The organism is Pseudomonadota bacterium (assembly GCA_039033415.1).
GTDB lineage: Bacteria > Pseudomonadota > Gammaproteobacteria > Xanthomonadales > SZUA-38 > JANQOZ01.
Genome location: JBCCCR010000005.1, coordinates 1 through 57671 on the forward strand (window position 1 = coordinate 1; position 57671 = coordinate 57671).

The window sequence follows — 57671 nt, forward strand, 5'->3', positions numbered from 1 at the left end:
CTCCGATGCGGGATCAGCATTGCCGGGGTTCTGCGCCTGGCGGCGCTGAATCTCTTCCTCCGTCGCCTCCCGCACATCCTGAATGTCGATAGCGAAGGTTAGCGTCATGCCGGCCATCGGATGGTTGGCGTCCAGATCAACCATAAAGCGCCCGGCCTTGATCACCCGCATCATCTGGGGCCCCCGGCGAGTCTGAATGCGCAGCACCATGCCGGGCTTCAGCTTGCGGGCGTCAACGCGCAGATGCTTCGCGGAGATCCGGCTCATCAGCCGCTCCTGGTGCGGACCGTAGGCTTTTTCCGGCGGTATGGTGACGCTGAAGCTGTCGCCGCTACGGTGACCCAGCATGGCCTCTTCGAGACCCGGGATGATGTTGCCGGCGCCGATCAGGCAGACCATTGGCGCCTGATTTTCTGAGCTTTCCAGCAGCCGGTCGTCTTCACTGAGCTTGTAGTGAAACGAAACGACGTGGTTTTTTGCGATTTCCAAAGTCCGGATCCGTTGCCTGGATAACGCGACGATGGTAACCGAATCCGCCCGGCGTCAATATCGTGCTGGCCAGCGGCCCTGGTCATCGGAGCGTAAGCAATCGGTGCCCGGCGGGTCAGAAGGAACAGGGGGTACTCCATGGACCGGGGGTATCCGGGCACCGATTGATCACCAGTCAATGCGTGATAGCGCAACCCTACCTGCCCACGAGGGCACAGACCGTGAACTGGTTCAAAAATCTGAGGCGATACGGAAAAAATCCTTAATTGTGTTTAAAAACAACGGCTTAAACCGATATTCAGCAATTTTGGCAGCCTCGCTGCCCGCCGATTTCGGTCCCATAGCGGGGGCTTGCCGTCGCGCCGCCAAGGCGGATGTGATGCGCGCGGGGTTGGCGATTTTGACCTGCTCGGTGGAGCTGATTGGGCTAAACTGCAGTCGGTGCCTACGGAGTGAAGCACGGTGAAGATCGAAATCTACAGCAAAGGCTGGTGCCCCTTTTGCCAACGCGCCAAAGCGCTGCTCGAAAGGATCGGCCTGGAATACACGGAGTACAACGTCGAGGCGGAAGAGGGCCGGCTGGAAGAGATGCTCCAGCGGGCGGACGGTCGACGCACGGTGCCACAGGTATTTCTTGATGATCGGGGAATCGGCGGCTACACGGAGCTGTATCGCCTGGAGCAGGACGGCGGACTGAGCCGCTGAGAATCCTGACGCAGTTTCGGGATCGTTGACGATCGCGGCAGCCAGGTCAATGCCCTTAAGGTTCGGGCCTTCCCCAGCAAATGGAAGTGCTGCCCATGAACCCGCAACCCGCTGAACACATTGTTATGACCAGTGAGCCCGTCTATCGAGCCCTGACACCCAACGAGCACCTTGCCCTGCAGCGCATCCGCCAGCGGGCCCGATCCTCCCGACGCCCCAGTGTCTGCGCGCCCGTCTCGGAGCGACTCGCCCGGGCCTGGTTTTCGGCGCTGGTCGCTTTGATGACGCTGCGGTGGCTGCTGGCAATCACCGCTTAATCCAGCCGGCCCTTCACCCGACACGACCGCTGCCATAACATCATCTAGCGCACGGCCCACCAAGGGCGCTGCGGACGGGATTTTGTTGCACTGATTGCGCAACTACTGCCCGGCATGACCATCGGCCCAGATACAGCAACGGCGCGCGCTCGCTACGGTGCTACGGTCCACACAACGTATGTTCGTCGAATGTTAACGCAGGGCACAGGGCCGGAGTCATGGCGCGCAAAGCGGTAGACGCGCGGGATCCGCGGAAGCAGGGCACGCTTGGGGCGCGTCACATTCGGCGACCCGCAGACCTTGCGAAACACTCCCATCGTCAACCTCGCCACACTCTGCCATGGGCAGGCATGTCTCAAGCGCCGCGCATGGGGCCGCGGCTTGGATAGCAACTTGGAATCGACCGATTACCTCGCCACGATTCGCTCCCGCGCCGAGGAGGCGCTGGCCAGCCACGACGTTGCGACGGCCGAGCGTATTTATGGTGAGCTTCAGGGCGAGCAGGACGAACCCTGGCGCCTGCGCCTGCTGCAGGCGCGCATTCTCACCGCCAAAGGGCGCGTGTATCAGGCGATTCGCAGCCTTCGATCGCTACCGGTCGGTCAGCGTCAGGAGCCTGAGGTCCAGCTGGAGCTGGGTCGACTCAACTATGCCCAGGGCCAGCTTTCCGAAGCGCGCACCGCGCTGCAGTCGTATCTGAAACAGCGTGACGATCAAGCGGATGCCTGGCTGCTGTTAGCGGAGGTCCACCGACGCAGCGCTTCCTGGGGTGCAGCATCCAATGCATGCTCACGCGCCATTGCGCTTGATCCAGAGAACGTGGACGGGTACCTGAAGCTAGGGCAGGTGCTGCAGGAAGGGCGGCAGTTCGAGCGTGCGATCCAGGTCTACGCCAACGGCCTCAAAGTCGTTCCCAACTCGGCTGAGCTGCTCTGCGACATGGGCGCAGCCCAGCTGGCTCTGGGTGAAGCCGAGGACGCCATCCGTTCACTGCGGCAGGCGCTTCGGCTGAGGCCATTGAACATTGCCGCGGTGTATAACCTGGGTTCAGCCTTCGTCAAGATCGGCCAGTTCGAAGAGGCTCAGCGACGCTTCGGCCAGGTTCTGAGACTCCGCCCCGGTCATGCCGACGCCTGGTACAAGCTGATGCACTGCCGGCGTCAGACGCGTGATGACCAGCCCGCAATTCACAAGCTCAACGCGCTCACCGGCCGGCGCTCGGAAAACACCAACCCCCGACTTTGGTTCGCGTTGGGCAAAGCCCTCGACGATCTGGGTCAATATGACGACGCGTTCAGTGCCTTTGCACGAGCCAACGAATTGAGAGCCGCGCAAAACCCGCACGACTGCGCCATCCTGGAGCGCGCGATCGAGCTCACGACCCAGACGTTCTCAGACGAACTGATCGGCCGGCTGGACGCGGGCGCAGGCAACTCGCCACCGATGATTTTTATTGTCGGGCTGCCGCGTTCGGGGAGCACCCTGCTCAGCCAGATCCTGGATGGTCATCCGAATATGACCTGCGTGGGGGAGCACCAGCGGATCAACTGGGTGAAAATGGCCGTAGCTCAGCCGTTTGGCGGTCGCGTGCGTTACCCCGACATGGTCCCGCTGCTCAGTCGGCTGGATCTGTCCCGGATGGCCGCGGACTACCTCCAGGAGATGCCTCGCGTCGACGGCTGGCTGGTCGACCAGTCTCTGGAGCATTTTCAGGACATCGGGCTGCTGCACCTGCTGTTTCCCCACGCGTGGTTTATCGATATGCGCCGAGACCCCAGGGACTGCGGACTGTCGATGTACTTTTCCGACTTCTCCGCCGGCCACGCCTACAGCTATCGCTTCAACACCCTGGCCCGCCACATCCGCTCTCACCAGGCGCTGATGGAACACTGGCACAGCGCGCTATCCGACCAGATTCTTCGGGTGCGTTACGAGCACCTGGTTTCTGACCTGGACGGACAGATCGGGTCGTTGACCCGCCGCGTCGGAGCGCCAGCACACCCCGATCCCGGGCGTTTCTATCTGCGCGACAGCGTGGTGAACACCGGCAGCGCGTGGCAGGTCCGTCAGCCGCTCTACGAACATTCCGTTGGCCGCTGGCGAAACTACGCTGAGCACCTCGAACCGTTTCTCACGCTGCTCGAGGAGTAGCGCGCCGGGTCGGTCTTCCGCCGGTGCCAACAGTGAGGACGGGGTTGGCGGCAAAACGCGATTTATTCTGCTAGGCTTCCGAGGTTTCGTGACTGTTGACACGGGCGGGGGGTGTGTTACTAGAGTACAACACTAGTACACCAACGTTTCATTCAATATCTATGTGGGAAGTTCCAGATGATGAGTAACTTATTCCGGCCGCTGGTCGGCCTTTCGGTGGTCGCCATGCTGCTCAGCGCTTGCGGCGGCGACGATGAATCGACGGAGGCATCAACCGCCGCGCCCGCAGCCAAGGCTGCCGGGGCCAGCGCGTCCAGTGGCGGCGCGTCGCCCCTGCTGGCCTACGTGCCGGCTGATACGCCGTACTTTATTGGCAATCGGGAAAAGATGGACGACAAGTCCATGGACCTGATGTGGGAAATGGCGGCGCCGGCGCTTGAGTACGCTGAATCCGCGGTCTCCAAGGCCATGGAGGACCCGGAAGCAGAAGAAAACCCCGTGGCCAAAGCGGTCATGGAAGAGCTGGCCGGCAAAATGAACCGCGACGGGCTCGTCGAGCTGGGCCTGGATCCGGCCGGTAGCCTCGCTGTTTACGGTCTCGGGATCCTCCCCGTGATCCGCGCTGAAATCGCCGACGGCGACAAGCTGAAGGAAACCATCAGCCGCATCGAGGCGAAATCAGGCAAGACGTTCACCGTCAGTGAATTCGAAGGCAATGAGTTCTACGAGAACGGCGACGAAAAGGCGCAGGCCATCATCGCCATCAACGACGATCAGGTATTGATGAGCATTATTCCTACCGCCGCGCGGGAGGAAGGCCTGAAGCAGCTGTTCACCGACAGCAAGCCTGCCGAGAACATCACCGCCCGTCTTGACGAAATCAACAGCGAATATGACCTGCTGCCGATCTTTACGATCTTTATGGACTCGATGGCGCTGGTCGACGCGGTGCTGACGGACGAATCGCCGGTTGCGAGCACGCTGTTCGAGCAGGGCCGGAGCCAGCTCGGGCCCGAGTGCACCACCGAGTTCAAGGAGATGGCCGGCATCGCGCCCATGGTCGTGTCCGGCTACACCCAATTCAACGACGAAGCGGTCGACTCTATCGCCGTCATCGAGCTTCGTGACGACATCGCCACCGCCACGCAGCAGCTGGCTGCGCCGATGGGCGGCATGGGGGATATCGACGACGTGCTTTTCCACATGGGCTTTGCCATCGACGTCCTGAAAGCCAAGCAGTTTCTGACCGACCAGGCCAATGCGGTTTCCAGCGACCCCTATCAGTGCAACGCGCTGGCAGAGCTGAACGAGGGAATGTCTCAAATGTCGGCCCAGCTGGCTCAGCCGCTGCCTCCGATGGTCGGCAACTTCCAGGGGCTGCGGTTCAGCCTCAAGGACATGGATCTGTCCACCGGCATGCCGCAAAACCTGCGCGCGATCGTGATGGTGGGTATCACCAACCCGCAGCTAGTGGTCGGCATGGCCAGCGCCATGGTGCCTCAACTTGCGTCGCTGCAGCTCCCGGCTGACGGTACGCCCACCCCACTGCCCGACGGCCTGATTCCCTTCCCGCTCGATACGCCGCACCTGGCGATGACCGAGCAGGGTATCGGCATGTCTGCCGGCACCGGGGAAGAGTCCATGCTGAAGGACTACCTAAGCTCGCCGCCGGCGTCCGGCGATCTGCCCTTTATGGTTGTGGGCTACGACGAAGCGGGCCTGGCCATGTATCAGCAGCAGATTCAGGAGGCGATGGCCGCTATGGCGCCGGGCGAGGAAATGCCCGAGTTCCCGATGTCTGACCTGTTTTCGCGGCAGACCATCAGCGCCAGCTTCACCGGCCGCGGGATGGAAATGTTCTCCCGCGCCTACCTGAAGGAATAAACCGATCGCCGCTCGCTGCGGGACCCACCGCAGCGGGCGGCCCTTTCTCCACCGCCGACCACCGGCATCGGCCGAAAGGGCACCTGGATTCTGCCGGAGCCCTCGCGAACGTCCCGCCGCAACAAGATTGTCAGGGCCGCTGCAGTGGACCACCGCAAAGACATGCGGGGCCCCCTTCTGCTAGGGTTGCCGACATCGGGCTGACGTCGGTCCGCCGTTGATTCCGCCTTACTGCGGATTCTCAACAGGCAGCCGGGCGACAGCGAGCTTCCAAGCCGAAAGCGATCCTTCGGCAGGCTGCGAGAGTTGATTTATGGCCAAGTCCGCAAAATATCGCCGCAAACGGGGCATGCTAGGTTCTATCTTTTTCTGGCTGCGCAACGTTGTGCTGGTCGCGGTGGTCGCGGTGATCGGCGCGAAGTTTTACGCCGACTATCGGCTGAACCGGTCCCTGGAGCAGCTGGCCGGCATGGTCGCGCCGGTGGGCACACTGACCGTCGCCGACAACGCGGCCGGTTTTGACGGGACCCTGTCGGCTGACAACATTTCTTTTATCCCGGACCCCGGCGTCGACCTGCCCCCGATCACTATGCGCCGGGCTGAGCTGCAAACGCCAGGCCTGCTCTGGGTGCTCGGAATCGGACGCAGCGAGCTGCCCAACAGCATGGGCCTCAACCTCGGCGGCATGCGCGTTGAGCTCGGAGACCTCCTCGGCCAGGAGCAGCGCTCTTCGATCAGCGGGCTCACCACAGAAACCCTCGCGTGTGGCGACGTCACCCGTTTCGAGACGATCGATCTCAACAACATGGGCTTCGACAGCATGGAAAGCACCGTTGAAGCCCGTTACCGCCTGCTGCCGCCTGACGTCATCGACGTCCAGATGGTCATTCAGAACGCTAATGCGGCCGAGATTCATATGGAGCTGAAGCTGGCCGTGGAGAACCTTAACGAGGTACGACGGAGCCAGGCGCCGCCGGAAGCCGGCCTCAAAAGCCTCGGCGTGACGCTGCAGGCCAGCGAGTTTAACCGTCGGCGCAACAGCTATTGCGCCGCGCAAAGCGACATTTCCAGCGACGAGTTTCTGGATAACCACATGGCAGCGGTCGCCGAGGAGACCGCCGGCATGGGTTTTGAGCTCAGCGATGAGCTGACGTATCAGTACCGACGCTTCGCCGCCGGCGAGGGCGTCTGGACCTTTCTCAGCCGCCCCGACCGACCGCTCGCCATGGAGGAGATTGCTGCCCTCGGCCCGGATAAGCTTTTGGAGGGGCTCAACGTTAATTCCGCCGTGGCTTCCGGAGTGCCGCAACGAGTCAGCATCATCTCGCTGGCGCCGGAGCCGGCAACGGTGCTGGCCGACAGCGGCGTCCCCGGCGCGGCTGCTGTCACTGGCGGCAGCGCAGCGCGGGCGTGGAAGCTGGTGGAGACGGGCAGCCTGGCGTCCTACACCGGCCGCAACGTGCGACTCAACTCGAAGTTCGGCAAGGAATACACCGGCGTGCTGGTCAGCGTCAGCGACGGCAAGGCGGTGATCGACACCCTACTCCCCGGCGGCTCTGCCCAGATACCGATTCCGCTCGACCAGATTTTCCGCGTACGCGTACTCACGCGCGGCTGACCACCCAGACGCGAACCTCCGCCGCTCCGGCTTGCTTCAGCGCCCGCGCGCAGGCGGTCGCGGTGGCCCCGGTGGTCAGCACGTCATCAATCAAGGCGACCCTGGCACCGTCCAGCGGCCGTCGAACCTGAAACACCCCCCGCATCGCGCGTCGACGGTCCGCGGCCAGCAGCGTTGACTGCGGCACGCCCGACCGACCGCGAAGCAAGAGGTTCTGCACCAGGGGCACACCCAACCGTCTCGCCATCGGCCGGGCGAGCTCTGCAGATTGATTGAAGCCCCGCAGCGTAAGCCGCTCGCGGTGCAGCGGCACGGGCACGATCAGGTCCGGCACCGCGGGCCGGCAGCGAAGCAGAAATAACTCGCTCAGCAGCCGACCCAGGTGCAGCGTTCCGTCGTATTTGAAGCGCCGAACCCACCCGTCGACGGGCGGCGCAAAAGCGAATGCTGCGGTCACCTCGTCGAACCCGGGCGGTTCTCGGAGGCAGCGGCCACAGACTCCAGCGGCAGTTTTCTCAACCTCTCCGCCAGCGGTGATCCCGGGCAGCGCGTCACCGCACAGGCGGCAGCCCGCGGCATGCCAGGGCAGATCACCCAAGCAATCGCGACACAGACTTAGGCCACGATAGCCCTGGGCGTGGCAGATGGCGCAGCGTGACGGGAAGATATGGCCCCAGCTTCGATCGATCCATTCGTAAACCTTCATGTCACTCTCTGGTTGACAGGCGTAGAAACCGGTCCAATACTTGGCGCCCCGGACCGCTGTGGAGTTGCCATGACCTCTGTGCGACACGACTGGACCGCCGAACAGGCGGTTGCGCTGTTTAATCAGCCATTCAACGACCTGTTGTTTGACGCGCAAACGGTTCACCGAAACACTTTTCCGCCCAACACGGTGCAGATCAGCACGCTGCTGTCGATCAAAACCGGCGCCTGCCCGGAAGACTGCAAATACTGCCCGCAGAGCGCTCACTACAAGACGGGGCTCGAGGTCGAGCGGCTGCTGCCCGTCGAGCAGGTTGTCGCTGCCGCCAGCGCCGCAAAAGCACGCGGCGCCAGCCGCTTCTGTATGGGCGGCGCGTGGCGAAGCCCGAGGGCGCGGGATCTCGAGCCGCTGGCAGAAATGATCGCTGAGGTGAAGGCCCTGGGCCTGGAAACCTGCCTGACCGTCGGCATGCTCGACTCCGAACAGGCCGACCGACTGCAGGAAGCGGGCCTCGATTATTACAACCACAACATCGACACCTCGCCCGAGTACTACGACGAGGTGATCACCACCCGGGACTTTTCCGAGCGCATCGAGACGCTGAACAACGTGCGCAAGGCGGGCCTCAAGGTCTGCTCGGGCGGCATTGTCGGCATGGGAGAAAGCCGGGCCGACCGTGCCAGCATGCTGGCGGTGCTGGCCAACCTGCCCGAACACCCGGAGAGTGTGCCGATCAACCGCCTGGTGCAGGTCCCCGGTACGCCGATGCACGGGCAGCCGGAAGTGGATCCGCTCGAGTTTGTCCGGACCATCGCGGTCGCCAGGATTATGCTGCCGCGGTCGGTGGTGCGGCTGTCAGCCGGGCGCACGGAGATGTCGGACGAGCTGCAGGCGTTATGTTTTCTGGCCGGCGCTAACTCGATCTTTTACGGCGACAAGCTGCTCACCACACAAAATCCGGCCCAGCAGGACGACATGGAGCTGCTGGCGAGGCTGGGGCTGACCGCCGGGACGCCGGAACCCGTCCCAGCGGGCTAACGCCACGCCATGCCTCGTTCGGGACCGGTTTCGCCTGCGCCTGGCCCACACTCTGCAACGGTCGCACCAGGACATGAGGCGCCGGCCAGCAGTGCACTGCCCAACGACTGGGCGTCCTGGCTGAGCGCGCAGCGCGCGACGCTCGAGCACGCCAACCAGTGGCGCCAGCGGCGGATCCCCGCCGATGACGCCAAAGATTTTGCCAGCAACGACTACCTGGCGCTGGCGAAACACCCGGCGCTGGCCAAGGCGCTGGCGGCGGCGGCCGAGGACCTGGGCTGTGGCGCCGGCAGCGCGCAGCTGCTGGGCGGCTACCGCCCGATACATCAGGAGCTGGAGGAATGCCTCGCTGAGTGGGTTCAGCGACCGGCCGCAGCGCTGTTTTCCACCGGCTACATGGCTAACCTCGGACTGATTACCGCGCTCACCGGCGCCGAAGACCTGATTGTCCAGGACAAACTGAACCACGCCTCACTCATCGACGCCGCCCGTTTGTCAGGCGCCAGGCTGCGACGCTTCCAGCATAACGACATGAGCAGCCTGCACCGGCAGCTGACGTTGCCCGGGCGACGGCGCCTGCTGGCGGTTGAAAGCGTGTTCTCGATGGATGGCGACCTGGCGCCGCTGGCGGAGATCGCCAGGCTGGCGACAGCCCATGATGCGCTGCTCTGCGTTGACGAAGCCCACGCGCTGGGGGTTTTGGGTCAGCACGGCTCCGGCTCGCTGGGCGAAGCGGGGCTCGGTGCCGCTGATGCTCCCGTGGTGGTCGGCACCTTCGGCAAATCGCTGGGCACGCACGGCGCGTTTGTCGCCGGTCCGCAGGAGATCATCGACCAGCTCGTCAACCGAGCACGGAGCCACGTTTACACCACCGCACCCGCGCCGCCGCTGGCCGCCGCCACCCTCGCTGGCCTTCAGCTCGTGCAGCGTGACCAGTGGCGGCGGGATCATCTGCAGGACTTGATCGAGCGGTTTGTGCGGCGGGCCGGCGAGCTGGGATTGCCGCTGGGTGCTTCGCGATCGCCGATTCAGCCGCTGCTGCTGGGGGAGGCGGGTTGTGCGCTGGACCTCAGCCAGTCCCTGGCCACGCAGGGTTTTCACGTTCCTGCCATCCGACCCCCGACCGTGCCTGAGGGCACCTCGCGACTACGCATTTCCCTCAACGCCGGTCATCAGCCCGACGATATCGAGCGGCTTTTGGTGGCGATCTCCCGGCACCTTGAACAGCCCGCACAGGCGGCGGGCTCAGAGACGCGTCCATGACCGAACCGACGGCACTAAGTATCGAGGTCGCCGGATGTCGAGAACCGGGCACACCGACGCTGGCACTGATCCACGGCTGGGGTATGCACTGCAACGTTTTCGCTGAAGCCATCGAGACGCTTGCCCCGCGGTTCCGGCTGCTGTTGATCGACCTGCCTGGCCACGGTCGCAACCATCAGCTTTCCCGCATACCGCCGCTGGCTGAGCTCGCTGATCAGGTCGCAGGCGCGGTGGCAACAATCGTCGACGAGCAACCGATCACCTGCCTTGGCTGGTCGCTGGGCGGGCAGCTGGCGTTGTCCCTGGCGCTGCAACATCCACAGCACATCAGACGGCTCGTGCTGGTTGCCAGCACGCCGCGTTTTGTGCGCGACGCGACCTGGCCTCACGGCATGCCCGCCGCCGTGTTCGACCAATTCGCCGCGGACCTCCGCGAAGATCATGTCGCCACCTGGCAGCGCTTTCTGGCGCTGGAGGTCCACGGCACCGCCACCGCCAAGCAGGATCTTCGTCGGCTGCGGCAGGTTGCGACCGCCTGGCCCCCGCCGAACCCGACAGCGTTGGCTGACGGACTTCGGATTCTGGGGAACAACGACCTGCGGGACCACCTGCGCCAGATCCCCACGCCGACGCTGATCGTGAGCGGCGGCCGAGATCGGCTGGTGCCACCCGCAGCCGGGCGGTGGATGGCCAGCCAGCTGCGCCGAGCGGACCATCAGGTGCTGTCCGCGTGCGGCCACGCGCCCTTTATCGGCGACAGCGCCGCCTTTCTCAAGCTGTTGGAGCCGTTTGCGCTGGCTGACCACGCGAGGCCGGCCCATGTATGACACGACCAGCGTCGGACGCGCGTTCAGCCGGGCGGCCGACAGCTACGGCGACGCTTCGGTGCTGCAGCAAGCTGTTGAGGACGAACTGCTGACGCGGCTCACAACGCTGAATCCGTCAGCCGACACGATCGTGGATCTCGGCGCCGGCCCCGGGCGGGCCAGCCGATCCCTCGCCGGCAGGCCGGGCAACCCTCAGGTGGTGGCCGTGGATTTAGCCTCGGGGATGCTGGAAGGCTGGTCACATCCCGGCGTCCAGCGGATTTGTGCCGACGCGGCCTGGCTGCCGCTGGCTGACGGCTGCGCTGACCTCGTCTGGTCCAATCTGATGCTGCAATGGAGCCCCGATCCCGGGCGGCTTTTCGCTGAGGTTCGGCGGAGCCTCAGACCTGAGGGTTGCTTTCTCTTCAGCACGTTCGGCCCGCTGACGCTGACCGAGCTGCGCAGCGCCTGGGCCGCCGTCGATGCCGGGAGCCACGTGAGCGACTTTATTGACATGCACGATCTCGGTGACGGCCTGCTGGCGGCCGGCTTCTCCGATCCGGTCATGGACAGCCAGCTCATCACGCTAACCTACGGCGATGTCCGGGCGCTGATGATGGATCTAAAAGCGTGGGGCGCCAGCAACCGGCGCCAGGATCGCCCGCGCGGCATGATGGGAAAGCGCCGAATGAAGGCGATGATGGCGGAATACGAACGGCATCGCGCCGACGACCGTATTCCCGCCACCTTTGAGGTGATCTATGGCTTTGCGCGCGGAGCACCGACCGGGCGCCCCGTCCGCCAGGAAGCAGGTGAGGTAGCCACCTTTCCCGTCGATTCCCTGCGGGGCAGCCGCCGCCAGTGAAAGGTTTTTTTGTCACCGGAACCGATACCGAGATCGGCAAGACCTGGTCGAGCGTGGCGGTGCTTCACAAGCTGCGAGAACGCGGCTTCCGCGTCAACGCCATCAAGCCGGTCGCCGCCGGCGAGGACCACCCGAGCGACGCCTCTCTGCTGGAAAGCGCCTGCGGCCATCCGATTGACCCAGCGCTGCTCAACCCGTTTGCCTTTCGGGAACCCGTCTCACCGCACCTGGCGGCGCAGCTAGAAGGTCAACACGTTGAGCTTCCGCCGATTGTGACGGCCGCCCGCCGGCTCGCGGACGATGCGGACCTGCTGCTCGCAGAAGGCGCCGGAGGCTGGATGGTGCCGCTCGGCGGTCCGGACGGTCAGCTGCTGATGCCCGACCTCGTGAAGGCGCTCGACCTCCCGGTCATCCTGGTGGTTGGGCTCAAGCTGGGCTGTCTCAACCACGCGTTGCTCAGCGCGGCTCAAATCACCGCCAGCGGCTGCACCTTGGCCGGCTGGATTGGCAATACGGTGGATCCGGCGATGCGCCTCAAGCGCGAAAACATCGACACGTTGACCCGCCTGCTGCCGGCTCCGTCTCTTGGCATTCTGCCGAGGCTAAAGGCACCGGCTGACGGTGCGTCTTATCTCGACCTCTCGCCACTCAAACTCTGACGACAACTCCGGCACGCCAATCAACGCTGAGGAGCGTTGGCGCCGTCACGCCGATCGGCCAAAAAAAAGCCCCCGCCGCGAAGCGCGACGAGGGCATTGGTAAAGGCAGACCTTTTTTTCTTAGAAGCTGTAGGTCACCTCAATTCCAGCTCGGCGCAGCGTGCCCGGATGGATGAACGAACCGCCGAACTCCGGCGCCGGGATCACCTCCTCCAGATAGTTCTCGTCGGTGGCGTTGCGCACGAAGCCGACAATCGTCCAGTTGTTGCTCTCAAAGCCTGCCCGCAGATTCACGAGCGTGTAGGTATCGCGCTGCGCGCGGGAGTACTCGCCCGGAGCTCCAAAGAGGGTCGGCCGCTGCTGATCCTGGACAACGTGGAAATAGGTCTCGCCCACGGTGGCCACGTCGACGTTGATGAAGTAATCCCAATCGGCCCAGGCGTCGTCTTCCCAGCGACCACCGACGTTGAAGGTAAACTCGGGCGTATAGGGAGACTCATTGCCGATCGTGTCGGGACGCGTCGTGTTCGCCTTGATTTCACTGTCGATGAACGCCGCTGACGTGTAAAGGCTGAGGTTGTCGTTGGGCGCCCAGTTAGCTGAAAACTCCACGCCGTCCATCTCAACCTCATCGACGTTGGTCACCACGCGCAGCAAACCGAAGGCGCCGACCAGGAACTCAAAAAACTGCAGGTCATCGACTTCGGTGTGATAGTAAGCGGCCTCCAGGTTCAGGGTGCCGTCGAGCAGCCGCGACTTGAAACCCACCTCAAACGCCGTGGAGGTCTCCTCGTCAAACTGGTCCTGGATCGCCACCGGGGCAAACCCTTCGTTGGGTGAACCCGGCACGCCGATACCCAGCCCTTGGTTGATGAAGATGTCGGTGGTTGCGGCCGCACCCAGGTTGTTGAAGCCGCCACTCTTAAAGCCGCGACCGAGGCTGGAGAAAATCGTCGTGCTGTCGCTGACGTCCCAGCTCACCGAAACCTTGGGCTGGAATTCCGAGAACGTTTCGTTCTGCGGAGCGATGAAGCCGTTAGGATTGACGCTAGGGCACAGGCCGGTGTTGATCGGGTCGCCCCCTTCAAAGGGCGGGCCGTCGCAGTCGATAAACTGGCTGCGGGCGTCCACCGGCACCAGGTTGGTCACGTCCCGGTCCTCACGGTCGTAGCGGGCAGCAAACGAGAGCTCCACCGTCTCGGAGACGTCGTAGTCGACGTTACCGAAGATGGCGATCACCTCTGACTCGAACCGGTCGTTCACCAGCTGTTCGGTTGGGTTCGGGCCGCCCTGGGGCACAAACAGGCTTTCGGTGATGCCGTTGCCGAGGTCGATACCGGTGTTCACGCCCACCTCCCGATCGATATCCAGATAGTAGATACCCGTCTGCCAGCGCAGCTCGGAATCCTGGTTCGACGACAGGCGAACCTCGAAGCTGAAGTCTTCCTGGTTTCGCTCCTGATACTGGGTGCCGTCACAGGTGGTTGGCGTGTAGGGTCCCAGGATCGGGCCGTTTTCCACCGGCACCAGCAGCTGAGGCGCGGGCAGACTCACGCCCGCCGCCAGCAGCGCATTGATACTGTCCGGGCAACCGGTGGACGGATCGAAGAAGAAGCCGAAAGCACCCGAGGTGCCGTCCGCACTGAAGGAGTTCTCGATGTCTGAGTACAGCAGCCAGCCGGTGAGATCGGCGTTGGCGAAGCTGTGATCAACCTTCAGCGAGAGCTCGAGTGCCTCCTGATCGTTTTGCGGGTCGATGTTGTTCTGGAACACGAAGTCGTGATCGTTCACGTCTTCGTAGAACCGGCTGGCAAACTCTTCGCCGAACACGGGTGCCAGGCCGGCAGCGAAGCCCGGCAGGGCGAACGCCGCGTTGAAGGAGATCGACGCCGCGTCGACTTCGCCGTAGCGCAGCTTGGCGTCCCAGCGCGTCGTTTCGTTTTCCCAGATCAGGCGTCCGCCGAGATTCCAGTTTTCAAAGTCGTCGACGATGTCGTCGTTCAGGAAGCTGTTTCGATAAAAGCCGTCGCTGGATCGAAAATCGGCATTGAGGCCGTACCACATGCTGCCTTCGGTGATCGGGCCGCTGATCGAGCCCGCAACCAGCGTGGTGCTGTCCTCAGCGAGCGACGCCTTGAGCCGGCCGCGCCGTTCGTCGTTCGGCGTTTCGGTAGAAATGATGATGGCGCCAGACGACGCGTTTCGACCATAAAGTGCACCCTGCGGCCCCTTCAGAACTTCGATCTGCTGCAGGTTGGTGTATTCCCGGTTCAGGGCAGCCGGGTTGGTCATAAGAATACCGTCGAGAATCAAGGCGAAGCTGTTCTCGGCGTCGCGCGCGCCGTTGATGCCCCGAATGTTGACCTGCGTGTCGCCAACCTCCGCCGCGTCCACCAGCGAAACGCCGGGCGTCAGGTAGATAAAGTCAGCGGCCCGCTCAACGCCGGAACGTTGGAGCTGCGTCTGAGTGAATACCGTAATCGCGGCCGGAACGTCCTGGAGCGACTCGGCGCGCTTCCGAGCTGTTACGACAATCTCCTCCAGCGATCCCGACGCCTGGGCGTGAACGGGCTGCTGGTAAGCAACGGACAGGGCGGCCGCGATGGCGCCACTGATGAGGGAAAAACGGGGCAATGAACTCACTTGCAAATCTCCTGCTAGGGAAGGGTCAGCGTATCAGCAGCGTGCATGTTCTTATGCATGTCTTGGCTACCTCAACCGTCACACTTCATTATGATTCACCTTTTTTGTCAAATGTCTGGACATTTGGCGCTGGCTAGGCGGTAATTGGGAGTTCAGCATTGACGCTTAAACGTCCTTGCGGTACACCGACCATCGCCGCGCCGCGGCTTCAAAAAGAACTGACAACTGGAATCTCTATGGCTTACCGACTTGGCGTCGACGTCGGGGGAACATTCACCGACCTCATCTTAGTAAAAGAAGAAAGCGGCGATACCTTCTCCGCGAAAGTACCCAGCACCCCTGAGGACTCTTCCATCGGGGTATTCAACGGCATCAGTAAGGTCTGTGCTGAAGCGGGAATTGATCCCAAAGACATTACCCACGTCATGCACGGCACCACGGTTGCCACCAATACCGTGCTGACCGGAACCGGCGCCAACGTAGGCCTGGTCACAACCAAAGGCTATCGACAGGTGCTGCAGATCGCGCGGTCCTTTGTGCCGGGAGGTCTCGGCGGCTGGGTGATCTATAACAAGTCGCTGCCGCTGGCACCGCTCGGTCTGACGATCGAAGCGGATGAGCGCATGAGCGCCGGCGGCGAGATTGTCGATGAGGTTAACGATGCTCAGGTTCGCGAAGAGCTGAGCAAGCTGAAGGACAAGGGTATCGAGGCGCTGACCGTCTGCCTGATCAACGCGTTTGCCAACGACGCTAACGAAAAGCGCATCGCTGAGCTCGCGGCTGAAGTCATGCCGGACATCCCAGTCTCGCTGTCCTCGGAGGTGGTTCCCGAGATGCAGGAGTACGAGCGCGCTATCACCACGGTCGCTAACTCCTACGTCCGCCCGCGGGTCGAAAAATACATGCAGAACCTGCAGACCGAGCTCAGCGACAAGATGGAGAACGTCCAGCTTCACGTGCTGCGCTCCGACGGCGGTCTCGCGTCATCCGCTGCCGCTAAATCGTATCCGGTTAACCTGCTGATGAGCGGGCCGGCCGGCGGCGTCACCGGCGCGGTGTGGATTGCCGGCCAGTCCGGCTACAAAAACCTTCTGACGCTCGACATGGGCGGCACCTCGACGGACGTGGCCCTGGTACAGGACGGCGTGGCTCAGCTCCGGCGCGAAACCACGGTGGGTGACGTGACCGTCCGGGCCTCCTCGGTCGACGTAAGAACGGTCGGCGCGGGCGGCGGCTCGATTGCTCACGTTCCGGAGCTGACCAAGGCGCTGCGCGTCGGGCCGCAAAGCGCAGGCGCTGCGCCCGGCCCTGCGGCTTACAACAAAGGCGGCACCGAGCCGACCGTGACCGACGCCAACGTCATGCTGGGCTACATGCCGCAATCTGTGCGTCTCGGCGGCGATATGGAGATCCGCAAGGATCTGGCTGAACAGGCGCTGCAGAGCGTTGCCAACGGCCTGGATCTTTCGGTCCAGCGAGCCGCTGAGGGCGTTTATGACATCGTCAACGAAAACATGTTTGGCGCATTGCGTTTGGTATCGGTTGAGCAGGGTCACGATCCGCGCGACTTTGCGTTGATCGCCTTCGGTGGCGCGGGGCCGCTGCATGCAAACGCGCTGGGCAAACTCATGAACTCCTGGCCGGTGCTGATTCCGCCCGGTCCCGGCGTCCTGTGTGCCTACGGTGACGCCACGACCCGCGTCCGAGACGAAGCGTCCCGCACGTTCATCCGCCGGTTCTCTCAAACCAGTACGGAAGAAGTCGCGGGGATCTTTGAAGATCTGGCGACAACCGCCGCCCAGACGCTTGTCGACGAAGGGGTGCCCGAAGACGAGCAGGTGGCGGGCTACGAGGTGGACATCCGCTACCAGGGCCAGGGCCTGCTGCTGACCATCTCCGTCGATCTGGACGAGCTGCGCAAGACCGGCCTCGAGGCGATCGGCAAACGATTCGACGACCAGCACGAGCAGCTCTTCACGTTTGCGCTGGACGCCGAGCAAGAGGTGGTCAACCTTCGCGCGGTGGTGCAGGGCAAGTCCGCTGAGGTGAAAGCGATGACCCTCGACGAGGGTGGTACCGATCCGTCAGACGCCGTTATCGGCAAGGAAACCATCCACGTAGAGGGCACCGATCAGGAGGCCAACATCTATGATCGCTCCAAGCTCAAGGCGGGCAACCAAATCGCCGGCCCGGCAATCGTGATGGAGATGGATTCCACTACCCTGATTCTTCCCGGCCATACCGGCAGTGTCGACAAGGTCGGCATGATCCTCATCAACCCGAACGAATAGGTCAATCGAAATGCCAGCAAAACTGATTCAAGCCAACGAGACGCCGTTTAACCGGGTGGACGTGGATCCCATTGCCCTCGACATTGTTGAAAATGCGCTCAAAAACGCCCGCTACGAGATGGACACAGTGCTGTTCCGGACCGCCATGTCGCCCGGTATCCGTGAGCAGCATGACGAGTTTCCGATGATCGCAAACGTCGAAGGCAAGATGGTCGTCGGCCAATTTGGCTCGTTTATCCACGGCTTCAAAGAAGCCTTCAACGGCACCATCGAAGAAGGGGACGTGTTCCTGACCAACGATCCCTACGCCTGCAACGGCGCGGTGAGCCATATCAACGACTGGCTTGTGCTGGTCCCCGTGTTTAAGGACCACCGCCTGATTGCCTGGGCCGCCATGTTTGGCCACATGACCGACGTAGGCGGCAAGGTGCCCGGCAGCCTGCCGACCGACGCGCGGCAGATCTACGAGGAAGGCATTCGCGTGCCGGTCACCAAGATCTTCAAGAAAGGTGAGCTGCAGGAAGAGATCCTTGAGCTGGTGCTGTACAACTGCCGGCTGCCGCACTGGAACCGCTCAGACTTCAACGCCATCATCGCCGCCTGCCGCACCGCCGAGAAGCGCTGCGTGGAGATCGCCGAGCGCTTCGGCGACGACGTGTTCTATTCAGCGATGGACGAGCTGCTGGAGCGCAACAAGCGCGCCATGGCGCAGCTGATCAAGAACACCGTGCCGGAGGAAAAGCAGTACTTCGAAGACTACATCTGCGACGACGGCTTAGGCATGGGCCCCTATCGCATCAAATGCGCCATGTGGCGCGAGGGTGACAAGGTCAAGTTCGACTTTGAAGGCACCGATCCGCAATCCATCAGCTCCATCAACTTCTATCTGAACGAAGAGATGTTCAAGATGTTCTGCGGGGTCTATATGATCATGGTGTTCGACCCGCAGATCATGTTCAACGACGGCTTTTATGACCTGATGGAGGTCAACATTCCGGCCGGCACCCTGCTGAAGCCGATGGAGCCGGCGGCCCTGTCTTGCCGAACCCATGCGCTGGGCCGGATCTTCGACGTGCTCGGCGGCCTGCTTGGCCAGGGGAGCCCGGACTTCCTGTGTGCCGCCGGCTTCTCTGACAGCCCGCACTTTATGTACTCCGGCTACGACAAGAACGGCGAGTGGTACCAGCTGTACCAGATCGGCTTCGGCGGTGTTCCCGGCAAGCCCTCGGGTGACGGTCCGGACGGCCACTCCCTGTGGCCCAGCTTCACCAACGTGCCCAACGAGTTTCTGGAAAGCTATTTCCCGCTGCGTATCGACGTGTACGAGACGCTGCCCGATTCCGGCGGCGCCGGCCTGCACCGTGGCGGTAACGCCCTGCGCATCGGCTACCGATTCCTGGAGCCCGGCGAGATCTCGATCCATGACGATCGCTGGCTGACCTACCCCTGGGGCGTCAACGGCGGCCATCCAGGTCAGCGCAGCCAGAAGATCCTGGTGCGCACCGACGGCACGGAAGAGCTGTGTGAGTCCAAGTGCGACCGCCTGCACGTCAACGCCGGCGATTTGCTCTATTTCGACACCTGGGGCGGCGGCGGCTGGGGTGACCCCTTCCTGCGACCCACCGAGCAGGTGGCGTTCGACGTCGACGCGGGTCTGGTGACCGTCGAGGGCGCCAAAAAGAACTATGGCGTGGTGATCAACGCGGACGGCAGCGCCGACGAGGAAGCCACCACCGCCCTGCGGGCTCAGATGAGCAGCGACCGTGGCGACACCAAGCTGTTCGACAAAGGCTTCGAGTCGGTGGATGAGCTCAAGGCGCGCTGCGAGTCTGACACCGGCCTCAAGGCGCCGCAGCAGCCTCGCTTCGAAACCTGGGTGGACGTGCAGCGCCAGCGCGTAGCGGGCTAAACCTCACCCGTATTTGGGTCCCAAAAGGGGTCAGGTTAACTTTCGCGACGCGAAACAGGCCTGACCCTTTTTTTATGGGGCGAAAGTTAACCTGCCCCCTGTTTAGCCCGCGGCGCGCTCCGTTTCGGCCAGAGGAAACGATTCAACGTAATCCATCACCTGCGATTTCGGCAGCACGTCCGCGTAGCGTCGGCCGACGTCACGCAGGTTGGCCTCATGCGCATCGCGCTCCTGATCCCCGACGCATTCCTCGGGCACCATCGTGCGGAAACCATAGGAAAAGCTGTCGACGATCGATGCTCGGACGCAGCCGCTGGTAGTGCACCCCGTGATGATCGTCGTGTCCACCTGGTGGGTAGTCAGAAACGTCACCAGCGGCGTCAAAAAGAAAATCGACGGCGCGGATTTCGTGAACGTGAAGTCGTAGTCCTCGTCCACCAGCGTTTCTTCGATCTGCGTCGACTCCTGGCCGATGAAGCAGTGGCCGTCGGACAGCGGCCCCACCTTCCAATAGGCCATATCTTTTTTGCTTTGCCATGCGCAGTTGCACGACGCCACCGGAATCCCTCGCGCCCGGGCCGCCTTCAGCAGCGGCTCGGTATGCTCAACCGCTGAGGTGATGTGCGGTGAGCCGCCAATCGGCCACTTGTCTCGGGTAAACGAGTGCTGGAAATCAACTACCAAAATGGCCGGTCGCTGACCAAAGCCGATGGTCTCGGAGCCATAGCCGGCCTGCTTGAATCGATCTGACATAGACTTCTTCCTGTTCGTGTGGAAGCGATGGCCCGGCCGCCCACGACCAGCGCCGGCCGGTGTTGAGGCAAAAAAGCTGGTCGGTTCCTATACTACCTTTAATTCCACGCCGGGCGACGCAACCGCCAGGGCCGCCCGTCATGCCGGATAACCTGCTGATCAAAGGTGATCAGCTTACGGACTGGGCGTCTGCTGCAGCCGACGAATCTCTCGCATATCGGCCGGCGGCTTCAGCCACATCGGCTTTTCTTTCTTCGCCCAAGCCAGCAACTCCGGCGGAAACTCGTCCAGCGACTCCACCCGCCAGGAGTGCAGATGCATGATGGCCACGTCACCGCCGGCCCACGGGGGAAGCGCGCCGTACCGCTGCCAGCTCATCTGGTGCGGCTCCTCCACTGCGCCCTCGGGATGGATGAAAAAGTCGTAGTTCTCCCAGGCCTCGTAGGTGCCGCCCGACGGCAGGGGGAAATCGAGCCAGACCGCAGCGGTGAATACCCAGGTGTTGCCCATCTTCCTGGAGGGAATACCATTCTTAGCCTCGATCACCTGCACGCGATCGCCGCTGCCCTGCTCCACGTCACCGTAGATCAACCCGTCCTTCAGTCGGTAGCTGATCATCTGGTAGGGATAGGCGATCGGTTCCACGGGCTGACCGTTATGCGTTTCCAGCACGGCGCCGGTCTCCGGGTCGGTGTAGGCGAACGTCTTGCGGGTCAGGTGCACCACCGGCTCGCCGGCGGTCTCGGGCCAGATCACGGTAGAGCTGTCGAAGCCGATCATGCCGAACAGCTTCTCGCCGGACGGGTAGGCATAAACGCCGCCCTCAGCGATCCAGTGCACCGGTTCGCCGGTGCCCGCGCGTGCATCAACCCAGGCGCGCAACACCTCTGGGGCCGCTTCACGCCCCTGGGCGGCATTCGCCTCAGCGAAGGCGATTCCTGGCAGCAACGACAAGTACAGCAAACTAAAGAGCAGCAGGGGGGTTCTAATCGGCATGACAACACGTCCTCAACGCTTGGCGTAAATCGTTCTCGAGTATAACGGCCCGCCGCGTGCACCGCCGGTGATGATCGATAGGCCATTGCTCAGGGTGCCGCCGACCGGAGAGGCGCGTTACAATAAGCCGCCGGGCGTTCGACCCGCAAAACCACAGCCAGCAGAGCTAACCCATGACCAGTATCGTCAAACGCACCACCCTGTTTGTCCGTGACATGGAGGCGTCCCTCGCCTGGTACCAGAATGTGCTCGGAATGAGCGTCTGGTTCGACAAGCCGTTCACCCTATCCGGGATTGGCCTGGCTGCCGGTAAGGCAGGAGACGAGACGCGGCTGGTGATCCTCAAGTGCGAGGACGACGTGGTGGGCATGATCGGCCTGTTGCAATGGCTCAAGCCCGACGAGCCGCCGCCGGCGCCTCCGACAGCGGTGACCTATGGCATGCCGACCTTTGTCGTCGCCAGCGACGACGCAGCGGCTTGCCACAGCGCAGCCGTGGCCTTGGGAACCCGGGTCCACGCGGAACCCCACGAATGGTCGACCGAGGGTGCTGACGGCAATATCAAACACTTTATCGGCGTCTCTTTGTTTGACCCGGACGGGCATTTCTTCGAGATTAATCAGCTGCTGAGAGTCAGCGAAAAATCTAGTGACAGCTAGGGCGTCATGCAGGACATGGACAGCCATTTTTCACGCCGCTACCTGAGCAGCCCTTTCGGGCAGACGCACTGGCTGCTGCGCCAGCCGGCGGACACCAGCCGGCCGCCGCTGCTCTGCCTGCACCCCATTCCCTACAGCGGGGTATTTTTTCGCACCTTTATGGGCTTGGTCGACGACCGGGAAACCCTGGCGCCGGACTATCCCGGCTACGGCGGCTCGGACGGTGCGGACGAGGTCATCTCGATCAAGGAACACGCCCAGGCGATTGCGCCGGGCATTGAGACGTTCAAAGAGCTTCATGTCCTGGGCTTTCATACAGGCTGCCTGGTCGGCGTTGAACTGGCGCTCAGCTACCCGTCGGTCACCCAGCTAACGCTGGTGGACATCCCCTACTTTGAGGCGGAAGCGAGGAGCAAGATGACCGTGTCAGATCACGAGCTGACGCCGGAGCTCAGCTGCCTGGAAAGCCTGTGGTCGTTTTCCGTCAGCCGCAATGTGCCCGATCTGGCGTTGACCCGCGCATACGAGCTGTTCATCGAGCAGGCGAGAGCAGGCGAGCGCGAACGCTGGGGCTTCAAGGCGGCTTTCGCCTACCCTTGCGAGGAGCGGTTTGCCAAAGTTACGACCCCAACCACCATCATCGCCACAGAATCCGGGCTGAAGGACCCGACTATTACTGCCAGCCAGGCCATGAGCCACGCCACTTTTCGGCAGCGGCCCGATATTAATGCGCTGGTCTTTGAAACATTTGCCGCCGAGATTGCCGCCGAGCTGTAGCTCGGCGGGCCGCTTCAGATCTCCCCTAGGCTAGCCGTCTTCGAGCTGAACCTTGAGCCAAACGCGGGCCGCCCGCCAGGCGCGATTCACGCTGCGGGGTGAAACAGTGAGCGCCTGTGCCGTCTCGTCGACGGTCAGCCCCCCGAAGTAGCGCAGCTTGACCACCGTCGCCATGGCCGGATCCACCCCCTCCAGGTCGGTGAGCGCTGAATCCAGGGCCATCAGGTCGATGGCGTCTGCGGCCGCCGGCACCGAGCCGGCCAGACCGGCTTGGTCATCCAGACTGATCCGCGTCGGCCGCTGGCCCCGCTTGACCGCCGCCAGTGCCCGTGCACGCTCCACCAAAATTCGCCGCATGGCCTCACCGGCCGCGGCGAAGAAATGGGCTCGATTATCAAAGCCGGCTTTGCCGCCCGCCATCCTCAGGTACGCCTCATGCAGCAGGCCGGTGGCGCCCATCGTGATCACGTCACTCTCCTGGGCAATCCGGCGCCGCGCCATGCCCTTGAGCTCCGCGTAAACCGCCGGTAGAACCGCCTCCAGCTTCTGCTGATCTCCGGCGACCTCCTTGAGCGCCCGCGTGATGTCGTCGGTCATCGACGTACTCCGCGGGCGGAACCACTTCGCCTTACGCTCAATCCATTGCATGGCAAACCGTTCATCGGCACAGGATAACTCAGCCGCTGACGTAGAATGTAGCGAGCATGACCGATCCGCGCTGGGAAAAACTCTGGGCGATCTACCACGAGGTGGTCGAGCTGCCCCCTAACCTTCGGCCCGAGGCCCTGGCGCGGGCGTGCGCCGACGACGACGCGCTGCGCGCCGAGCTGGAGCGGCTGCTGGCGGCCGACGATGATGATTCACCGCTCGACCGCCCGCCCGCACAGCTGTTTGAGCTGGCCGCCAATCTCGAGGGTCGCGACATCGGCCCCTGGCGCCTGGATCAGGAGCTTGGCCGCGGCGGCATGGGCGCGGTCTACCTGGCGCATCGGGAGGACGGTGCCTACCGCCAGCAGGTCGCCATCAAGTTTATGGCCCGGCATCGGGACGAGGACGCAAGGCGACGCTTTCTCACCGAACGGGCGCTGCTGGCCAGGCTCGACCATCCGTGTATCGCCCGGCTCATCGACGCCGGCGAAACCTCTGACCAGATGCCATATCTGGTCATGGAGTATGTCGACGGCACCACCTGCGATCGTTGGTGCCAGGCGCCGTCGCGCACCACCCGGGAGCGGCTCGAACTTTTCAGGAAGATCTGCGAAGCGGTCCAGTTTGCTCACCAAAACCTGGTCGTTCACCGCGACCTCAAGCCGGGTAACGTGCTGGTCACGCAAGACGGCCAGCCCAAGCTGCTGGACTTCGGAATCGCCCGCCCCCTGAACGAAGGTGCCGACGGCACCGTAACGCGCCACGCGATGACGCCGGACTTTGCCAGCCCCGAGCAGGTTCGCGGGGAGCAGGTGACCACGGTCAGCGACGTTTATTCGCTGGGCGTGCTGCTCTACCTCACGCTCAGCGGAGTCAAACCCTACAACCTGGCTGATGCCGCGCTGGCCCAGGTCGTAAAATCGATCTGTGACGACGAGCCGCCGCTGCCCAGCCGGACGGCTCGCGGACGACTGGCAGAACAACTGACCGGCGATCTGGACGCCATCGTCAGCCGGGCGATGGCGAAGCGGCCGGCGGAGCGCTACGGCTCCGCGCAAGAGCTGGCGGACGACATCAGTCGCCACCTGAACGACCTGCCCGTGACCGCGCGGCGACCGAGCCGCATGTACCGATTGGGCCGCTTCGTTCGGCGTCACCGCCTCGGCGTGACCGCGGGCGTCACCACAGCGCTGGCACTGATCGTACTGAGCGGCTCGCTGTTTTTTCAGGGCCGGCAGCTCAGCGCAGCGCTGGTTCAGTCCGAGGCTCAGACCCGACGTTCGAACGCGGCGTTCGAGTTTCTGGCTGACCTGCTGCTTCAGGCTGATCCGGAAACCAGCCAGGGCAACCCGCTGACCGTGGCGCAGGTGCTGGATCAGGGCGCTCAGCGGCTCGTCACCCGGTTTGAAGATGAACCCCTCCTCAAGTCGGAGCTGGCGCAGACGGTGGGACAGGTTTATCTGCATCTCGGTGAGCTCAGCGCCGCCGAGGAATTTTTTCAGCAGGCGCTGGCGGTCGACCCGGAGTCACCCGCTGCGCTTGCCGGCATGGCGCTGGTGCAGGATGGACGGGGTGACCCAGGGGCTGGCGAGCAGCTGCAGCGGCAGGTGATCGAGATCCTCAGCGAAACCGGTGATAGCGGCGCGCTCGCCGAGGCCCGGCTGCGCCTGGCGGCGCTGCTCCAGGCCCAAAGCAAGCTGGACGCCGCCGAGCAAGAAATGACCGCCGCACTCGCAACGCCACGCGTGGATCCGCTGGCCGCCGCGCGGGCACGCATCCGGCTGGGCTCGCTGCGCTGGGCGCAGGGGGATATCGCCGAGTCGGCGCAGCAGTATCGGCAGGCACTGGCGACCTTTCGCGACCACCTCGGGGACGAGCACCAAGAAACGGCCCGGGCTCGCTTTGCGTTGGCCTCTGCCCTGCACCGGCAGGGTGAATATGCCCTGGCGGAAGCAAATTATCGTCAATCGCTGATCACCCGCGAAGGCATCTACGGACCGCACCACCCACTGGTCGCGCGCGTGCTCGAAGGCCTTGGCGGCCTGCTGTATGACGCGGGTCGCGCTGAAGAATCTTTACCGGTCAGCCGCCGGGCGCTGGCGATCCAGCAGGCGCTCCACGGCGAGGAGGCGCCCCGCACAGCGCTCGCCCTGAACAATCTAGCGCTGGCCGAGCATGATCTAGGTCGCTTTGCGCTCGCCATGGACCACTACCAGCGGGCGCTCAAAATCAACCGAACAACCTACGGTCCGCGCCATGCCAGGGTGGCGGCCAATCAGAATAACGTTGGCCTGATCCATCTCGACCTTGGCGAGCCCGAGGCGGCCCTTCAGCCCTTCGGAGAGGCGCTGACGATTCACCAAGAGATTCTGCCGGACGACCACCCGGCGCTCGCCTATTCCGCCCATTTTCTCGGCCGCAGTCACCTGCAGCTGGGACAACTGTCGGAGGCTGAACGCTGGCTTGAGGAGGCGGTCACCCGGCGCGCGCGCCTCCGAAATGGCGAACACCCGCAGCTCGCCGACTCGCTGATCTGGCGGTCGGTGCTGAGGATGCAACTCGGCCAAAAGGCGCTGGCGCTCGAGGACGCGGAACGCGCGCTGGCGATTCGACAGGAAAACCTGGAGGCCGGAGACTGGCGCCTGGCCGAAGCGACACTGACGGCAGCCGCCATCGCCTGGCAGCAGAACACGCCAAGTGGCGCGACTGTCCAGCGCGCAATCGCCCAGCTCAACGAGTCCCGCGGCCGAGACGACTGGCGCGTCGTTGAGATCACCGGCCGACTCGCCAGCGTGCTCTGCGCAGCGTCTCGCGGCCCGACCGACGGCAACGCCGCCCACCCGATTTGCGGGGTAGAATAAGGCTCTCCGACACACTCGCCGTCTCGAGGGCTGATCATGACGCTGCTTCCGCTGCTTTTTGTGCTCCTGCTGCTGCTGGCCATCAGCTTTCGACGCCTGACGATCACCATGGCCGCGGCCGTCATGGCAGCGACCTCGCTGCTGTTTCTCATCTCCGACGGCGTGTCAGGCTTTGCCACCTTTCTCACGATGCTCATCACCGCGGCGATGGCCTTTTTTGCCGTCGTGCCGTGGCGCCGTCAGCTGATCAGCGATCCGGCGCTCGGCTGGTTTCGGAAGGTGCTGCCGGCGCTGTCCAGCACGGAGCAGGAGGCGCTCGAGGCGGGCACGGTCTGGTGGGACGCCGAGCTGTTTTCCGGCGACCCCAACTGGCAGGAGCTGCTGTCCACCCCCAAGGCGGCGTTGCGCGACGACGAACAGGCCTTCATGGACGGCCCGGTCAACGAGCTGTGCCAAATGCTCGACGACTGGGAGATCCGCGAGGATGCCAACCTCCCGGACCCGGTCTGGGAGTTCCTCAAGGAGAAGCGGTTTTTCTCCATGATCATCGATCCGGAGTACGGGGGCCTGGGCTTCACGGCGCAGGGCAACTCGGCGGTAGTGATGAAGCTGGCGAGCCGCAACCTCACAACGGCCGTGACCGTGATGGTGCCCAACTCGCTGGGGCCAGGCGAACTGCTGAGCCACTACGGCACCGACGAGCAGAAAGCCCACTACCTTCCACGGCTGGCCCGCGGGGAAGAGATTCCTTGCTTTGCCCTGACCGCACCGTCCGCCGGCTCCGATGCGGGCGCCATGCCCGACACCGGCATGGTCTGCAAAGGTGAGTTTGAAGGCCGTGAGGTGCTCGGGCTCCGGCTCAACTGGAACAAGCGTTACATCACGCTGGCGCCCGTCGCCACGGTGCTTGGCCTGGCCTTCAAGGCCTATGACCCCGACCATCTTTTGGGCGATAAAGAAGATCTCGGCATCACCTGCGCGCTTATTCCCACCAGCCTGCCCGGGGTCTGGACGGGCAACCGGCATCTGCCGGTGGGCGCGGTCTTCATGAATGGCCCCACCCGCGGGGAAGACGTGTTTGTGCCGCTGGACTACGTCATCGGCGGCGCTCAGCGCATCGGGAAGGGCTGGTCCATGTTGATGTACAGCCTGGCCGCCGGGCGGGCGGTATCCCTGCCCGCCCTTGGCGTTGCGGGGGGCAAGGTCGCCTCGCTGGTCAGCGGCCAGTACGCCCGAATCCGCAAGCAGTTCAAGATGCCCATCGCCTACTTCGAAGGCGTGGAGGAGCCGCTCGCGCGCATGGCGGGCATCACCTACCGGATGGACGCGGCCCGTCGGCTCACGCTGGTTGCCCTGGGCCTCGGTGAAAAGCCTGGCGTCCTGTCAGCGATCCTCAAATATCAGCTCACCGAAGGCAATCGGGTCTGTATCAACGACGCGATGGATATCCACGGCGGCAAGGGCATCATCCTGGGCCCAAACAACTACCTAGGCGCGTTTTATCAGGCGGTGCCCATCGCGATCACGGTGGAGGGGGCCAACATCCTGACCCGCACCATGATCGTCTTTGGCCAGGGCGCGATTCGATGCCACCCGTTTCTGCTGCGGGAGATGAACGCCGCCCAGGCACCGGACAGCGAGGCGGCACGCGCCGAATTTGATGAGGCGCTGTTCAGCCACGTTGGCTTCACGGTGAGCAACGGGGTGCGCGCACTGGTGATGGGGCTGACCGGCGCACGCTTTGTCGCGGCCCCGACCGACGACCCAACCCAGGATTACTATCGCCAGCTCACCCGCATGAGCGCGGCGTTTGCCTTCACCGCCGACGTGGTCCTGCTGGCGCTGGGCGGTGCTTTCAAGTTTCGCGAAAAGATCTCGGGCCGCCTGGCGGATGTGCTGAGCCACCTGTACATGGCGTCTGCGATGCTGAAAAACTTCGAAGACGCCGGTCGCCCGAAAGAAGATCTGCCGCTGCTGCGCTGGGCGATGGCCGATAGTCTCTATACGATCCAGCACTCGCTGATCAACACGCTGCGCAACTTCCCGATCCGGTGGCTGGGCCAGCTCATCAAGCTGCTGGTGTTTCCGACCGGCAACTCTTACCGCGAACCCTCCGACTCGGACGGCAAGCACGCGGCTCGGCTCCTGATAACAGACAACCCAGCACGCGATCGGCTGACCGAAGGCATTCATCGAAGCTGCGGTGACGATGCTGCCGGCAAGCTGCACTGCGCTTTTGCCGCCGTCATGCAGGCGGCCAACGCGGAGCGCTGCCTCAAGAAGGGGCTCGGTGAGGTGGTGACCGTCGACAACTATGAGCGGCTGATCAAAGATGGACTCGAGGCAGGCCTGATCAACCAAGAGGAAGCGGGCTGGGTGGCGGAAGCGCAGCGGCTGACGCTCGAAGTCATCAACGTGGACGATTTCCCCCGATCCGAGGTGGAGCGCAGCCTCCGGCCCACCGGCGACAGCGACAAAAAGATAAGCAAGAAAACGACGAAGAAGGCGGCCAAGAAAGCCGCCAGAAAAAGTCAGCCTCGCAAGACGGTCGCGAAGAAAGCGACCGCCAAAAAGACATCTGGCAAGAAGACTCGCAGCAAGAAGAAGACGTCAGCAAAGCCGGCTGAGGGCTGAGGTTTAGCTCGACTTGGGTTGGCTCGGATTCGCTATCGCCGCCCGAGCCGCCGCCACGGCCAGTGGCGCTCAGGTCGGCATCGGTCCAGCCGGTAAAGCGGCTGGACCGATTCCATGCCCGCTCCCCACGGCGAAGCAAAATCTGCTGATGCACCCGAAACTCCCACCGGTTCAAGAATGGCCGACCCGTGGGCGGGTTTCGACGCCTATGGCCATCTTCAACGGGTATCATGGGGTATGAAAAACATCCGCCTTACCCAGTTCAGCCACGGCGCCGGCTGCGGCTGCAAAATTGCGCCTGGCGTGCTCGAGAACATTCTCCGCAGCGAGCTCGACCTGCCCGAGTTTCCCAACCTGGTTGTCGGCAACAGCACCCGGGATGACGCCGCGGTCTACGACCTGGGTGACGGCACCGGCATGATCAGCACCACCGATTTTTTTATGCCGATTGTTGACGACCCGTTCGACTTTGGACGGATTGCCGCCACGAACGCGATCAGCGACGTCTACGCCATGGGCGGCGAGCCGCTGATGGCGATTGCCATCCTGGGATGGCCTGTGGACAAGCTGGAGTCGGACGTCGCGCGAAAGGTGGTGGACGGCGGACGGCGGACCTGCGCGGACCTCGGTATCGCGCTGGCGGGTGGCCACAGCATCGATTCACCCGAGCCCATCTTTGGGCTCGCGGTCAGTGGTCGGGTCAAGCTGGACCAGCTGAAGCGCAACAGCGGCGCCCGCCCCGGCGACCGTCTCTACCTGACCAAACCGCTGGGCGTGGGGATCCTGACCACCGCCGAAAAAAAGGGCCTGCTGACCAGTCAACACGAAAACCTCGCGCGGGACGTGATGTGCCAACCCAACGTCATCGGACAGCACCTGGCTCCGCTGGACGGCGTCACCGCCATGACCGACGTGACCGGCTTTGGACTCGCCGGCCACCTCCTGGAGATGTGTCGAGGCAGCCGGCTTCGAGCATCGGTGAATCTGGCCAGCGTGCCGCAGCTCGACGGCGTTCAGCATTACATCGCTGCAGGCAGCCTGCCCGGCGGCAGCGCACGCAACTATGCCAGCTACGGTTTCGAGCTGAGCACGCTCGATTCGAACCAGCAGGCGCTGGTTTGCGATCCTCAGACCAGCGGAGGGCTGCTGCTAGCCGTTGACGCTCAGGCAACCGACGCGGTCGAACGGCTGCTGCGCGAACACGGCTGCGGCGTTTACCAGATTGGAGCGCTGACCCCGGCGGGCGATGGTCCGACGGTTCACTTTCAGTGAGTCAGCGCGAGCTCGTCGAGGCGTCTGAGTTCGGCGAGCTGCTGACGGCGGGCATTCCGCTGGTTGACCTGCGCGCACCGGTTGAGTTTGCCTGCGGTGCGTTTCCGGCATCCATCAATCTCTGGCTGATGGATGACCGCGAACGGGCCGAGGTAGGCACCTGCTACAAGCGGCGTGGGCATGATGCGGCGGTGGCGCTGGGCCATGAGCTGGTCAGCGGCGCGGTTCGCGAGCGCCGCATGGGGCGCTGGATTTCGCAGCTTGAGCGCGACCCGGAAACCCTCTTCTACTGCTTCCGGGGCGGCCAGCGATCCGAGCTCGTGCAGGCCTGGCTGAGCGAAGCCGGCTTCCCCACCCGCCGGATTGCGGGCGGCTATAAGGCGCTGCGCCGCTTCGCCCTGACCCGTCTGGCGGAACTCTGTGAGTCCCAGCGGGTGGTGGTGCTCGGCGGGCTGGCCGGCAGCGGCAAGACCGATCTGCTCAGGGAACTTCCGGCCACGGTGGACCTGGAGGGTCATGCCAATCACCGCGGTTCAGCGTTCGGCCGCCGGGTTGCCGGGCAGCCAGCGCCGATCGATTTTGAGCACCGGCTGATCATCGACTGGATGAACCACGAGCGGCAGGGATACACCGGGATGATCACGGAAGATGAGAGTCGCACCATCGGTCGTCTGGCGCTGCCTCAGCCGCTGTGGGACACCCTGGTCGAAGCCCCGATTGCGGTGGTGGACGAGCCCTTCGACGATCGAGTGCAACGCATTATCCGCGACTACGTTGAGCACAATCTGGCCGACTGCCGATCAGTCGACCCGGAGCACGGTTTTGCCGCGTTTTCTGACGAGCTGCTAGCGAGCCTCGCCCGCGTGGAAAAGCGGCTGGGCGGTGAGCGTCACGCCGGGCTGCATCGGGCCATGGTGGGTGCGCTGGAACAGCAGCGCGCGGGGTCGGACACTTCGGTACACGCCGCCTGGGTCGAGCCGCTGCTGCGCGACTATTACGACCCGATGTATGAATGGCAGCTGGAGAAGAAGATGCCTCGCGTGGTGTTTCGGGGCAGCGCCAATGACGTTGCGGACTACGCCCGGTCGGCAATCAGTCGATAACGCGCTTGGCGAAGCGGTCTCGCCAGGGTCGCTCGCTGGCAAACGACACCGCAACGTGGGTCACCCGACCCTGAATCTGGTCCTCGCTGGCGAATCCCCAAACCCGCGAGTCGACGCTGTTGTTGCGATGGTCGCCGAGCATAAAATATTTGCCCTCAGGTACCCGAAAAGTCTGGGCTCCGGGCGCCACGCGCAGATTGGCAGAAAACTGAATATCGTGGGTAATGCCGTTGATCGTTTCCGAAGCGATGATGTTGCCGTCGGGCCGACGCTCTGCGGTCTGCGACAGGCGCTCGCCGTTGACCCAGACCGCCGCGCCCTCCACCACAATCTCGTCGCCCGGGACACCGATGACCCGCTTGATGTAAACATCATCCGTATGCGGCGGGACAAACGTCACGATGTCGCCTCGCTCCGGGCTGCCCCAGCCCGGCAGCCGCTTGTTGACCAGCGGAATCGACGGACCATAGCTGAACTTCTCCACCCAGATGTAATCGCCCGGGTAAAAGTTCGGCTCCATGGACGTACTCGGAATATGAGACCAGTCGGCCACGGCGGTGCGAAAGGTAGCGATGCCAATCAGCACAAACAGGACCGGCAGATTGTCCTTGGCGAAGCGACGAAGGCGTTTTGCGCGCGGTTGAGTCATGGTCAGAGCCTACGGGTAGCGTGTCTTCTCAGACCGGTGCAGCGTCGTTTGGTTCATCGGACCATGGAGCCGCTGCAGGTCAGCGGGGGGGCCACGCGGCCCGCTAACGAGGCCTGGGCTCAACCGCCAGCTGTCGCGACTGAGCGACCAGCTGGTCAGCGCTATCCCAAAGCTCCACGCTTTCCTCCAGCAGCCCGTCGCGAACAAAGCGCGTTGAGCAGCGGGCCCGCAGCCAGCCAGGCGCCGGAACGCCTCGAACATGCACGGTCAGCTCGACGGTTGGGGTCCAGTTGATCGGCAAATCGAGATCGAACACGGGCGGCGGGAAGCAGTCGACCAGCAACAATAGATCGTCACAGGTAGCAACCTCGGCGCCCTCGGGCGGCGCAATCCACGCCTCGAGAGCGCCCGTACCTCCGCGCTTACCGCCCAGGATCGTTGGATCGTCGGCTGCGCAGCGAATCTGAATCCGTCGGTAGAGCGCGTCGGCGGTCGGCAGGTGCCACGCCGGAACGCATTCTTCGAGCGGGGGCAGCGCCGGCGGCGAACCGGCATAGAAACGGCTGCCCTGTCCTTGGCGGTCCAGATCCGAAAAAGCGCCCAGCAGCGTCAGCGCCGGCCGACCATCCACGATCAGATCGCCGCGCATGGTGGTTAGCAGTCGGCCGCGCTTGATTTCTTCGCAGGTGAGTCGCGCCGGGCCTGCGGCCACCGGCCGCAGAAAGTGCCCGGTGACGGTCACCGCCATGTCCCGCTGCGCCTGTTCCCGCATAAACTTTGCGGCCCGCAGCATCAGGTAGCCGCCGTTGGTGTTGCCTCCGATATCCCAGCCTTCGGGGATATCGATGGGCGTTTCTTCGCTCATCGCTGTGTCCTGTCAGGCGGTCATCTCGCTGAACTGCACTACCGCGCGATCCGCCGATTCCATGGCGCCCTCCATGCCTGACGCGTGCAGCGCGGTATGTTCCCCGGCGAACAGGACCCGTTGCGTGGGCCGTCGCACGGCGTTGGCCAGGCGGGCGGTGTGACCCGGCGGCCAGTGAGCGTACGCGCCGCCGGCACCGGGCTGTGCAACCCAGCTGAAGCGTTTGACGTAGCGTACGCGCCCAGCCAGTGACGGCCGGAGGCGAACCATCGTCTTTTCCACCAGCTGACGAGCGTCGTCCTCCGCCAGCTCGTCAATCGCCTTGGCCCCGCTGCCGTTGATCCACAGCTTGTACCCGACCAGCAAGCCGCCGGCGTCGACCCGCGGGAACCAGCGCTCCACGGGCGAGTCGGTCCACATCATGATCGGCAGGCCGTCGCGCTCCCAGAATTCGCCGCGGGTGTCGACAAACACCAGGCTGATCCGGGTGTAGGGGACTTCAGCGATCGCGTCGCGCTGATCCTGATCGAGCGCGAGGCTGAGGTCGAGCTGGCGCAGCGCCGGCAGGGGCAACGTGCAGATGCAGTGCTCTGCCCGAAAGCTTCGACCGTCGTCGCACAGAACCCGCACGCCCGCTGCGTCTTCGGCCACGCTGACCACCGAGGTCTTCAGCAGCAGATCGCCGGCGAGCGGCTCGGCCATCGCGATCGGCAGCGCGCCGCTGCCGCCTAGAATCTGATCGGACGACGTGGTCTGCCGGAACAGCACCTGGTTGCGCCAGGTCCGGATCACCGAAGTCGCGGCCAGCCCGTTGTTGTCCGCGTTGACGTTCATCAGGCGCAGCGCCTCGTCGGACGCGCCGGCCCGGGTAAGCACCGTGCTCAAGGCCTCGTCTCGGCTGGCAAAGGCCGGATCAGACCAGTCGCCGGTGCCCTGGAACGGATTGAGCGGCATGAGCGTCTCGTGCAGCATCCGAAAAGGCAGGCGGTGCCTTTCCTCGGGCGGCAACCGATTGCCCGCCGAGACTGCCCAATCGTTAACCGTCGCCGTTTCACCATTCACCGCAATCCCAAAGCCGCGGGCTGCTCCCTGAGTTTGAAACGTTGTCATCCCCGGTGCGCTGCCAAACGACACGCCGTGACGCTGACCGGCGGCGCGGACCCGAGCGTAACCGCTGCCGACCGTAACGCCGCCATATTCCGGCTGGTCGGGCAGCTCGCGATCGGTCCACAGTCGACCTCCAACCCGATCGCTGGCCTCCAGAATACGGACGCTGAGCCCCATCTGCTTGAGCCGCGCCGCCGCGCTCAAGCCAGCGAGGCCGGCCCCCAGCACCAGCACGTCCACCCGCTCCTCGCGGGACCGAACGCATCCGGTCAGCCCGGTTGTCGCACCGAGGGCTGCCGCCCCCAGCCCCAGCAGCACCCGTCGACGATCAGGCATTTTCGCGCACCGCGTCGATGGGCATGACGTCACCCCGATTGAGGTAGAGCGCTTTTTTCCGCAGAAAGCGCGTGAGCCCGCTGGGGCCCATGCGGGAGGCGCCCAGGCCGGATTCACCAAACGCGTTTTTCTCCGCCTCAAATATCATGCTTGTCATGCTCGCATCGTTGATGCTGACCCCACCGGCGTTTAGGCGATGGGCCACGGCCAGACACGCGGCCTCGTCACCGCCGAAGACGCAGCCGGACAGCCCGTAGATTGAATCGTTGGCCAAGGCCAGCGCCTCGTCCACCGTATCGAAAGCCATCACCGGCAGCACTGGCCCAAAGGTCTCATCGCGCATTACCGCCATATCATGATCGACATGGGTCAACACCGTAGGCGCCAACCACTGCCCTCCGCGATCGACCAGCTCACCCCCACAGTGGACGATGGCGCCGGCCTCCCGGGCCTGACGGATCTGCTCAGCCACTTTGTCTGCCTGCGGTGCAAAGATGAACGGCCCAAGGTGTCCCTCAGCGGGATCCTGAGCGGTCAGCTCAACGGCCTTTGCCTTGGCCACCAGCAGCGCCACAAACTCATCAAAGCGGCTTCGGGCGACGTAGATCCGCTCGATCGACTGGCAAGCCTGCCCGGTGGCAACCACGCTGCCCCGCAGGAGCGCGGTGGATGCGCGCTCAAGGTCGGCATCTTCCAGCACAATCGCTGGGTCTTTGCCGCCCAGCTCCAGGAACGCCGGTATAAAGTTTCGCGCCGCGGCTTCCCCCACCTTGCGGCCCGTGGCCACACTGCCGGTAAACGCAACGGCGCTCACCCGCTCGACCAGTGCCTGACCGGTCTCTGCGCCGCCGGGCGTAAACGCCAGAACTCGCGCCAGGTCGGGCACTTCGGCGAGCGCATCGTTGAGCGGTTCGACAAAACGCGGCGTCACCTCGCTCGGCTTGATCATGACTGCACAGCCGGCCAGCAGGGCCGGAATGGCGTCGATGAGCGACAGCGTCAAAGGGAAATTCCAGGGACTGATCACACCGAGCAACGGATAAGGCACCAGCTGTTCACCAAGCTCCACGTGCGGCATCGCCTGGCTGGGCCGACTGCTTGAGGTGAGCAGCGTAGGTGCCAGCCCACACCAGCGTTCGATGGCCGCGAGCGTGCCGGCAAACTCGCCGGCGCTGATCGCGCGGCGGCCGGTATCCCGGGCCAGCGCGTCAACGATGGCCGACTGGCGCTTCTTCAGCGCCAGGATCCATTCGCGCATCGCCTGGCAGCGGCGCTCCACCCCACCAGACTCCCACACCATCTGCGCCGAGCGCAGCGCGTCAGCGACCTGCCCCAGCTGCTCCGCCGTGTAGGGCTCGAACTCGTAGTCGATCTCGCCGCTACGCGGGTTGCGCACCGTCATCAACGCCGCATGGGTCGCGCTGTTCATGGATCCGTTGCCTCCGCGGCCTGGCTGAGCCGCTCATCATCAGCTTTTGCCGGGTCGATCACAAACACCGCGTCGTCGACCGGACCGTTCACCCGGAACGTGTGCCAGAAAATATCGTTGGTTTTGCGCCCGTCGTAGAACAGACGTACGCGCTGCGGCTGCCGAAACTTCGGTGAGTCGTGCCAGGCAAACTCCGAGTAGATGCGATGATGCCAGCCACGCGGGGTGTCAAAACCCACCAGCCGCACCGCCAAGCTGCCTTTGTCGATGCCGAAGATTGTCTCGCTCCCCGTAGCGTCGGTCACCTTGATGAAATAGCAGGGGTCGCCGGTCACCTGATCGTCGGCGAGCCGGCTCACCGTAAATCCGGGCTGGTCCGCAAAGCGGATAATCCCGAAACCAAACGCTGCAGACCACTGGGCCGCCGCCGTATTTTTCTCGAGTAGACCGTCCTGGTTGTAGGTGTTGGCGCCGTCATAGGCGATTTGAAAAATGACCTGATCGCCGCTTCGCGCGTCAAAGCGAACCTTGCCGTTGGCGGAATGAGCGGCGGTGGATTGATCGGGGAAACGCCGCCACATGCGGTAGCGATCCACCTGGGTCTGCTGGTCAGCGGCGCCGCTGCTGTACATGGTCATGCGGCCCTCCAGGTAGAGCGTCTGCGGCCGCTTCCAGCCCTGACCGCCGTTGGCTTGGGTGGCCATCCTCACGATGTCCAATCCGGTGAGCGGCGCAGCGATTACGGCCAAACTGGGCAGCACTGCCGCGATCGCGAACCCGATCAGAGCTAGTCGAAGCAGGGTGCGATGGTTCATTGGCACTCCGGGTCAAGCAGTTATAATGTTCTAACATTATATCATTTGCCCCAGGAGGGCTCTGTGCCAATGAGAACTTGGAAACTGCTGCCTCTGCTAGGCCTGCTGACAGCGGCGGGCGCCATGGCTGACGATCAGCTCGACCCGGCCAAACCGGCGGATGCGGTCAAAATTCAGCGCAAGATTCAGTGCTCCCTAACCGACGGCGAGCAGGTCACCTTCTGGTGGTATGGCAATGCGTATTCGCGCCGCATGGGCGAAAAAGATCGCCTCCTGTTCAAAGTCGAAGGGATGAACACGCGGGCTTGCGTCAGCGAGAAGCATCCCGAGCGGGGCAAAGGGTTCCGCCTCGTATCCCGAGAAATCCTGCTCTACAAGGATCCCGAAACCGGGGAGGTTCTGAATCACTGGGAAAACCCCTGGACCGGCGAGAAGGTCGACGTGCTGCACGTAGAGAACGACCCGGTGAACTTCCAGTCTTACGAGATTGGCCGTAGCGGCCAACCGGCTAGCTGGGATGGCGATATGCACAACGGCGGCTTTTGGCAGCGGAGTACGGTGCCCCTGTGGTACCCCAACACCCTTGCCGGCGACTTCCAGGGAGAGATCGGCGGCACCTACCACGCGACCGAGATGTTTAATTTCTTCGGCCCGGTCGACAAGCTCCTCGATCCGGCGGTGGCAACCGCCGAGGTCCGGGTGGGCTGGTCGCGCATGTCAGACTGGCTGCCGTGGATGAAGATGGGCGGCCGCGAAGGCATTATCTATATGCACACCGCCGGCACGAAACTCGGAGCCTGGGACGAGCTGTCGGACACCATGAAAGCGGAAATCCGCAATCACTACCCCAAGTACGAAACCCCGCCGCCGCTCGACGACGAGCGTCGCAACGTGACCAGCTGGTCTTACTATCGTGACGTCAAAGAAGGCAAGCGCGAGCTGCCTGATCGCTATAAGTAGGTGATCGCCTGAGGGGCTGCGGACCGCAGTCCCCGACAAGCCAGGCAAGGGGTCGGCGTCTCGCGCCGACCCCAGCTTCAGCCTTCCATCTCGGCGCCATAGTGGGCGTGCACCTGCTGATAAAAAGACTGCGCCATGATGCCGCTGCGCCAGCGCGTGATTTGAGGATAAGCCTCTAAACTGATCTGGGCCTTGTCGAACGGCTCCAACGCAGCGATCAGCGCGATATCGGCGAGCGTCATCTGGTCACCCGCGATAAACGCAGAGTCAGCGAGCTGACCCTCGACCATCGGTAGGTACTGATCGAGAAAACCCTGCCCTTCGTTGACCGAGTCCTCGTCCACCGGTAGCCCCATCATCGGCGCGAACATCCGGTTAAACAGGATCTTGTTCATGTTGGTGCGGATGTGGTTGACCGCAAACTCCATCCACTGGTCGATCTTGGCCTGCTCGTTCAGGTCGGCGGGATACATCGCTCCCCCCACCTTGCTGCCCAGATAGCGGCAAATGGCGTTGCTTTCGGCCAGCTTGAATTCGCCGTCAACCAGCGCGGGCACTTTCCCGAAGGGATTGATGGCGAGGTAGTCCGGCGTCTTCTGCTCGCCGGCCTGCAGGTCAACGTGGTGGTAGGTTGCGTCAATGCCCAGCGCGCTGACCGCCAGTCGCACCTGATTGGCGGGCGCAGAGGCAAAGTGTCCGTAGATTTCCATGGGGCTGAGGGCCTGTGTGATTGTCAGGCCGAGAGACTGTCACGCAGGACGCGCGAAGACAACGAACTAATCCTTATATCCGTCGCGGCGGATTCGGCAGTTCGTAGTCTGGCGCACAAAAAAAAGGGCAGCACGATGTGCTGCCCGGGTCCAAACTCGGACTCAAAAGTCCCCTCAGAACTTGTAGCCGAAGCTGATGCCGTAGACCAGCGGATCGATCTCAACGTCACCCAGGCTCGCGCCATCGAGCTTCGCCTCGGTGTCGATGTCCATCCACCGCGCGTCGACGTTCAAGAACCAGCGCTCATTGATCTTCCAGTCGGCACCGATCTGCGCTGACAGGCCGAAAGAGTTGTCCAGCGACAGGTCTGAGCCTTCCAGCGGTCCAGCCGTTTCTTCACTGAAGAACGTGGTGAAGTTAACGCCCAAGCCCACGTAGGGATAGAAGCGCTCGCTACTGGCAAAGTGATACTGGAGGCTCACCGTCGGCGGCAGCTGGTCCGTTTCGCCCACCCGGGTGCCGTCTTTCAGCACGATGTCGTGGTTAAACGGAATCGCGGCCAGCACGTCGATCGCCCAGTTCTGGTTCAGAAAATAAACCGCGTTGAGGTTCAGCGCTGCGCCGGCATCCGCGTCCACAATCGGGTTGTTGTTGGACTTGGGATCGACATTGGTAATGCCAACCCGGCCGATCCACGTGCCGGCCTCATGAGCGGTCGCCGCACCGCAAAGTGCCAAGGCTGCAGTCAGCGCAATCAGTGTTCTCTTCATCGGATAAATTCCTTTTTGTAGGTGGGTCAACGATGCTTAATATGCCGACGCCCGCGATCGCGAGTAATGGGGGGAAGCCGCAGACCCACCTGTGGAAAACCGAGAGGCGCTCAGGGGCCGCCGAAGGCCGCCCGTAAACAACGCGTTTCATGCCCCAGGCAGCACCCTCTATAGATGAAACTTGCTAATCTATCTATCGATAGGTATATTCACGACATGAACGTTAACTCAGACTATTCTCAGCGAGCGGTTGATCTGCCCCAAGACGCTTTGTGGCAGCCATCACCGGCCCCGGGCGTGGAGCGACGCATGCTGGATCGGATCGGTGACGAGGTGGCGGTAGCAACCAGCGTCGTCCGCTACGCGCCGGGCAGCAGCTTTGCCGCCCACACCCACGACGCGGGTGAAGAGTACCTGGTGCTCGACGGCGTTTTCTCCGATGAGCACGGCGACTATCCCGCTGGCACCTACGTGCGAAATCCGCCGGGCAGCAGCCATTCACCGTTTACGCGCGGTGGCGCAACCATTTTCGTCAAGCTGAGGCAGTTTGATCCGGGTGACGACCAGCAGGTCACGATCGACACCCGGCAGTCGTGGTTCAGGCCTGGCGTTGCGCCAGGCCTGGAGGTCCTCCCGCTACATCAGTTTGGCCACGAAAACGTGGCCCTGGTGCGCTGGGCGCCCAGCACCCGCTTCAGTCGACATGTGCACCCGGGCGGCGAAGAGATTTTTGTGCTGGAAGGGACTTTTGAGGACGAGCATGGCGTCTATCCGGCCGGGAGCTGGCTGCGGAGCCCCGCCTATAGCGAGCACACGCCGTTCTCCAACGAAGGCTGCCTGATCTACGTCAAAACCGGGCACCTGCCGCTGGCCGCATAGCCGGCCAGACGGCTGATCACTCGGCGGACAAACCCTTTAGGGCTTCAGCCGCCTGTTGGTTGTCCGGATCGAGCGCCAAAGCCTGCTCAAAGGCCGTGCGGGCATCCGCCGTTCGGCTTTGCTGCGCCAGCACCATCCCTAAGCGCCACCAGGTGGGAGAGGGCGGCACGGGTGGGTCTGCTGCGTCAGCCGACAGCTCGAGGTAGCGCCGGAAGGCAGCCTCGGCTTCCGTCAGGTTCTGCCCTGAAAGCGCGCCGGTCCGGCCAAGCTGGTAGAGCGCCATCAGATCGATCTGCTCACCGGTCGTAAACGGCGTCAGCGTCTCAACCGCTTCGGACCACCGTTCCTGCTGCTGCAGCAGCAGGGCCAGGCCCACCGCAGCCTGGCTTTCACCCGGGTCCTCCGTCAGCAGCGTCCGATAAAGCGTCTCTGCCGATTCGATCTTGCCCTCCGCCAGATCGATGCGGGCTTTCCAGCGCTTGCCCAGGCTCGGGTTGGTCCGCCCGATGGCTTCCGCCTGCCGATACGCTTCTTTGGTTCGACCGCCGGCGATCCAGGGAGCCTGAAGATGAAACTGAATCAGCCCCACCCGTCCGTCAAGGTTTTCCGGGTCGATCTTTACGACGCGCTCCAGCGCTTTTTTTGCCGTCTTGGCCAGGCCGCGCGCCTTCATCATGCCGGCGCTACCGGCAACCTCCCCCGCAGCTTCCGCCAGGGAAAGCCAAATCTCCGGGCGGTCGGGGCTTAGCTCGGTGGCCGCCTCCAGATCCTCCAGCGCCGCTTCGGCGCGATCGGTCCGGATTAGCAGCTGGCCTCGGATATAGAGTTCGTCGATGTTCAGCTTTCCGGCGCGGCCGTCCAGACCGTCCGCCCAGGCCTGGACGGATTCGATGTCATCCGAATCCAACGCGCGCTGCAGCTCATCGATCGACTGCGCCTCAAGCGCGGGGGTGAGAAACAGCAAGGCGGTGGCAACCGAGAAAACCCAGGCAAACTTCATCAAGCGACAATCCTATTTGTAGACAGTGCTGGCCCGCGATAACCGGCACCGATCTCCGGCGCCTGGCGCTTTTGACCAGGCAGCATAGCTTCGCGGCATCGCGCAGCGGTTCCCAGTGACGGGAGTCATGCTGTAATGCCCCTTTGTGGTGAGGAGCGCACCCCATGTCGATTGCCGTAAGCGGAGCCAGCGGGAGGCTGGGATCCCGAATCATCGAAGCCTTGCTGGCTTCCGACGATCCGGAAAAGCAGCCGCTGATCGCGCTGAGCAGAGACACAAGCACAACGAGCTTTGCAGGCGTGGACGTCCGTCAAGCCGACTACGCACAGCCTGATCAGCTGGCCTCGGCGCTGGCCGGCGTCGAGGTGCTGGTGTTGATCTCCGCACCGGTCAAAGCCGGTGTCGACCGGGTGCAGCTGCACCGCAACGCGATCCAAGCAGCGCAGGACGCCGGCGTTGAGTGTGTGCTGTACACCAGCGTGATCGGCAACGGCGATGAGTCGGGCACCTGGTATGCCGAAACCCAGGAGGTGAACCGCGTCGCCGAACGCGATCTCATGGACAGCGGACTGCGCTGGATCATCTGCCGCAATGGTTTGTACCTGGATCTGGACCTCATGCACCTGCGCGCAGCCGGCCCGGACGGCGTCTACAGCAACAATGCCGGAACCGGGCGCTGCGGCTACATCGCGATCAGCGAACTCGCTTTTGCCATCGCCAGGCTGGCGCTGGAGGCGCAAAAGGGTCGCGGCACCAATCGCACGCTCAACCTGATTGGCGAAACGGTCACCCAGCAGGAGCTTGTTGCCCTCGCCAACCAGGTGTTTGGAATGGAGGTCCGTTATCAACCGATCAGCGAAGCAGCGAACGTTGACCGCCTGATGGCACACCCGATGATCGCCCGGCGAGGCCTTGAGGTTGCCCGGATGCTGACCGGGTGCTTCCAATGCATGAGCCGTGGCGCCTTCGACGTAGAGCCGCAATTTCACCTCGCCGCCGGTCGTCCGGCCAAGCCGCTGGCGCAGCAGATGAGTGAGCTGGATCCGCTGTGATTGTCTGGGTCCGCACCCTACAATGACGCCGGAAGCTTCATCAGAAAAACCAATGCCGCACGATCACTCTGTATCGAGACTCGCCCTGCTGGTCGCTGTTGTGGTGGCGCTGTTTACGGGCGTTTTGGCATCGCTGGCGCTTCGCCCGCCGGGTCAACCGGTTTCGCAGCAAGCTACGGCTGACCCAAGTTCGGTCGACGTCATCCGCTGGCGCGCAGCGTCGTCTTTCACTGGCGCCATGCCGATTATCGGCACAGCCCCCTACCGCTTCGCGGACACCATGCGCGCGATGACGGGCGGCGCCATCGACATCACCGTTTATGACCCGGGAACCGTGGTGCCCGCCCTGGAGATTACCGAAAGCGTCAAAGACCGAAAGGTTGAAGCCGGCTTCCAGTGGGTCGGCTACGACCAGGGACGCATACCGGCTTCAACGCTGATTGCCGCGGTGCCCTTCGGGATGGAGCCGACCGAGTTTACGGCCTGGTGGTACATCGGCGGCGGCCGGGAACTGGGTGAGGAGCTGTATGAGCCCCACCAGGTGATGCCGATTCTCTGCAGCATCACCGGGCCTGAGACCGCCGGCTGGTTTCGAGAACCCATTCAGGACATCGACGACCTCGAAGGGCTGAAGATCCGGTTTGCCGGCCTGGGCGGCAAGGTGCTGCAGCGTGCGGGCGCATCCGTCACTATCATTCCCGGCGGGGAGATCTTCCAGGCGCTGGAGAAAGGCGCCATCGACGCCACCGAGTTTGCGCTGCCCGTGATCGACCAGATGCTCGGCTTTTCTCAGGTCGCTCGCTACAACTACTTTCCGGGCTGGCACCAGCCGTTTTCAACCGGGCATCTGCAGGTCAACCTGGAGATCTGGCGGGGCTTGAGCGAGACCAGCCAGGCGATGATTCGTACCGCCTGCCAGGCCATGGTGGCCTACTCGCTGGCGGAAGCGGAAGCGCTCCAAGGCGCCGTCGTCAGAGACTTCCAGTCGTCGGGTGTCACCACCAGCTCGCTCCCGCTGCCCATCCTTGAAAGGCTGCGCGAACTGGCTCGCGAGGTGCTGGATGAGGAAGCCGCCGCTGACGCCGATTTTGCGAAAATCCTGACGGCTCAGCGCGAATTCTCGGCCACCTATCGCTATTGGAAAACCCTGGGCTATCTGCCCCGGGACTTCTGAAGCACCTAGCGATGTCCAGCGCTATCCAACCCGCCGAAACCGCGCCGCCCGCCACCTACCCGCATACGCGGCTGTCGCGTCTCAGCCGACGATTTTTCAGCCGAATCAGCCAAGCCCTATCCTGGATCTGGCTCGCGCTGATCGGGGTGGTCATGCTTAATGTGGTCATGCGCTACCTGTTTGGCGAAGGGCGCATCGAGTTTGAGGAAATCCAGTGGCACCTGTTCGCCTGCGGCTTCATGGTGGGCATGGCGGTCTGCATGGACAGCGATCAACATATCCGGGTGGACGTCCTCCATGACCGGGTCAGCCATCAGACCCGGGCGTGGATCGAACTCTATGGATTGCTGCTGCTGTTCTTCCCTTTTGTGGTGGCCATGATCGTTTTTTCGCTGCCGTTCGTGCAGTACTCGTTTGCGAGCGCTGAGGTATCGGACGCGGCCGGCGGACTGCCCTACCGCTGGCTGATCAAAAGCGTGCTGCCCTTGAGCATGGTGCTGCTCACCTTTGCGGGCCTAAGCCGCCTGTCGCGGGTGACGGCCTATCTGTTCGGCTGGCCTCATCGTGTCGATTAACGATCTACTTTCCATCGCGATGTTCGTCTCGTTCATCGCGCTCATCCTGACCGGTTTTCCCGTGGCCTGGGTGCTGGGCGGGCTCGCCATTTTTTTCACGGCGGTCGCCATTGTTCTTGAGATCGACCTCGGCTTTGCCCTCAACGTCGACTGGGCCTACACGTCGCTGGCCGTCAATCGCAGCTGGGAGGTCATGAAAAACTGGGTCCTGGTGGCCCTACCCCTCTTTGTCTACATGGGGATGATGCTGGAAAAATCGGGCATCGCCGGAGATCTGATGACCAGCCTGTCGCGGGTTTTCGGCCGCGTCCGCGGCGGCCTGGCCGTCACCGTCACCCTCATCGGCGTGCTGCTGGCGGCGACCACCGGCATTATCGGCGCCTCGGTGGTGCTGCTGGCGATGCTCGGCCTGCCGGTCATGCTGAAACAGGGTTATCGACCGGAGCTGGCAAGTGGCACCGTGTGCGCGGTCGGCACGCTGGGGGTGCTCATTCCGCCAAGCATCATGCTGGTACTGATGGCCGATCGGCTCGCGATGCCGGTGGGTGACCTGTTCTTGGGCGCCATGTTCCCTGGCCTGCTGCTGGGCGCGCTGTACGTCACCTATCTGCTGGTGATCGCTCTACTCAACCCGGACGCCGCGCCAGCTCCGGAACATGCCGAGAAACTGGACTGGACGGCGCTGGTCAACGTGCTCAAAGCGGTGCTCGCCCCGACAGCGCTGATCCTGGCGGTGCTGGGCAGCATCTTTTTTGGCATTGCCACCCCGACGGAGGCGGCGGGTATCGGCGCTTTTGGGGCGACGGTCCTGGCGGTCCTGCGGCGCAAGCTCAGTCGGCCGGTCCTGGACGAGGTGCTGCGACAAACCACCACCACCACGGCGTTTGTCTTTGCGGTGTTTATCGGAGCGACGGCTTTCTCCCTGGTACTGCGAGGCCTCGGTGGCGATGAGCTGATCAAGTCAGCACTGCTGGAGCTGCCCTTTGGACCCAACGGAATCGTGATCACCATTCTCGCGTTCACTTTCCTGCTTGGCTTTTTTCTCGACTGGATCGAGATCTCGCTGATCATCCTGCCGCTGGTGGCTCCGGTGGTCCAAAGCCTCGGGTTTGATCTGGTTTGGTTTACCGTCATGTTTGCGGTGTGCCTGCAGACTTCGTTCCTGACGCCACCGGTGGGATTTGCGATCTTTTATCTCAAGGGCGTTGCGCCTGAAGGCATCACCGCTGGGACCATCTATCGCGGCGTGATCCCCTTCATCTTGCTACAGCTGGCGGCGATGGCGCTGATCTATCTCTACAAGCCGCTGGTTACCTGGCTGCCGGCACAGGCCTACTGAGCTTTCGGCCGCAGCAGCGCGGCGACCGCCAACACCGCGTTGAACCCCAGAAAGGCAGCCGTCGTGGTGGCAATCACGGCCCACATATCGCCGTGAGGGAGCGCCGCCGGCCCGCCAACAACCACTGCAGCGAGCCAAACGCCCAGCGCAAGCGCAAGCGCCAGCAGGTCATGGCCAAGCCGACGCCTGACCCCACCCTGGTCGCGGCCCGACCACCAGTACAGGCTGCCCCAGCCGAGCTGGACTGGGAGCAAAACCAGCTGTGCCATCCAAACGTGATGCATGTAGACCCGGTTGTTCCGACTGCTAAAGATCACTCATTTTACCCTTACGGCAGACGGTGGTGGGGCTCCCGCTGCGCCAGAGATAGAGGCCGCAGCCTTGTCGCCCCTGACTGGCCGGACCTTAGCGCCGCTACCGTCATGATCATCCCTGCTGGCGGACGCGCCGCTCCCAACGTGTCTCAGATCAATATAGATGGCCGCAGGGAAAAACTGTCGCAAACAAGGGGGCCTACCACAGCCCCATACAGTTGGCGTAGTACGTTACTGTCGCCGGCCAATCCGAGAATACGCCGGTCACGCCCGCCTGCCGTACCAGCACGTCGAGGACCCGATAGATATCGCCGTCGCCGGTGTGCGCAGGTTTGATGGTCAGGTAGTAAAAACTCTGCTCGCCAGCGAGCACGTCCTCAGCAATTCGCCCGGATCACTCCAGAGTCCAAGTTTTGAGCTCCAGGCCCGCTTCGCGCGCGGCCTCGGCGTAAAGTGACGGTACGATGGTGCCGTCAGCGTCAAGCGACAGGAGCGCAAACAGCGGCGGCGCGATGATGTTCAGGCCCTGAGCCTTCAGCGATGCAAAGTCCGCTACCCGCGGCAGAAACTGCGGGTCGGTGTAGGGTCTGGCGTCCAGCCAGACCGCCTGTCGCGCAAACGCCGGATCGACTTCGCGAAACAGGTTGATGTCCTCGAGACTGAACGACTGAAGCCAGACGTCTTCCGCGGGGATGCCCGCCTCGCGAAAGTCGTCGATCAGGCGCCGCGCGTAGTCAGCCTGCGAGTAGCTACCCGCAAAAGGCATTGCCACCTCCGGCGCCTTGAGCTCCGGCACAAACTTGACGTTTAGCTCACTCAGGAGCGCGATGCTCTGTCGGTGGGTGAGCAGCGTGCCGCCAGTAGCGTAGAGGTCCGTCCGAAACGCCGGCGTACCTTGAATATAATCCTCCACCGTTTGTGCGGCCGGGTTGGATCCCTCCATCTTCCCTTTGAGACTCAGGAACTGCTGGGTGGTGAGGTCGGCTGTGCAGCAGGTCGCGCTGGCGGGCTCCAGCACCTCACCGGTAGCGGGGTCCAGTCGAGCCGGACGAAATGGCTCTCGGCAAGTTGCGGCCAACGGCGTCAACAGGATGTTCGTGGTCTCGTGCAGATCGCATTGGGCGTGGCGACAGACCAGCTCTAAGTCTTTCGTGAACGTGACGTCGCACTCCACCAGCCCCGCCCCCTGCCGGGCCGCTGCCCGGTAGGACTCCTCGGTGTGCTCTGGAAACAGCAGCGGCGCACCGCGGTGTCCGATCGAGAGCTGGCTAGGCCTGCTGGGCTGATCCTTGCAGGCCTGCAGCCGACGCTTGAGCGCGCCGCGAGGAAGCTTGTCAATGAGGTATGCGGGCCTTACGCCGAGCTGAATCGCTGGAGCCCTCGCCGGGTTGCTGCCCACCGGCGAGGGCACCACGTCTCGCGACTGACAGGCCGCCATAGTCATGGCAAAAACCAGCCAAACCCAGCGCTCAAGGTTTGACCGCAAAAAGAAGGTTGGCCTGCCGGCTCGAAGCCGGTATCGGCGCCAGCCAAAGAGCCTGTCGGCACAACTTTCACGATAGCGATGGGACACTCTGAGACACTCTAAAAACGTATTTTCGCTATGAGCTTACCCGATCAAGACCGCGCAACACGGCGTTCGGTGCCCGCAGCAGCCGCGTTGCTCGGCTACGCCGGACTGATTCCCTTTCTGGGTCTCGCGGCAGCTTTGGCTGCCGACGTAAATGTGTCGCTTGCGTCGCCGCTTTTCACCACCTACTCGGCCGTTATTCTCTCTTTTCTCGGCGGAATTCGCTGGGGCGTCTATGCCGGCGCGGCGGAACCGAAAGACCGCGACCTTTGGATTTCGATTGCCGTGAGCCTGGCTGCGTGGGCAGCGCTCGCGCTTCCTGCCGGTACCGTCGTGACCGCGCTGCTGGGAGGTCATCTGGCGACTGCCTTCGTGGACCAGCTCACGCCCCCCGCCGGCCAGCAGCCGTGGCTTAAGTCGCTGCGCTGGCGACTCTCGGCCGGCGCGATCGCCGGCCACTTAGTGGTGCTTTTCGCCTAGGAACAGGTGGCCGCAGCCGGGCGTCATCAGGTCAGCGGCACCAGCGTTAGCTCGACGCGCCGGTTGGCCGCGCGACCGCGATCGGTACTGTTGCTGGCGATCGGGTAGGCTTCGCCATACCCGGCTGTAGCGACGCGCCGCGGCATCACGCCTTCACGCATCAGATAGGTACCCACCGCGTCAGCGCGCCGCTCCGAGAGGAGCTGGTTGTAGCTGTCGGTGCCGGTTGAGTCGGTGTGGCCCGTCACCTCCACCAGCGTCTGGTCGTACTCATCCAGGACCAACGCAACAGAATTCAAAACCTGGGCAAAATCGGGTCGCAAATCTGAACGGTTCACGTCGAAAGTGATATTGCTCGGCATGTTGAGCAGGATCTCGTTGCCGTTACGGGTCACCGACACGCCGGTGCCGTCCAGCTGCTGGCGCAGCTTCGCTTCCTGCACGTCCATGTAGTAGCCGATGGAACCACCGGCCAGCGCGCCAACGCCGGCGCCGATCAGCGCGCGCTTGCGCCGCTCCCGGCTGTTGTCGCCGCTCAGAAGGCCAACCACCGCGCCGGCGGCAGCTCCGATAGCCGCACCGCTGGTAGCCTTGGCGGTCTGCTCCTCGCGGGTATAGGGGTTCACCGTGGTGCAGGCAGCCATCGAAAAAGACAACGCGCCTGCGGCGAGCAGTTGGGCAACTTTCATGATTGTTCTCCAGCCTTGTTTCCCCAACAGGCTAGCAACGCAAACCTTAACCGCAGGTTAACAGCGGGTTAATGGCGAAGGGCGCCACTTTGCGTATCCGGCGAGCCAAAAAAAAGCCGGCGCTGAAATCCCAGCGCCGGCTTTTTCTCGGTTGGTGAAGAGCTTTAGGGCAACGGCTGACCAGGCGTCCAGGGCGCTCCCGCCTCACGCAGGCTGGCCTCAAATGCCGGGATCCGCTGCTCGGTCAGCTGGTTCATCTGATCGCGAATCTCAGCAAACTGATTTCTCGCCAGCTCGAGGCTGCGCTGGTGAGAAGGGGTTGGGCCATAGGTGGATCGGCCGGTCCCGAGCATGGCGTGGAACAGGCGGTCGCTGACCGTCGGTTCGGTCAGTGAGCCCAGGTACTCCCGCTGCAGGCTGCCGCCGAGAGCCAGCGCCAGATCTTCCAGCGATTGCTCGATGCCGTGCAGCTCACCATCCAGCGCTGCCGGGGCCGCCGTCGACCGCTCCAGCGCCAGGCGAAGCGTTTTGACGCGCTGCCGGGTCTGACCCAGAGCCTGTCCGGCCGCCGTCGCGCCGCGCTGCACGCTGCCCAGCTCCTGCCAGAAGGCAGCCACCTCGGATGACTCAGCGCCGTCGAGCGCACCGCGATTCAGGGAGACCACATCGAAGCTCACCGCGTCAGCCACCTTCTGGGTGTCCCCGTTCAGCGTTTGGCTCAGGTCGACGCTGTAGGTGCCCGGCGCCGCCATCGGGCCCGACACGTTGGAGAAGTAGTCGCCGCCGGTGCCGATGGCATGAGGTGCGGGGAAGCGCAGGTCCCAGGCGATCCGGTGGAAGCCTTTCTTCGCCGGTCCGGTCAGGCGGCGCACGACGTTGCCGTCCGCGTCACGCACGGTCAGGATCATTTCAGGCTCACGCTCGCGCCGCTCCGCCTCGATGGCGTCCCACCCAGGAAACGGCACGTCTTCGTCGCTGTCGAGCGCCTTTTCGCGCTCACGCCGCGTTGCCTTGGCGGTCTTCAGGTCCTCTGGCAGGTAGTAGGTCAGCACCGCGCCGTAAGGCGGGTTCGGCGCGTGGTAATGCGCATGTCCCTGCGAGGAGTTGCCACCGCCACCCAGCGGGGAACCCTGCATGTACCAGTCCGCGTCGCGAGGCGTAAACAGGAGTGGGCCCGACTCGAGCTGCGTTTCGGTCAGACCCCGGAGCGGGGTGTAGTCATCGAAGACAAAGAAGCCACGACCGAAGCTGGCGCCGACGAGATCATTCTCCCGCCGCTGAATCGCCAGATCTCGGAACGAGATGGTGGGCACGCCGCCGGTAAGCTCCACCCACTCATCACCGCCACCCAAAGAAAAGAACACGCCAAACTCGGTGCCGAGGAACAGCAGGTTCGGCTCAACGTGATCCTGAACCACTCGCCAGACCAGGTGCTTCTCGGGGAGGTTGCCCGCGATCGACTGCCAGCGGCGGCCCCGGTCGGTGCTCTTGAGCAGGTAAGGCTGATAGTCACCATACTTGTGGTTGTCGAGCGCCACATAAACCGTGTCGGCGTCGAACAGATCGGCCTTGATGTCGTTGACGAACGCGGTATCCGGCACGCCGGGCAGGCTGCCGACCTCGATCTCGCGCCAGCTCTCGCCGCCATTCTCCGACACCTGGATGAGACCGTCGTCGGTGCCCGCGTAAAGCAGACCCGCCTCCAGCGGCGATTCGGCCAGTGAGGTGATCGTGTTGTATTGAGACATCGCGTACATGTCCCAGGGGGCGTCGAAGCTCTGCTGACGTCCCATAATCGGCAGCGTTTCGCGCTGCTGATCGCGGGTCAGGTCACCGGAAATCGGGGTCCAGCTGTCCCCCCGGTTGTCCGAACGCCAGACCCGCTGCGAGGCGTGGTAAATCCGCGTGGGGGAATGGGGACTGACCAGGATCGGGGCGTCCCAGTTCAGCCGTTCCGGCGCATCCCCTGGCTCTGCCTGAGGCTTGATGTAAACCAACTCTCCGCTGCTGCGATCCACCCGCACCAGGTTTCCTTGCTGCCACTGGGCGTAGACGATGTCCGGATTACCCGGCTCGGTCGCGGGCTGATGACCATCGCCGAAAAGCACCACCTCCCAGTCGGAGTTGCGGATGCCGTTGACGTTGTCGGTGCGCGCGGGTCCACCCTGCGTGTTGTTGTCCTGGGTGCCGCCGTAGACGTTGTAATAAGGTTCCGCATCGTCCAGCGCCAGCTTATAGAACTGGGTAATGGGCAGGTTGGCCACAAAGCGCCAGGTTGCGGTGTGGTCGAAGCTTTCATAGAGACCACCGTCGCTGCCAAACAGCAGGTACTCCGGATTGTCCGGCCGGAAGGCCACCGCGTGGTCATCTCCGTGTTTGTTCTCGTTGCTCATCGGCACAAAGGTTTTGCCGGCGTCATACGAGATCTGGGTGGTGTTGTTCATCAGGTAGAGCCGACCCTCGTGGTGGGGGCTCGCGTAGAGTTCCTGATAGTAGTGCGGACCGGTGCCGCCCGACACGGTGTCGGAGCGCTTCTCCCAGGTGGCCCCTCGATCGGTTGAGCGAAACACACCGCCCTCGCGCAGGTCGAGCTCCACCGCGGCGTAGACGGTGTCCGGGTTGAGCGGTGATATCGCCAGACCAATTTTGCCTTTGTTGCCCTTTGGCAGGCCCTGGGTGAGTTCCTTCCAGGTGCGTCCGCCGTCGGTGGATTTGTGGATCCCCGATTTGGGTCCGCCACCCATGTAGGCCGCGACCGTGCGGTGGTGCTGCCAGGTGGCTGCATAGAGCACGTCCGGGTTTCGGGGATCCGCAATCAGCGACGCCACGCCGGTCCACTCGTCGTCTCCGAGCGTCTGCGTCCAGTTCTCGCCGCCGTCTTCCGTGCGGTAAACGCCGCGTTCACCGCCGGAACTCCACAGCGGCCCCTGCGCCGCCACCAGCACCACGTCCGGGTTGTCCGGATGCACAATGATCTGCGTGATGTGTTCCGAAGCAGCGAGACCCACGTTGCGCCAGTTCGCGCCGCCGTCTTCGCTGAGATAAACACCGTCACCAAAACTCACGTGACGACCACCCACGTCTTCACCGGTGCCCACCCAGATGCGGCTGGGGTTGCTGGGGTCGATCGTCAGAGCGCCAATCGAGTAGACCGACTGCTTGTCGAATACCGGCTGCCAGGTGGTGCCGGAATTCACCGTCTTCCAGACGCCGCCCGAACCCACCGAGATGTACCAGGTGTTCGGGTCGTTAGGGTGAAGATCAATATCCGCGATCCGCCCGGACATCAGCGCCGGGCCGATACCGCGCAGCTTCAGGCCGGCAAACGTGCCGGCAGACAGCGTTTCCGCTTCGCCCTCCTGCGCCAGGGCAGCGGGACCCGCAACCAGCAGGGCTGCCGCCAGCAGGCCGGAAAGAACGTTGCGCGCTCCGGGGTTTCTTAAGTTCATCAGTCTCATTATTGCTGTGCCTCTGCGGTGACCGGCACTCGGCCCGGTGTCCAGGGTGCGCTGCTGCCCAGCGCCTCGTCGATTTCGTCCAGCGATTCGCGGGCCGCTCGCAGCGCGGCGGTGACGCCGGTCAGCTGCTCGCGCGCAACCTCCAGCGACGCTCGCTGGTTGTCGGTGACCTGAGCCAGGGCGTCCCAGTGGGCAAACCCAAACATGCCGAGCCGGCCGTTGATAGACATAGGCGCCGGTTCCGCAATGCCCGCGATGACGCGGTCACCGTTCAACGTCAGACTCGTCTCGCGCAGTCCCGCTTCCACTTCTACCAAACGCTGGTAGAGCGCTTCGCTGTCTCCTGGGGCGTCACGCAGCGCAACCTTGAGGTGCGCGATCCGCTGATTCAGCTCAGACATTGAACCGCGAGCTGCCGCAACGCTTCGCGCTAGCTCGTTTGCGGCCGCCATCTCGCGCGCGTGATCCGCCGGCGACGAAGGCCGGAACTGACCTTCATCCAGGGTTTTCAAGACAAACTCCTGCGCCTCACCGAGCGGGGTAACTTCCCCTCGCACCCGCATGGCCATGCTCACCCGGTAGGTACCCGGACCCACGAGCGGCCCTTTGGGCGTGCTGTCCCAGGGCGCAATCGAGCTGGACGGTTTGAGGTTCACCGCGTCCGGCGCCGGCAGGCGCAGGTCCCAGGCAACGCGATGCATGCCTTTGCCGGCCGGACCGGTGATGCGCCGGACCAGCGTTCCGCTGGCGTCGAAAACGCTGAGTTCGATGGTGGGATCGTCTTCCGCGGCCTCAGCGCGAAGGTCGGCCAGCGGCGGGTACGGGTTGTCCTCACCGTCTTTCTGGCGCGTACGCTCGGCTTTCCGGCGCTGCTTCTTGAGCGAAGTGATGGCGTCGGTGAGGTGATACGTAAAGATCGCCCCAAATGGCGGGTTGGGTGCGGTGTAGTAGGATGCCCCCAAAAAGCCTTTGGGGCCGTAGCTGTAGTAGGCCTTCTCGGCGTACAGCCAGGTATCTTTGACCGGGAACAGGTAGCCGGCCTCGGCTTTCACGTCAGCCGCGCTCACCCGCAGCGGCGTGTAGTCATCCAAAATCCGAATGCCGCGGCCGAAGGTGCCGAGCACCAGGTCGCTTTCGCGGCGCTGAATCTCCATGTCGCGGACCGCAATCGTGGGCATGCCGCCCGTCAGCTCACCCCAGTTCTCTCCACCATCCTGGCTGTAGAACACACCAAACTCGGTGCCGGCAAACAGCAGATCGGGATTGACGTGGTCCTCGGCCACCGTGTGCACCGTGCCACGCTCCGGCAGGTTGCCGACAATCGACGTCCAGCTTTCTCCGCGATCGTCGCTGCGCAGCAGGTAAGGTTTGAAATCCCCTTGCTTGTGATTATCAAAGGCGGCGTAGACGCGGTTCACGTCGTGGCTGGAGGCGACGAGGTCGCCGACGTAGCTCATCTCCGGCACCCGGCCGAAGCGATCCTCGCGACGCCAGGTTGCGCCGCTGTCATCACTGACCTGGATCAGTCCATCGTCGGTTCCGACGTAAAGCAGTCCTTCCTGCAGCGAGCTTTCGTCCAGCGAAACGATGCTGCCGTACATAGAGGTTGAGTTGTTTTTGGCGACAGCGTTGACGCCCCAGACCCGGCCCATAACCTCGAGCCGATTGCGGTCGAGCTTGCGAGACAGGTCGTCACTGACCTTCCGCCACGCGTTGCCGCCATCTTCGCTGACAAACAGCTTCTCCGCAGCAAAGTAGAGCCGCTGCGGATTGTGCGGGCTGATGATAAAGGCCGAATTCCAGTTCCATTTGTAGTCATTTTCGTCAGCACCCGGGGCTGGGGTGATGATCACCCGCTCGTAGCTCTGGCGGTCGAAGCGGGCGAGCATGCCGTACTGCAGCTGGGAGTAAACCGTGTCGGGGTTAGTCGGGTCGACCTGAGTCTTGAATCCGTCTCCACCGAGGGTAAAGGTCCAGTCCTCGTTGGTAATGCCTCGATCGAACAGGGTGCGCGACGGCGCGCCAAGGCTGCTGTTGTCCTGCGTGCCGCCGTAGACGTTGTAAAACGGCTCGGCGTTGTCGGGGGTGGCTCGGTAGAACTGGGCAATGGGCAGGTTCTGCACAAAACGCCAGTTGGCGCCGCCGTCCCAGGTGTCATAGATGCCGCCGTCGTTGCCGGTGATCATGTGCTGGCTGTTGGCCGGATCGATAAACAGCGCGTGCTCGTCAACGTGTTTGTAGGCACCACCCACAGGCTTAAACGACTTACCGGCGTCGTTGCTGACCTGCATGAAGGTATCCATCGAATAGATGCGGTCCGGATTATTCGGATCGACAATCAGCTCGTTGTAGTACTGCGGGCTGCTGGACATGTAGCCGGAGCGCTTTTCCCAGCGCGCGCCGAAGTCCGTGGACCGGTAGACCCCTTCATGTTCGTCGTCGGTCTCCACGATCGCGTAAACGGTGTCCGGAGCTGACGGCGCAAACGCGAGCCCGATCCGGCCTTTATCATGGGGCGGCAGGCCGGCGGTGATTTCACTGAAGGTGGCGCCGCCGTCGGTCGAGCGGTAAACACCGCTGCCCGGGCCGCCGTTGATCAGAGTCCAGACATGACGGCGTCGCTGATAGGTGGATGCCAGCACCAGATTGGGGTGGTCGGGGTGAATCAGCACGTTATTGGCGCCGGTGTCCTCGTCCACTTCCAGCACGCGCTCCCAGTTCGCGCCGCCGTCCTGAGTCCGATAAACGCCGCGGTCACCACCCGAATTCCACAGCGGCCCCTGGGCCGCAACAAACACAACGTCGGAGTTGTCGGGGTGGATCGCAATATCACCGACGTGCTCGGAGTCTTTCAGGCCAACGTTCGACCAGCTTGCTCCGCCGTCCAGCGATTTATAGACACCGTCTCCGTAAGCAACGGACCGCTGGGCGTTGTTTTCGCCGGTACCGACCCAAACCACGTTGGGGTTGGCCGGGTCCAGCTCCACCACGCCGATGGAGTACGAGCCTTCGTTATCGAAGATGGGCTTCCAGGTAATGCCGCCGTTGTCGGTTTTCCACAAGCCTCCCGAGGCGGTGGACGCATAAAACTGATGCCAGGCGTCGGGATGCATGGCGAAATCGCTGATGCGTCCGGATGTTACGGCGGGGCCAATGTCTCGGATCTTCAGACCTGCGGCGAGGTCGGTGAGTGGGTTTTTATCGGCGGCGGTTGCTGCGCTGAGCTGAAATGCGCCCAGCAGGACGGCCAAGCAGCACTTGGCGGCGGTCTGAATCAATGCGTTGTTCCTCGAGTGATAAGCGGGCGGCCCCCCTCGGGCCCGTTCGTGCGGGCGGCAGCAGAGTGCGCCCGGGACGCAGATCATAAGAGTGTGCAGCCCGAGTTGCAAAAATGCGCGCAGCGCCCGCTTCTATGCGGATTGCGCAGCCGGTTGCTAAAGTAGCCGCCGGCAAGGCGGGGCAGTCAGGAGCGATCGATGCAGGAAGTCATCCAGAGCGGCAACATTGTCTGGGTCATGCTGGCGGTGGTGGTGCTGGAGGCCATCACGCTGATCGCCTACTGGCAGCGGACTGGACGCGGGGTAAGGCCCCTGTCGCTGCTGCTGAATCTGGGCGCAGGCACCAGCCTGATGCTGGCCCTGGGGGCTACCTTAAAAGGGTTTGACTGGCGGATTACCGCGGTGCTGCTGGTCGTGTCAGGGGTGTTTCACCTGTCCGACGTGCGGCAGCGCTGGGCCTGAAGCGCGCGCCGGCGGCGTGGGTCTTGCCGCGCGCTTGCGGTAGCGGGCCAGCATGATGCGGACCTGGTGATACAGCAGATACGTGACGCCGAGAACGCAGGGTGTGGCCCAAAGCACCGGACTGAACGCAAACTGCGGCATCAGGTTGACTGCACCAAAGGCCAGAAACGCCGTATAGACCGAGATCCCCGCGCCAACCAGGCCACGAGAATGCTGAATCAGCCACTCGTTGGCGGGCGGGTTGCGGCGCAAAATAAAACGCGTATTCAGGAAGCCGGCCGCCAGCCCAACGATGGACATCCCAACCAGCAGAGGCTGCTCGACGCGCCAGCCTTGAATGGCGCAATTCAGCGCCGTGAAAAACGTCGCTGCCTGCAGAAACAGGTTCACCGCCGTCCGATTTGCCCCGTGATTCTGCCGGTTTTGGATACATAGCCGACCGTAGTTGGCGAGGTTGATCGTCATGGTGGCCAGATACAGCATCATCCAGCCAAAAACCGCGCTGACCAGCACCGGATCATCCCAGAACGGGTGGGTTTCGAGCGGCGCAATCAGCGTGCAGATGCTGATACCGACGGCAAATCCTCCGGTCAGTAGCAGCGATCGAGCAAAAACCACGCCCCACTTCTTGTGGACGGCTCCGCCCTTTCGACCCACGATCGGCACCCAAAGGCTGATCAGGCCAACGGTCCCGGTGACGATATGCGCTGCCACCAGCGCTTTAAAGAGCCAAACGACCATAGAAACTTCGACAATGCTGGCTTAACTGTCCAGCTAACATTACATTATCACCTGTCATTGTTCCTAAGCACGGCACGTGCGTCAACATGGTCTGACACTTGGAGGTCCCCTCGATTGAGTAATTCTGCGGCAATTGTCATTGGCAGCGGCTTTGGCGGGCTCGCGGCGGCCATGCGGCTGGCAGCCCGGGGCTACCAGGTCACGGTCTGCGAACAGCTGGACAAGGCCGGCGGCCGGGCTTACGTCTACGAGCAGGATGGGTATACCTTCGACGCCGGCCCCACAATCGTGACGGCCCCGTTTCTCCTGGAAGAGCTCTGGGCCCTGTTCGACCGCAAGCTCGCGGACGACGTGGACCTGATCCCGGTAGCCCCCTACTATCGAATCCGCTTTGCTGACGGCACCCATTTCGACTACAGCGGCGACATCGAGGCCATGAAAGCGGAGATCGCCCGCTTCAATCCGAATGACGCGGCGCACTACGACCGCTTTCTCAAGGCCAGCCAGAAACTCTACGAAGTGGGATTTGACCAGCTGCTGTACGAGTCTTTCGACACGCCCTGGAAGATGATCAAGTGCCTGCCCGACCTCATCCGCACGCGCTTTTACAGCACCGTTTATCGCATGGTGAAGACGTTTTTCTCGGATCCGAAGCTGCGCATGGTGTTCAGCTTTCATCCGCTGCTCATCGGCGGTAATCCGATGACCACCACCGCCATCTACCTGCTGATTGCGCATCTGGAGCGCAGCCATGGCGTGCACTACGCCATGGGCGGTACCGGTTCCATCGTTAAGGGGATGGTTAAACTCATCGAGGAAAACGGCGGTAACTTTCGCTACAACAGCAAGGTCGAAGAGGTGATGATCCGCGACGGCCGCGCTGCCGGTGTGCGGCTGGCCGGCGGCGAAACGCTCGATGCGTCGCTGGTCGTGTCCAACGCAGACGCTGCGGCCACCTACAAGTACCTGATCCCCGAACAGCACCGCCGGCGCTGGACCGATCGGAAGCTGGCGAAAACCAAATACTCGATGAGTCTGTTCGTCTGGTATTTCGGCACCAAACGCCAGTACGTCGACGTGCCGCACCATATGATTGTGCTCGGGCCACGCTACGACGGCCTGCTCCACGATATCTTCAATCGCAAGGTGCTGGCCGACGACTTCAGCCTCTACCTGCATCGCCCAACCGCCAGCGATCCGCACATGGCCCCGGAGGGCTGCGACGCGTTCTACGTGCTGTCGCCCGTCCCCAATCTTCAGGCCGGCATCGACTGGCGGGAGCAGGCTGAACCCTATCGAAAAGCCATCGAGGAACACCTGGAAGCCACGGTGCTGCCGGGCCTGAAGGACGAGCTCGCCACCTCACTGATGCTCACGCCGCAGGAGTTTCAGGATCGGCTAGGCTCGGTGGAGGGCGCTGGCTTCAGCATCGAACCGGTGCTAACCCAAACGGCCTGGTTCCGGCCGCACAACATCAGCGAGGATATTCCGGGGCTATATCTGGTCGGCGCGGGGACCCACCCTGGTGCCGGCATGCCCGGGGTAATCTCGTCAGCTAAAGTGTTGGATAACCTGCTGGCTGAGGCTTCTTAGCCGAGACCTAAGCTGATGGCCGCCTCCGCCGCGGCCAGTCGGCCCGACTGGGCGGCCATCGGAATGCCGGCGCCAGGGTGGACGCTGCCGCCGGCCAGGAACAAGCCCGCAACCGGTGTCGCTGAGCCCGGCCGCGTGAACGAGCCCCAGGGGCCGTGCGTGGGCCGACCGTAGAGCCCGCCGCGGCTGCCCGGAAATCGAAGGCCAAACTCCGCGGGACTAGTGACCACCTGGGCGTCGTCTTCCACCACCAGCGTCAAACCGTGTTGGGCCAGATGGTCGCGGAGCGATGTCACGTGTCGGGCCACGACGTCTTCCGGCAGCGCTTTGGGCGGCGCGTTGATCAGGCAGAAAAGCCGCTCGCTGCCCGACTCGGGC

At 63.3% G+C, this 57671-nt stretch carries 49 protein-coding genes (1 of these 49 running past the window's edge); 27 read left to right on the forward strand and 22 right to left on the reverse strand.

The window, feature by feature from the left end; translation table 11 throughout:
- The coding region (locus AAF358_04950) for a peptidylprolyl isomerase (GenBank protein ID MEM7704876.1) at window positions 1-489 on the reverse strand (489 nt) is incomplete at its 3' end.
- Between the two features lie 462 nt (window positions 490-951).
- Between AAF358_04950 and grxC the strand changes: the two genes are divergently transcribed.
- The 5 genes from grxC to AAF358_04975 all read left to right on the forward strand — a co-directional run bounded on the left by grxC (window position 952) and on the right by AAF358_04975 (window position 7164).
- Window positions 952-1194, forward strand: coding sequence for a glutaredoxin 3 (grxC, locus tag AAF358_04955; protein MEM7704877.1), 243 nt, complete (start codon window positions 952-954; stop codon window positions 1192-1194).
- 95 nt (window positions 1195-1289) lie between these two features.
- Window positions 1290-1511 (forward strand): hypothetical protein, encoded by a 222-nt coding sequence (locus AAF358_04960; GenBank protein MEM7704878.1) that lies wholly within the window; start codon window positions 1290-1292, stop codon window positions 1509-1511.
- Window positions 1512-1892: 381 nt separating this feature from the next.
- Complete coding sequence (locus AAF358_04965; protein ID MEM7704879.1) at window positions 1893-3662, forward strand: sulfotransferase; 1770 nt, start codon at window positions 1893-1895, stop codon at window positions 3660-3662.
- A gap of 177 nt (window positions 3663-3839) precedes the next feature.
- On the forward strand, window positions 3840-5546 hold the full coding sequence (locus tag AAF358_04970) for a hypothetical protein (protein ID MEM7704880.1): 1707 nt from the start codon (window positions 3840-3842) through the stop codon (window positions 5544-5546).
- A 313-nt stretch (window positions 5547-5859) separates the two neighbouring features.
- Complete coding sequence (locus AAF358_04975; protein ID MEM7704881.1) at window positions 5860-7164, forward strand: hypothetical protein; 1305 nt, start codon at window positions 5860-5862, stop codon at window positions 7162-7164.
- Here AAF358_04975 and AAF358_04980 read toward each other — a convergent pair.
- Window positions 7151-7870: a ComF family protein gene (locus AAF358_04980; GenBank protein MEM7704882.1), complete on the reverse strand. Its 720-nt coding sequence runs from the start codon at window positions 7868-7870 to the stop codon at window positions 7151-7153. The two genes, AAF358_04975 and AAF358_04980, sit on opposite strands and share 14 nt — an antisense overlap.
- Window positions 7871-7939: 69 nt before the next feature.
- On the opposite strand from AAF358_04980, the gene bioB reads away from it, so the two are divergent.
- The 5 genes from bioB to bioD are packed head-to-tail and all read left to right on the forward strand — an operon-like array spanning window position 7940 to window position 12501.
- On the forward strand, window positions 7940-8908 hold the full coding sequence (gene bioB / locus AAF358_04985) for a biotin synthase BioB (protein ID MEM7704883.1): 969 nt from the start codon (window positions 7940-7942) through the stop codon (window positions 8906-8908).
- Between the two features lie 9 nt (window positions 8909-8917).
- Window positions 8918-10171: an 8-amino-7-oxononanoate synthase gene (locus AAF358_04990; GenBank protein ID MEM7704884.1), complete on the forward strand. Its 1254-nt coding sequence runs from the start codon at window positions 8918-8920 to the stop codon at window positions 10169-10171.
- Window positions 10168-10998 carry a pimeloyl-ACP methyl ester esterase BioH gene (gene bioH, locus AAF358_04995; GenBank protein MEM7704885.1) on the forward strand — a complete coding sequence of 277 codons (831 nt, stop codon included), beginning with the start codon at window positions 10168-10170 and terminating at the stop codon, window positions 10996-10998. The genes AAF358_04990 and bioH overlap by 4 nt, the downstream gene beginning before the upstream one ends.
- Window positions 10991-11842 carry a malonyl-ACP O-methyltransferase BioC gene (gene bioC, locus AAF358_05000; protein ID MEM7704886.1) on the forward strand — a complete coding sequence of 284 codons (852 nt, stop codon included), beginning with the start codon at window positions 10991-10993 and terminating at the stop codon, window positions 11840-11842. Before bioH ends, bioC begins: the two co-directional genes overlap by 8 nt.
- Complete coding sequence (bioD, locus tag AAF358_05005) at window positions 11839-12501, forward strand: dethiobiotin synthase (protein ID MEM7704887.1); 663 nt, start codon at window positions 11839-11841, stop codon at window positions 12499-12501. The genes bioC and bioD overlap by 4 nt, the downstream gene beginning before the upstream one ends.
- Before the next feature lie 120 nt (window positions 12502-12621).
- On the opposite strand, the gene AAF358_05010 is transcribed toward bioD, so the two are convergent.
- Window positions 12622-15144, reverse strand: a complete 2523-nt coding sequence (locus tag AAF358_05010) for a TonB-dependent receptor (GenBank protein ID MEM7704888.1) — start codon at window positions 15142-15144, stop codon at window positions 12622-12624.
- 236 nt (window positions 15145-15380) lie between these two features.
- Here AAF358_05010 and AAF358_05015 point away from each other — a divergent pair, with 236 nt between their 5' ends.
- A complete protein-coding gene (locus AAF358_05015) occupies window positions 15381-17435 on the forward strand; it encodes a hydantoinase/oxoprolinase family protein (GenBank protein ID MEM7704889.1) in 2055 nt (684 codons plus the stop codon).
- 10 nt (window positions 17436-17445) lie between these two features.
- Window positions 17446-19344: a hydantoinase B/oxoprolinase family protein gene (locus AAF358_05020; protein ID MEM7704890.1), complete on the forward strand. Its 1899-nt coding sequence runs from the start codon at window positions 17446-17448 to the stop codon at window positions 19342-19344.
- 102 nt (window positions 19345-19446) lie between these two features.
- Here AAF358_05020 and AAF358_05025 read toward each other — a convergent pair whose 3' ends face one another.
- Complete coding sequence (locus AAF358_05025; GenBank protein MEM7704891.1) at window positions 19447-20097, reverse strand: isochorismatase family protein; 651 nt, start codon at window positions 20095-20097, stop codon at window positions 19447-19449.
- Window positions 20098-20271: 174 nt separating this feature from the next.
- Complete coding sequence (locus AAF358_05030; protein MEM7704892.1) at window positions 20272-21093, reverse strand: DUF1838 family protein; 822 nt, start codon at window positions 21091-21093, stop codon at window positions 20272-20274.
- Window positions 21094-21266: 173 nt separating this feature from the next.
- Between AAF358_05030 and AAF358_05035 the strand changes: the two genes are divergently transcribed.
- Window positions 21267-21752, forward strand: a complete 486-nt coding sequence (locus AAF358_05035) for a VOC family protein (GenBank protein ID MEM7704893.1) — start codon at window positions 21267-21269, stop codon at window positions 21750-21752.
- A 15-nt stretch (window positions 21753-21767) separates the two neighbouring features.
- Window positions 21768-22529 carry an alpha/beta hydrolase gene (locus AAF358_05040; GenBank protein ID MEM7704894.1) on the forward strand — a complete coding sequence of 254 codons (762 nt, stop codon included), beginning with the start codon at window positions 21768-21770 and terminating at the stop codon, window positions 22527-22529.
- Window positions 22530-22559: 30 nt separating this feature from the next.
- Here AAF358_05040 and AAF358_05045 read toward each other — a convergent pair whose 3' ends face one another.
- Complete coding sequence (locus AAF358_05045; protein ID MEM7704895.1) at window positions 22560-23126, reverse strand: ECF-type sigma factor; 567 nt, start codon at window positions 23124-23126, stop codon at window positions 22560-22562.
- A 107-nt stretch (window positions 23127-23233) separates the two neighbouring features.
- Between AAF358_05045 and AAF358_05050 the strand changes: the two genes are divergently transcribed.
- The 4 genes from AAF358_05050 to mnmH all read left to right on the forward strand — a co-directional run bounded on the left by AAF358_05050 (window position 23234) and on the right by mnmH (window position 31047).
- Window positions 23234-26038, forward strand: a complete 2805-nt coding sequence (locus tag AAF358_05050) for a tetratricopeptide repeat protein (protein MEM7704896.1) — start codon at window positions 23234-23236, stop codon at window positions 26036-26038.
- A gap of 36 nt (window positions 26039-26074) precedes the next feature.
- Window positions 26075-28672, forward strand: coding sequence for an acyl-CoA dehydrogenase (locus AAF358_05055; GenBank protein ID MEM7704897.1), 2598 nt, complete (start codon window positions 26075-26077; stop codon window positions 28670-28672).
- Between the two features lie 237 nt (window positions 28673-28909).
- Complete coding sequence (selD, locus tag AAF358_05060; protein ID MEM7704898.1) at window positions 28910-29944, forward strand: selenide, water dikinase SelD; 1035 nt, start codon at window positions 28910-28912, stop codon at window positions 29942-29944.
- Entirely contained in the window at window positions 29941-31047 is a 1107-nt protein-coding gene (gene mnmH, locus AAF358_05065; GenBank protein MEM7704899.1) for a tRNA 2-selenouridine(34) synthase MnmH, read from the forward strand. The genes selD and mnmH overlap by 4 nt, the downstream gene beginning before the upstream one ends.
- Here the strand turns inward: mnmH and lepB are convergent.
- The 5 genes from lepB to AAF358_05090 form a co-directional block, all read right to left on the reverse strand.
- Window positions 31037-31696, reverse strand: a complete 660-nt coding sequence (lepB, locus tag AAF358_05070; GenBank protein MEM7704900.1) for a signal peptidase I — start codon at window positions 31694-31696, stop codon at window positions 31037-31039. The genes mnmH and lepB overlap by 11 nt on opposite strands.
- 103 nt (window positions 31697-31799) lie before the next feature.
- On the reverse strand, window positions 31800-32561 hold the full coding sequence (locus AAF358_05075; protein MEM7704901.1) for a thioesterase family protein: 762 nt from the start codon (window positions 32559-32561) through the stop codon (window positions 31800-31802).
- Window positions 32562-32573: 12 nt separating this feature from the next.
- Entirely contained in the window at window positions 32574-34004 is a 1431-nt protein-coding gene (locus AAF358_05080; GenBank protein MEM7704902.1) for an NAD(P)/FAD-dependent oxidoreductase, read from the reverse strand.
- Window positions 33997-35433: an aldehyde dehydrogenase family protein gene (locus AAF358_05085; protein ID MEM7704903.1), complete on the reverse strand. Its 1437-nt coding sequence runs from the start codon at window positions 35431-35433 to the stop codon at window positions 33997-33999. Before AAF358_05085 ends, AAF358_05080 begins: the two co-directional genes overlap by 8 nt.
- A complete protein-coding gene (locus tag AAF358_05090) occupies window positions 35430-36248 on the reverse strand; it encodes a hypothetical protein (protein ID MEM7704904.1) in 819 nt (272 codons plus the stop codon). The genes AAF358_05085 and AAF358_05090 overlap by 4 nt, the downstream gene beginning before the upstream one ends.
- A gap of 69 nt (window positions 36249-36317) precedes the next feature.
- On the opposite strand from AAF358_05090, the gene AAF358_05095 reads away from it, so the two are divergent.
- Window positions 36318-37208 carry a DUF1838 family protein gene (locus AAF358_05095; protein ID MEM7704905.1) on the forward strand — a complete coding sequence of 297 codons (891 nt, stop codon included), beginning with the start codon at window positions 36318-36320 and terminating at the stop codon, window positions 37206-37208.
- 77 nt (window positions 37209-37285) lie between these two features.
- Here the strand turns inward: AAF358_05095 and AAF358_05100 are convergent, their stop codons facing one another.
- Window positions 37286-37918 carry a glutathione S-transferase family protein gene (locus AAF358_05100; GenBank protein MEM7704906.1) on the reverse strand — a complete coding sequence of 211 codons (633 nt, stop codon included), beginning with the start codon at window positions 37916-37918 and terminating at the stop codon, window positions 37286-37288.
- A gap of 174 nt (window positions 37919-38092) precedes the next feature.
- Window positions 38093-38689, reverse strand: coding sequence for an OmpW family outer membrane protein (locus tag AAF358_05105; GenBank protein MEM7704907.1), 597 nt, complete (start codon window positions 38687-38689; stop codon window positions 38093-38095).
- Between the two features lie 216 nt (window positions 38690-38905).
- On the opposite strand from AAF358_05105, the gene AAF358_05110 reads away from it, so the two are divergent.
- Entirely contained in the window at window positions 38906-39568 is a 663-nt protein-coding gene (locus AAF358_05110) for a cupin domain-containing protein (protein MEM7704908.1), read from the forward strand.
- Window positions 39569-39584: 16 nt separating this feature from the next.
- Here AAF358_05110 and AAF358_05115 read toward each other — a convergent pair whose 3' ends face one another.
- The gene (locus AAF358_05115) at window positions 39585-40568 is read right to left on the reverse strand and encodes a tetratricopeptide repeat protein (protein MEM7704909.1); all 984 of its coding nucleotides are present in this window, start codon (window positions 40566-40568) and stop codon (window positions 39585-39587) included.
- 164 nt (window positions 40569-40732) lie between these two features.
- Here AAF358_05115 and AAF358_05120 point away from each other — a divergent pair, with 164 nt between their 5' ends.
- The 4 genes from AAF358_05120 to AAF358_05135 are packed head-to-tail and all read left to right on the forward strand — an operon-like array spanning window position 40733 to window position 44708.
- Window positions 40733-41620 (forward strand): NAD(P)H-binding protein, encoded by an 888-nt coding sequence (locus AAF358_05120; protein ID MEM7704910.1) that lies wholly within the window; start codon window positions 40733-40735, stop codon window positions 41618-41620.
- A gap of 52 nt (window positions 41621-41672) precedes the next feature.
- Window positions 41673-42794, forward strand: a complete 1122-nt coding sequence (locus tag AAF358_05125; protein MEM7704911.1) for a TRAP transporter substrate-binding protein — start codon at window positions 41673-41675, stop codon at window positions 42792-42794.
- An 11-nt stretch (window positions 42795-42805) separates the two neighbouring features.
- A complete protein-coding gene (locus AAF358_05130) occupies window positions 42806-43369 on the forward strand; it encodes a TRAP transporter small permease subunit (protein ID MEM7704912.1) in 564 nt (187 codons plus the stop codon).
- Window positions 43359-44708, forward strand: a complete 1350-nt coding sequence (locus tag AAF358_05135; GenBank protein MEM7704913.1) for a TRAP transporter large permease subunit — start codon at window positions 43359-43361, stop codon at window positions 44706-44708. Before AAF358_05130 ends, AAF358_05135 begins: the two co-directional genes overlap by 11 nt.
- Here AAF358_05135 and AAF358_05140 read toward each other — a convergent pair.
- From AAF358_05140 to AAF358_05150, 3 genes are all read right to left on the reverse strand, one after another.
- The gene (locus AAF358_05140) at window positions 44702-45025 is read right to left on the reverse strand and encodes a hypothetical protein (protein MEM7704914.1); all 324 of its coding nucleotides are present in this window, start codon (window positions 45023-45025) and stop codon (window positions 44702-44704) included. The genes AAF358_05135 and AAF358_05140 overlap by 7 nt on opposite strands.
- Window positions 45026-45221: 196 nt before the next feature.
- A complete protein-coding gene (locus AAF358_05145) occupies window positions 45222-45395 on the reverse strand; it encodes a hypothetical protein (GenBank protein MEM7704915.1) in 174 nt (57 codons plus the stop codon).
- Between the two features lie 21 nt (window positions 45396-45416).
- Window positions 45417-46466, reverse strand: coding sequence for a glycerophosphodiester phosphodiesterase family protein (locus tag AAF358_05150; GenBank protein ID MEM7704916.1), 1050 nt, complete (start codon window positions 46464-46466; stop codon window positions 45417-45419).
- Window positions 46467-46625: 159 nt separating this feature from the next.
- Here AAF358_05150 and AAF358_05155 point away from each other — a divergent pair, with 159 nt between their 5' ends.
- Window positions 46626-47072 carry a DUF3429 domain-containing protein gene (locus tag AAF358_05155; protein ID MEM7704917.1) on the forward strand — a complete coding sequence of 149 codons (447 nt, stop codon included), beginning with the start codon at window positions 46626-46628 and terminating at the stop codon, window positions 47070-47072.
- Between the two features lie 26 nt (window positions 47073-47098).
- On the opposite strand, the gene AAF358_05160 is transcribed toward AAF358_05155, so the two are convergent.
- From AAF358_05160 to AAF358_05170, 3 genes are all read right to left on the reverse strand, one after another.
- Window positions 47099-47761, reverse strand: a complete 663-nt coding sequence (locus AAF358_05160) for an OmpA family protein (protein ID MEM7704918.1) — start codon at window positions 47759-47761, stop codon at window positions 47099-47101.
- A gap of 164 nt (window positions 47762-47925) precedes the next feature.
- Window positions 47926-51219, reverse strand: a complete 3294-nt coding sequence (locus AAF358_05165; protein ID MEM7704919.1) for a glycosyl hydrolase — start codon at window positions 51217-51219, stop codon at window positions 47926-47928.
- Complete coding sequence (locus AAF358_05170) at window positions 51219-54497, reverse strand: glycosyl hydrolase (protein ID MEM7704920.1); 3279 nt, start codon at window positions 54495-54497, stop codon at window positions 51219-51221. Before AAF358_05170 ends, AAF358_05165 begins: the two co-directional genes overlap by 1 nt.
- A gap of 198 nt (window positions 54498-54695) precedes the next feature.
- Between AAF358_05170 and AAF358_05175 the strand changes: the two genes are divergently transcribed.
- Window positions 54696-54959, forward strand: coding sequence for a hypothetical protein (locus AAF358_05175; protein MEM7704921.1), 264 nt, complete (start codon window positions 54696-54698; stop codon window positions 54957-54959).
- Here AAF358_05175 and AAF358_05180 read toward each other — a convergent pair.
- Window positions 54915-55700, reverse strand: a complete 786-nt coding sequence (locus AAF358_05180; GenBank protein MEM7704922.1) for a hypothetical protein — start codon at window positions 55698-55700, stop codon at window positions 54915-54917. The two genes, AAF358_05175 and AAF358_05180, sit on opposite strands and share 45 nt — an antisense overlap.
- Before the next feature lie 114 nt (window positions 55701-55814).
- Here AAF358_05180 and AAF358_05185 point away from each other — a divergent pair, with 114 nt between their 5' ends.
- Window positions 55815-57293, forward strand: coding sequence for a phytoene desaturase (locus AAF358_05185; protein ID MEM7704923.1), 1479 nt, complete (start codon window positions 55815-55817; stop codon window positions 57291-57293).
- Here AAF358_05185 and crtD read toward each other — a convergent pair.
- Window positions 57290-57671, reverse strand: partial view of a 1-hydroxycarotenoid 3,4-desaturase CrtD gene (crtD, locus tag AAF358_05190; GenBank protein ID MEM7704924.1) — the end only. Its footprint extends 1100 nt past the window's final position; 382 of the gene's 1482 nt are visible here — the last part of the coding sequence; the start codon falls outside the window, past its right edge; its stop codon occupies window positions 57290-57292. The two genes, AAF358_05185 and crtD, sit on opposite strands and share 4 nt — an antisense overlap.

What these genes read in the sequence shown, in the direction of transcription:
- AAF358_04960 (MEM7704878.1), top strand. Translation starts at nt 1,290, where the DNA reads ATGAACCCGCAACCCGCTGAACACATTGTTATGACCAGTGAGCCCGTC.
- AAF358_04970 (MEM7704880.1), top strand. Translation starts at nt 3,840, where the DNA reads ATGATGAGTAACTTATTCCGGCCGCTGGTCGGCCTTTCGGTGGTCGCC.
- AAF358_04975 (MEM7704881.1), top strand. Translation starts at nt 5,860, where the DNA reads ATGGCCAAGTCCGCAAAATATCGCCGCAAACGGGGCATGCTAGGTTCT.
- AAF358_04980 (MEM7704882.1), bottom strand. Translation starts at nt 7,870, where the DNA reads ATGAAGGTTTACGAATGGATCGATCGAAGCTGGGGCCATATCTTCCCG.
- bioB (MEM7704883.1), top strand. Translation starts at nt 7,940, where the DNA reads ATGACCTCTGTGCGACACGACTGGACCGCCGAACAGGCGGTTGCGCTG.
- AAF358_04990 (MEM7704884.1), top strand. Translation starts at nt 8,918, where the DNA reads ATGCCTCGTTCGGGACCGGTTTCGCCTGCGCCTGGCCCACACTCTGCA.
- bioH (MEM7704885.1), top strand. Translation starts at nt 10,168, where the DNA reads ATGACCGAACCGACGGCACTAAGTATCGAGGTCGCCGGATGTCGAGAA.
- bioC (MEM7704886.1), top strand. Translation starts at nt 10,991, where the DNA reads ATGTATGACACGACCAGCGTCGGACGCGCGTTCAGCCGGGCGGCCGAC.
- AAF358_05015 (MEM7704889.1), top strand. Translation starts at nt 15,381, where the DNA reads ATGGCTTACCGACTTGGCGTCGACGTCGGGGGAACATTCACCGACCTC.
- AAF358_05020 (MEM7704890.1), top strand. Translation starts at nt 17,446, where the DNA reads ATGCCAGCAAAACTGATTCAAGCCAACGAGACGCCGTTTAACCGGGTG.
- AAF358_05025 (MEM7704891.1), bottom strand. Translation starts at nt 20,097, where the DNA reads ATGTCAGATCGATTCAAGCAGGCCGGCTATGGCTCCGAGACCATCGGC.
- AAF358_05030 (MEM7704892.1), bottom strand. Translation starts at nt 21,093, where the DNA reads ATGCCGATTAGAACCCCCCTGCTGCTCTTTAGTTTGCTGTACTTGTCG.
- AAF358_05035 (MEM7704893.1), top strand. Translation starts at nt 21,267, where the DNA reads ATGACCAGTATCGTCAAACGCACCACCCTGTTTGTCCGTGACATGGAG.
- AAF358_05040 (MEM7704894.1), top strand. Translation starts at nt 21,768, where the DNA reads ATGGACAGCCATTTTTCACGCCGCTACCTGAGCAGCCCTTTCGGGCAG.
- AAF358_05045 (MEM7704895.1), bottom strand. Translation starts at nt 23,126, where the DNA reads ATGACCGACGACATCACGCGGGCGCTCAAGGAGGTCGCCGGAGATCAG.
- AAF358_05050 (MEM7704896.1), top strand. Translation starts at nt 23,234, where the DNA reads ATGACCGATCCGCGCTGGGAAAAACTCTGGGCGATCTACCACGAGGTG.
- AAF358_05055 (MEM7704897.1), top strand. Translation starts at nt 26,075, where the DNA reads ATGACGCTGCTTCCGCTGCTTTTTGTGCTCCTGCTGCTGCTGGCCATC.
- selD (MEM7704898.1), top strand. Translation starts at nt 28,910, where the DNA reads ATGAAAAACATCCGCCTTACCCAGTTCAGCCACGGCGCCGGCTGCGGC.
- lepB (MEM7704900.1), bottom strand. Translation starts at nt 31,696, where the DNA reads ATGACTCAACCGCGCGCAAAACGCCTTCGTCGCTTCGCCAAGGACAAT.
- AAF358_05075 (MEM7704901.1), bottom strand. Translation starts at nt 32,561, where the DNA reads ATGAGCGAAGAAACGCCCATCGATATCCCCGAAGGCTGGGATATCGGA.
- AAF358_05080 (MEM7704902.1), bottom strand. Translation starts at nt 34,004, where the DNA reads ATGCCTGATCGTCGACGGGTGCTGCTGGGGCTGGGGGCGGCAGCCCTC.
- AAF358_05085 (MEM7704903.1), bottom strand. Translation starts at nt 35,433, where the DNA reads ATGAACAGCGCGACCCATGCGGCGTTGATGACGGTGCGCAACCCGCGT.
- AAF358_05090 (MEM7704904.1), bottom strand. Translation starts at nt 36,248, where the DNA reads ATGAACCATCGCACCCTGCTTCGACTAGCTCTGATCGGGTTCGCGATC.
- AAF358_05095 (MEM7704905.1), top strand. Translation starts at nt 36,318, where the DNA reads ATGAGAACTTGGAAACTGCTGCCTCTGCTAGGCCTGCTGACAGCGGCG.
- AAF358_05100 (MEM7704906.1), bottom strand. Translation starts at nt 37,918, where the DNA reads ATGGAAATCTACGGACACTTTGCCTCTGCGCCCGCCAATCAGGTGCGA.
- AAF358_05105 (MEM7704907.1), bottom strand. Translation starts at nt 38,689, where the DNA reads ATGAAGAGAACACTGATTGCGCTGACTGCAGCCTTGGCACTTTGCGGT.
- AAF358_05110 (MEM7704908.1), top strand. Translation starts at nt 38,906, where the DNA reads ATGAACGTTAACTCAGACTATTCTCAGCGAGCGGTTGATCTGCCCCAA.
- AAF358_05115 (MEM7704909.1), bottom strand. Translation starts at nt 40,568, where the DNA reads ATGAAGTTTGCCTGGGTTTTCTCGGTTGCCACCGCCTTGCTGTTTCTC.
- AAF358_05120 (MEM7704910.1), top strand. Translation starts at nt 40,733, where the DNA reads ATGTCGATTGCCGTAAGCGGAGCCAGCGGGAGGCTGGGATCCCGAATC.
- AAF358_05125 (MEM7704911.1), top strand. Translation starts at nt 41,673, where the DNA reads ATGCCGCACGATCACTCTGTATCGAGACTCGCCCTGCTGGTCGCTGTT.
- AAF358_05130 (MEM7704912.1), top strand. Translation starts at nt 42,806, where the DNA reads ATGTCCAGCGCTATCCAACCCGCCGAAACCGCGCCGCCCGCCACCTAC.
- AAF358_05150 (MEM7704916.1), bottom strand. Translation starts at nt 46,466, where the DNA reads ATGACTATGGCGGCCTGTCAGTCGCGAGACGTGGTGCCCTCGCCGGTG.
- AAF358_05155 (MEM7704917.1), top strand. Translation starts at nt 46,626, where the DNA reads ATGAGCTTACCCGATCAAGACCGCGCAACACGGCGTTCGGTGCCCGCA.
- AAF358_05160 (MEM7704918.1), bottom strand. Translation starts at nt 47,761, where the DNA reads ATGAAAGTTGCCCAACTGCTCGCCGCAGGCGCGTTGTCTTTTTCGATG.
- AAF358_05165 (MEM7704919.1), bottom strand. Translation starts at nt 51,219, where the DNA reads ATGAGACTGATGAACTTAAGAAACCCCGGAGCGCGCAACGTTCTTTCC.
- AAF358_05175 (MEM7704921.1), top strand. Translation starts at nt 54,696, where the DNA reads ATGCAGGAAGTCATCCAGAGCGGCAACATTGTCTGGGTCATGCTGGCG.
- AAF358_05180 (MEM7704922.1), bottom strand. Translation starts at nt 55,700, where the DNA reads ATGGTCGTTTGGCTCTTTAAAGCGCTGGTGGCAGCGCATATCGTCACC.